The 56,903-nt window shown below is 72.0% G+C and carries 52 protein-coding genes and 5 tRNA genes (2 of these 57 only partly in view); 15 read left to right on the top strand and 42 right to left on the bottom strand.

The features are described 5' to 3' along the window. The 10 genes from rimM to AB0E05_RS08745 all read right to left on the bottom strand — a co-directional run. A protein-coding gene (gene rimM / locus AB0E05_RS08700) for a ribosome maturation factor RimM (RefSeq protein WP_361960773.1) crosses the window boundary here: on the bottom strand, positions 1–8 show its 5' end (the start). The gene continues 589 nt to the left of window position 1, outside the view; 8 of the gene's 597 nt are visible here — the first part of the coding sequence; the start codon lies at positions 6–8; the stop codon falls past the left edge of the window. Between the two features lie 161 nt (positions 9–169). After that, positions 170–409, bottom strand: a complete 240-nt coding sequence (locus AB0E05_RS08705) for an RNA-binding protein (RefSeq protein WP_005311361.1) — start codon at positions 407–409, stop codon at positions 170–172. Between the two features lie 2 nt (positions 410–411). After that, positions 412–858: a 30S ribosomal protein S16 gene (rpsP, locus tag AB0E05_RS08710; RefSeq protein ID WP_361960775.1), complete on the bottom strand. Its 447-nt coding sequence runs from the start codon at positions 856–858 to the stop codon at positions 412–414. Between the two features lie 205 nt (positions 859–1,063). Beyond that, the gene (locus tag AB0E05_RS08715; protein ID WP_361538745.1) at positions 1,064–1,693 is read right to left on the bottom strand and encodes a hypothetical protein; all 630 of its coding nucleotides are present in this window, start codon (positions 1,691–1,693) and stop codon (positions 1,064–1,066) included. Positions 1,694–1,961: 268 nt separating this feature from the next. After that, positions 1,962–3,881: an ATP-dependent zinc metalloprotease FtsH gene (ftsH, locus tag AB0E05_RS08720; protein WP_361960778.1), complete on the bottom strand. Its 1,920-nt coding sequence runs from the start codon at positions 3,879–3,881 to the stop codon at positions 1,962–1,964. 106 nt (positions 3,882–3,987) lie between these two features. Next, the gene (gene ffh / locus AB0E05_RS08725; protein WP_361960780.1) at positions 3,988–5,538 is read right to left on the bottom strand and encodes a signal recognition particle protein; all 1,551 of its coding nucleotides are present in this window, start codon (positions 5,536–5,538) and stop codon (positions 3,988–3,990) included. A 126-nt stretch (positions 5,539–5,664) separates the two neighbouring features. After that, positions 5,665–8,217, bottom strand: a complete 2,553-nt coding sequence (locus tag AB0E05_RS08730; protein ID WP_361960782.1) for a [protein-PII] uridylyltransferase — start codon at positions 8,215–8,217, stop codon at positions 5,665–5,667. A gap of 69 nt (positions 8,218–8,286) precedes the next feature. Then, positions 8,287–8,625, bottom strand: a complete 339-nt coding sequence (locus tag AB0E05_RS08735) for a P-II family nitrogen regulator (protein ID WP_361960784.1) — start codon at positions 8,623–8,625, stop codon at positions 8,287–8,289. Then, entirely contained in the window at positions 8,622–10,040 is a 1,419-nt protein-coding gene (locus AB0E05_RS08740; protein WP_361960786.1) for an ammonium transporter, read from the bottom strand. Before AB0E05_RS08740 ends, AB0E05_RS08735 begins: the two co-directional genes overlap by 4 nt. A gap of 369 nt (positions 10,041–10,409) precedes the next feature. Then, positions 10,410–11,903, bottom strand: coding sequence for a hypothetical protein (locus tag AB0E05_RS08745; RefSeq protein WP_361960788.1), 1,494 nt, complete (start codon positions 11,901–11,903; stop codon positions 10,410–10,412). Between the two features lie 434 nt (positions 11,904–12,337). Here AB0E05_RS08745 and AB0E05_RS08750 point away from each other — a divergent pair, with 434 nt between their 5' ends. Next, positions 12,338–13,015, top strand: a complete 678-nt coding sequence (locus AB0E05_RS08750) for a bifunctional DNA primase/polymerase (protein WP_361960790.1) — start codon at positions 12,338–12,340, stop codon at positions 13,013–13,015. 168 nt (positions 13,016–13,183) lie between these two features. On the opposite strand, the gene ftsY is transcribed toward AB0E05_RS08750, so the two are convergent. Then, the gene (gene ftsY, locus AB0E05_RS08755; RefSeq protein WP_361960792.1) at positions 13,184–14,398 is read right to left on the bottom strand and encodes a signal recognition particle-docking protein FtsY; all 1,215 of its coding nucleotides are present in this window, start codon (positions 14,396–14,398) and stop codon (positions 13,184–13,186) included. Positions 14,399–14,507: 109 nt separating this feature from the next. On the opposite strand from ftsY, the gene AB0E05_RS08760 reads away from it, so the two are divergent. Next, positions 14,508–15,770, top strand: a complete 1,263-nt coding sequence (locus AB0E05_RS08760) for a GNAT family N-acetyltransferase (protein ID WP_361960794.1) — start codon at positions 14,508–14,510, stop codon at positions 15,768–15,770. A 142-nt stretch (positions 15,771–15,912) separates the two neighbouring features. Then, positions 15,913–16,881: an LLM class flavin-dependent oxidoreductase gene (locus AB0E05_RS08765; protein WP_361960796.1), complete on the top strand. Its 969-nt coding sequence runs from the start codon at positions 15,913–15,915 to the stop codon at positions 16,879–16,881. A gap of 54 nt (positions 16,882–16,935) precedes the next feature. Here AB0E05_RS08765 and AB0E05_RS08770 read toward each other — a convergent pair whose 3' ends face one another. The 4 genes from AB0E05_RS08770 to AB0E05_RS08785 form a co-directional block, all read right to left on the bottom strand. Beyond that, on the bottom strand, positions 16,936–18,363 hold the full coding sequence (locus AB0E05_RS08770) for a sugar porter family MFS transporter (protein ID WP_361960798.1): 1,428 nt from the start codon (positions 18,361–18,363) through the stop codon (positions 16,936–16,938). A gap of 169 nt (positions 18,364–18,532) precedes the next feature. Beyond that, on the bottom strand, positions 18,533–22,117 hold the full coding sequence (gene smc, locus AB0E05_RS08775; protein ID WP_361960800.1) for a chromosome segregation protein SMC: 3,585 nt from the start codon (positions 22,115–22,117) through the stop codon (positions 18,533–18,535). Between the two features lie 243 nt (positions 22,118–22,360). Beyond that, a complete protein-coding gene (locus tag AB0E05_RS08780; RefSeq protein WP_361538719.1) occupies positions 22,361–22,579 on the bottom strand; it encodes a hypothetical protein in 219 nt (72 codons plus the stop codon). A gap of 382 nt (positions 22,580–22,961) precedes the next feature. Continuing rightward, the gene (locus tag AB0E05_RS08785; RefSeq protein ID WP_361960803.1) at positions 22,962–23,243 is read right to left on the bottom strand and encodes an acylphosphatase; all 282 of its coding nucleotides are present in this window, start codon (positions 23,241–23,243) and stop codon (positions 22,962–22,964) included. A gap of 213 nt (positions 23,244–23,456) precedes the next feature. Between AB0E05_RS08785 and AB0E05_RS08790 the strand changes: the two genes are divergently transcribed. Beyond that, positions 23,457–24,344, top strand: a complete 888-nt coding sequence (locus AB0E05_RS08790) for a CAP domain-containing protein (RefSeq protein WP_361960805.1) — start codon at positions 23,457–23,459, stop codon at positions 24,342–24,344. A 69-nt stretch (positions 24,345–24,413) separates the two neighbouring features. On the opposite strand, the gene mutM is transcribed toward AB0E05_RS08790, so the two are convergent. The 9 genes from mutM to AB0E05_RS08835 all read right to left on the bottom strand — a co-directional run bounded on the left by mutM (position 24,414) and on the right by AB0E05_RS08835 (position 33,696). After that, the gene (mutM, locus tag AB0E05_RS08795) at positions 24,414–25,268 is read right to left on the bottom strand and encodes a bifunctional DNA-formamidopyrimidine glycosylase/DNA-(apurinic or apyrimidinic site) lyase (RefSeq protein ID WP_361960807.1); all 855 of its coding nucleotides are present in this window, start codon (positions 25,266–25,268) and stop codon (positions 24,414–24,416) included. A 171-nt stretch (positions 25,269–25,439) separates the two neighbouring features. Then, the gene (rnc, locus tag AB0E05_RS08800) at positions 25,440–26,276 is read right to left on the bottom strand and encodes a ribonuclease III (RefSeq protein WP_361960809.1); all 837 of its coding nucleotides are present in this window, start codon (positions 26,274–26,276) and stop codon (positions 25,440–25,442) included. Between the two features lie 19 nt (positions 26,277–26,295). Beyond that, complete coding sequence (rpmF, locus tag AB0E05_RS08805; RefSeq protein WP_361538710.1) at positions 26,296–26,469, bottom strand: 50S ribosomal protein L32; 174 nt, start codon at positions 26,467–26,469, stop codon at positions 26,296–26,298. 2 nt (positions 26,470–26,471) lie between these two features. Next, complete coding sequence (locus AB0E05_RS08810) at positions 26,472–27,077, bottom strand: YceD family protein (RefSeq protein ID WP_361960812.1); 606 nt, start codon at positions 27,075–27,077, stop codon at positions 26,472–26,474. Positions 27,078–27,285: 208 nt separating this feature from the next. Further along, complete coding sequence (locus tag AB0E05_RS08815; protein ID WP_361960814.1) at positions 27,286–28,386, bottom strand: cell division initiation protein; 1,101 nt, start codon at positions 28,384–28,386, stop codon at positions 27,286–27,288. 77 nt (positions 28,387–28,463) lie between these two features. Then, the gene (coaD, locus tag AB0E05_RS08820; protein ID WP_361960816.1) at positions 28,464–28,943 is read right to left on the bottom strand and encodes a pantetheine-phosphate adenylyltransferase; all 480 of its coding nucleotides are present in this window, start codon (positions 28,941–28,943) and stop codon (positions 28,464–28,466) included. A gap of 26 nt (positions 28,944–28,969) precedes the next feature. Next, on the bottom strand, positions 28,970–29,572 hold the full coding sequence (gene rsmD, locus AB0E05_RS08825; protein WP_361960818.1) for a 16S rRNA (guanine(966)-N(2))-methyltransferase RsmD: 603 nt from the start codon (positions 29,570–29,572) through the stop codon (positions 28,970–28,972). A 79-nt stretch (positions 29,573–29,651) separates the two neighbouring features. Further along, the gene (recG, locus tag AB0E05_RS08830; RefSeq protein WP_361960820.1) at positions 29,652–31,877 is read right to left on the bottom strand and encodes an ATP-dependent DNA helicase RecG; all 2,226 of its coding nucleotides are present in this window, start codon (positions 31,875–31,877) and stop codon (positions 29,652–29,654) included. A gap of 94 nt (positions 31,878–31,971) precedes the next feature. Continuing rightward, on the bottom strand, positions 31,972–33,696 hold the full coding sequence (locus AB0E05_RS08835) for a DAK2 domain-containing protein (RefSeq protein WP_361960822.1): 1,725 nt from the start codon (positions 33,694–33,696) through the stop codon (positions 31,972–31,974). Between the two features lie 282 nt (positions 33,697–33,978). On the opposite strand from AB0E05_RS08835, the gene rpmB reads away from it, so the two are divergent. Next, positions 33,979–34,164 (top strand): 50S ribosomal protein L28, encoded by a 186-nt coding sequence (gene rpmB / locus AB0E05_RS08840; protein ID WP_003957616.1) that lies wholly within the window; start codon positions 33,979–33,981, stop codon positions 34,162–34,164. A gap of 123 nt (positions 34,165–34,287) precedes the next feature. Here rpmB and thiD read toward each other — a convergent pair whose 3' ends face one another. Next, the gene (gene thiD / locus AB0E05_RS08845) at positions 34,288–35,112 is read right to left on the bottom strand and encodes a bifunctional hydroxymethylpyrimidine kinase/phosphomethylpyrimidine kinase (protein ID WP_361960824.1); all 825 of its coding nucleotides are present in this window, start codon (positions 35,110–35,112) and stop codon (positions 34,288–34,290) included. 2 nt (positions 35,113–35,114) lie between these two features. Further along, positions 35,115–36,077 carry a thiamine-phosphate kinase gene (locus tag AB0E05_RS08850; protein ID WP_361960826.1) on the bottom strand — a complete coding sequence of 321 codons (963 nt, stop codon included), beginning with the start codon at positions 36,075–36,077 and terminating at the stop codon, positions 35,115–35,117. A 289-nt stretch (positions 36,078–36,366) separates the two neighbouring features. On the opposite strand from AB0E05_RS08850, the gene AB0E05_RS08855 reads away from it, so the two are divergent. Beyond that, positions 36,367–36,600, top strand: a complete 234-nt coding sequence (locus tag AB0E05_RS08855) for an Lrp/AsnC ligand binding domain-containing protein (RefSeq protein ID WP_361538692.1) — start codon at positions 36,367–36,369, stop codon at positions 36,598–36,600. Between the two features lie 20 nt (positions 36,601–36,620). Next, entirely contained in the window at positions 36,621–37,112 is a 492-nt protein-coding gene (locus tag AB0E05_RS08860; RefSeq protein WP_361960829.1) for a DUF3515 domain-containing protein, read from the top strand. Positions 37,113–37,124: 12 nt separating this feature from the next. Here the strand turns inward: AB0E05_RS08860 and AB0E05_RS08865 are convergent, their stop codons facing one another. Genes AB0E05_RS08865 through AB0E05_RS08875 form a run of 3 tightly spaced genes read right to left on the bottom strand, consistent with a single transcriptional unit; the run spans position 37,125 to position 40,119 of the window. Next, the gene (locus AB0E05_RS08865; RefSeq protein WP_361960831.1) at positions 37,125–38,285 is read right to left on the bottom strand and encodes a D-alanine--D-alanine ligase family protein; all 1,161 of its coding nucleotides are present in this window, start codon (positions 38,283–38,285) and stop codon (positions 37,125–37,127) included. Between the two features lie 56 nt (positions 38,286–38,341). Beyond that, positions 38,342–39,370: an NAD(P)H-dependent glycerol-3-phosphate dehydrogenase gene (locus AB0E05_RS08870; RefSeq protein WP_361960833.1), complete on the bottom strand. Its 1,029-nt coding sequence runs from the start codon at positions 39,368–39,370 to the stop codon at positions 38,342–38,344. Beyond that, on the bottom strand, positions 39,367–40,119 hold the full coding sequence (locus tag AB0E05_RS08875; protein ID WP_361960835.1) for a lysophospholipid acyltransferase family protein: 753 nt from the start codon (positions 40,117–40,119) through the stop codon (positions 39,367–39,369). Before AB0E05_RS08875 ends, AB0E05_RS08870 begins: the two co-directional genes overlap by 4 nt. 188 nt (positions 40,120–40,307) lie before the next feature. Here AB0E05_RS08875 and cofC point away from each other — a divergent pair, with 188 nt between their 5' ends. Beyond that, the gene (gene cofC, locus AB0E05_RS08880) at positions 40,308–41,000 is read left to right on the top strand and encodes a 2-phospho-L-lactate guanylyltransferase (RefSeq protein ID WP_361960837.1); all 693 of its coding nucleotides are present in this window, start codon (positions 40,308–40,310) and stop codon (positions 40,998–41,000) included. A 60-nt stretch (positions 41,001–41,060) separates the two neighbouring features. Then, a complete protein-coding gene (locus AB0E05_RS08885; RefSeq protein WP_361960839.1) occupies positions 41,061–41,264 on the top strand; it encodes a hypothetical protein in 204 nt (67 codons plus the stop codon). Between the two features lie 119 nt (positions 41,265–41,383). Here AB0E05_RS08885 and AB0E05_RS08890 read toward each other — a convergent pair whose 3' ends face one another. The 4 genes from AB0E05_RS08890 to leuC form a co-directional block, all read right to left on the bottom strand. Continuing rightward, positions 41,384–42,013 (bottom strand): HU family DNA-binding protein, encoded by a 630-nt coding sequence (locus AB0E05_RS08890; RefSeq protein ID WP_361960841.1) that lies wholly within the window; start codon positions 42,011–42,013, stop codon positions 41,384–41,386. A gap of 154 nt (positions 42,014–42,167) precedes the next feature. Next, a complete protein-coding gene (locus tag AB0E05_RS08895) occupies positions 42,168–42,395 on the bottom strand; it encodes a hypothetical protein (RefSeq protein WP_361960843.1) in 228 nt (75 codons plus the stop codon). Positions 42,396–42,509: 114 nt separating this feature from the next. After that, positions 42,510–43,103: a 3-isopropylmalate dehydratase small subunit gene (gene leuD, locus AB0E05_RS08900; RefSeq protein WP_361960845.1), complete on the bottom strand. Its 594-nt coding sequence runs from the start codon at positions 43,101–43,103 to the stop codon at positions 42,510–42,512. Positions 43,104–43,108: 5 nt separating this feature from the next. Next, positions 43,109–44,542 carry a 3-isopropylmalate dehydratase large subunit gene (gene leuC / locus AB0E05_RS08905; protein WP_361960847.1) on the bottom strand — a complete coding sequence of 478 codons (1,434 nt, stop codon included), beginning with the start codon at positions 44,540–44,542 and terminating at the stop codon, positions 43,109–43,111. A 176-nt stretch (positions 44,543–44,718) separates the two neighbouring features. Between leuC and ndgR the strand changes: the two genes are divergently transcribed. Beyond that, positions 44,719–45,435, top strand: a complete 717-nt coding sequence (gene ndgR, locus AB0E05_RS08910) for an IclR family transcriptional regulator NdgR (RefSeq protein ID WP_361960849.1) — start codon at positions 44,719–44,721, stop codon at positions 45,433–45,435. Between the two features lie 196 nt (positions 45,436–45,631). Here ndgR and AB0E05_RS08915 read toward each other — a convergent pair. From AB0E05_RS08915 to AB0E05_RS08955, 9 genes are all read right to left on the bottom strand, one after another. Continuing rightward, positions 45,632–45,704: transfer RNA gene (locus tag AB0E05_RS08915), tRNA-Glu, on the bottom strand. A 23-nt stretch (positions 45,705–45,727) separates the two neighbouring features. Beyond that, a tRNA-Gln gene (locus AB0E05_RS08920) sits at positions 45,728–45,799 on the bottom strand. 16 nt (positions 45,800–45,815) lie between these two features. Further along, positions 45,816–45,888 (bottom strand) — tRNA-Glu (locus AB0E05_RS08925). Positions 45,889–45,949: 61 nt separating this feature from the next. Beyond that, positions 45,950–46,022: transfer RNA gene (locus tag AB0E05_RS08930), tRNA-Glu, on the bottom strand. Between the two features lie 21 nt (positions 46,023–46,043). Then, positions 46,044–46,115: transfer RNA gene (locus AB0E05_RS08935), tRNA-Gln, on the bottom strand. An 87-nt stretch (positions 46,116–46,202) separates the two neighbouring features. Then, positions 46,203–46,919, bottom strand: coding sequence for an HAD family hydrolase (locus AB0E05_RS08940; RefSeq protein WP_361960851.1), 717 nt, complete (start codon positions 46,917–46,919; stop codon positions 46,203–46,205). Between the two features lie 48 nt (positions 46,920–46,967). After that, complete coding sequence (gene gltX / locus AB0E05_RS08945) at positions 46,968–48,449, bottom strand: glutamate--tRNA ligase (protein ID WP_361960853.1); 1,482 nt, start codon at positions 48,447–48,449, stop codon at positions 46,968–46,970. Further along, positions 48,442–49,227: a fumarylacetoacetate hydrolase family protein gene (locus AB0E05_RS08950; protein ID WP_361960855.1), complete on the bottom strand. Its 786-nt coding sequence runs from the start codon at positions 49,225–49,227 to the stop codon at positions 48,442–48,444. The genes gltX and AB0E05_RS08950 overlap by 8 nt, the downstream gene beginning before the upstream one ends. 154 nt (positions 49,228–49,381) lie before the next feature. Beyond that, positions 49,382–49,552 (bottom strand): hypothetical protein, encoded by a 171-nt coding sequence (locus AB0E05_RS08955; protein ID WP_361960857.1) that lies wholly within the window; start codon positions 49,550–49,552, stop codon positions 49,382–49,384. A 1,073-nt stretch (positions 49,553–50,625) separates the two neighbouring features. Between AB0E05_RS08955 and AB0E05_RS08960 the strand changes: the two genes are divergently transcribed. The 5 genes from AB0E05_RS08960 to AB0E05_RS08980 all read left to right on the top strand — a co-directional run. Then, positions 50,626–54,261 (top strand): nitrate- and nitrite sensing domain-containing protein, encoded by a 3,636-nt coding sequence (locus tag AB0E05_RS08960; protein WP_361960859.1) that lies wholly within the window; start codon positions 50,626–50,628, stop codon positions 54,259–54,261. Positions 54,262–54,270: 9 nt separating this feature from the next. Then, positions 54,271–54,684, top strand: coding sequence for a roadblock/LC7 domain-containing protein (locus AB0E05_RS08965; RefSeq protein ID WP_361538991.1), 414 nt, complete (start codon positions 54,271–54,273; stop codon positions 54,682–54,684). Positions 54,685–54,815: 131 nt separating this feature from the next. After that, a complete protein-coding gene (locus tag AB0E05_RS08970; RefSeq protein WP_361960861.1) occupies positions 54,816–55,217 on the top strand; it encodes a DUF742 domain-containing protein in 402 nt (133 codons plus the stop codon). Beyond that, complete coding sequence (locus AB0E05_RS08975; RefSeq protein WP_361538658.1) at positions 55,198–55,779, top strand: ATP/GTP-binding protein; 582 nt, start codon at positions 55,198–55,200, stop codon at positions 55,777–55,779. Before AB0E05_RS08970 ends, AB0E05_RS08975 begins: the two co-directional genes overlap by 20 nt. A 337-nt stretch (positions 55,780–56,116) precedes the next feature. Continuing rightward, positions 56,117–56,903, top strand: the beginning of a protein-coding gene (locus tag AB0E05_RS08980) for a nitrate- and nitrite sensing domain-containing protein (RefSeq protein WP_361960863.1). The gene runs 2,597 nt beyond the window's last position; the window shows 787 of its 3,384 coding nt (coding positions 1–787); its start codon is at positions 56,117–56,119; its stop codon lies off the right edge, out of view.

Below are 56,903 nucleotides of genomic sequence, written 5' to 3' on the forward strand. Positions count from 1 at the left end.
AACTGCACTTCGCTCTCTCCTGTCGCCGTTTGTCACCGAATGTGCCACCGGATGCCGGTGAATGCCACCGAGGGCTCGGGCTCCGGAGTCCGGGCCGTTTCGGGCCCATACGACGTCGGGCCGGGGGCGGCCGGACGGCCTCCCCCGGCCCGAGCCGGTGTTCAACTGCTCAGCGGACCTGGTCCACGTCGACGAGGTCGACACGGATGCCACGGCCGCCGATGGCGCCCACGACGGTGCGCAGGGCGCGCGCGGTGCGGCCGTTGCGGCCGATCACCTTACCGAGGTCGTCGGGGTGCACCCGGACCTCCAGCACCCGCCCGCGGCGCAGATTGCGCGAGGCGACCTGCACATCGTCCGGGTTGTCGACGATGCCCTTGACGAGGTGTTCGAGGGCCTCTTCGAGCATGATCAGCCCTCGGTGGACTCGGCGGCGCCAGCGGCGTCAGCCGCCTCGTCCGCCTTCTTGTCGGACTTCTTGGCCTTCTGGGTGATCGCCTCGCCCTTGGGCTCGCCGCCCTCCAGGGACTTGGCGAACTCGTCGAACGCGGCGCGCTTGTCGGCCTTCGGCTCGGCCACGAGCAGCGGCGCCGGGGCCGGCAGGCCCTTGTGCTTCTGCCAGTCGCCGGTGAGCTTCAGGATCGCGAGGACCGGCTCGGTCGGCTGGGCGCCGACGGACAGCCAGTACTGCGCACGCTCCGAGTTGACCTCGATGCGCGAGGGGTTCTGCACCGGGTGGTACAGACCGATCTCCTCGATGGCCCGGCCGTCACGGCGGGTACGGGAGTCGGCGACGACGATGCGGTAGTGAGGCGAACGGATCTTGCCCAGACGCTTCAGCTTGATCTTGACTGCCACGGAAGTGGTGTCTCCTGGTCTTGACGTGGTTGGGCACAACGAGATGCCACGTGGGGTTGCGGTACTCGGGTGCCCGATGGACGCGTCAGCCGGAGGAGAGAGGGGTCCTGTGCGGCCGTCGAGTACAGCTAGCCATTGTGCCACACGCCGATGACGCGCTTCCCCCCGGACCTGCGCCGCCCCCGTCAGGCGGCCGGCCGAGGGGTCAGCTCGCAGCGGCGACCGGTTCGGGAATGCGGAACGGCTTGCCGCAGCCGCCGCAGACGATGGGCGCCTGGGCGAGGACCGACGGCACGACTCGGACGTTGCGACCGCAGTCGCAGACGGCCTTCACCCGGACGCCCCCGCCCGAGGAGCCGTGCCGGGCGGCCGGCCCGCGGAAGGAGCGCTTGGTGTCGGACGCCGTGGCGACCGTGTGCGCCTTCAGGGCGCGCTGCAATCTCTCGATCGTGGGACGGTAGCGGCGCTTCGCCTCCGGGCTGAGCGCGACCAGCGAGAAGCCGCTGCTGGGGTGCGGCTCCTCGGCGTGGTCGAGACCCATTTCCTCGGCGATGGCCAGGAATCGACGGTTGTGGTAGCGGCCGGCGCGCGAGGTGTCGCGGACACCTCGCGCGGCGGCGATGCCGTGGACTGCTTCGTGGAGCAGTCGTTCGAAGGAGAGCTCACCGCCGCACGCGGACGACGACTCTCCGATCAGGGACTCTGGCGCGGCGAGATCTGGCAGTTCAGGGTGGTGCCGCTGAATATCGGCCCACGCCTGTGCCAGCTCTGCGGCGAGAACAGGTGGTGTCGTGCTCACGTCGTGATAACGAGCCGGAAGCGCCCACGGTTCCATTCCGGGGCATCTCAAATATTTTGCACGTACCAGTCAGTTGACGTTGATGGGTTCCGACGAGGGCGGGTACGCCGATGTACGGAGAAGCCTCACAGCTCCCATCAAGGTGGTACGTAGCACCCGGTGGGGCAAGCAGTGTGGGCGCCCGCGACGGGGCACCCTCACCGTATCGAAGCGGATCGCCGCGCGAGGGCGGACGGGGGAACAAGATCGGCCAACTGCGGACGGGATCAGGCACGCCGGGGACAACGGGGGCAGGCGCCCCCGATCAGGCGTCGCCCTTCGCCAGCCGAGGGATGCCCGCCGCCCGGTACGCGGCCTGCTCGTCCAGCGTCTCGTGCTCCAGCAGCGCCGCGGCCAGCGCGTCCAACCGGTCGCGGTTCTCCCGCAGTTGGTTGCAGGCGCTCTCGTAGCACTCGTCGACGATCCGCCGCATCTCGTGGTCCACGGAGTCCAGCGTCTCGGGGGCCGCGGACAGCCCGTACGGCACCTGGCCGTCCTGGGGGATCGCGGTGAGCCGCCCCACCCGCTCGCTCATCCCCCAGCGCCCCACCATCCCCCGGGCCAGCGCGGTGACCTGCTCCAGGTCGCTCTCCGCACCGGTGGTGATCACTCCGAAGACGACGTGCTCGGCCGCCATCCCGCCGAGCGCGCCGATGATCCGGCCGCGCAGGTAAAGCTCCGTGTACGCGTACTTGTCCGCCTCCGGCGTGGACAGCGTGACGCCCAGCGCACGGCCGCGCGGCACGATCGTCACCTTGCGGACCGGGTCGGCGCCGGGCTGGAGCATGCCGAGCAGGGCGTGCCCGCTCTCGTGGTACGCGGTGCGCCGCCGCTCGTCCGGCGCCAGTACCAGCGGACGCTCCGCGCCGAGCTGCACCTTCTCCAGCGCGCTGGACAGGTCCGCCTGCGTCACCGCGGTCTGCTTGCGCTTCACCGCGATCAGCGCCGCCTCGTTCGCCAGGTTGGCCAGGTCCGCGCCGGTCATGCCCGGGGTGGACGCGGCGATCTGGGCGAGGTCGACGTCGCCGCCCAGCGGGATCTCCCGGGTGTGGATGCGCAAGATCGCCTCGCGCCCGGGCCGGTCGGGCGGCGACACCTGGACGACGCGGTCGAAGCGGCCGGGCCTGGTCAGCGCCGGGTCGAGCACGTCGGCGCGGTTGGTGGCAGCGAGCACGACCACGCCTTCGGAGCCGGTGAAGCCGTCCATCTCGGTGAGGATCTGATTGAGCGTCTGCTCCCGCTCGTCGTGTCCGCCCAGGCCCGCGCCGCCGCCGCGCACCCGGCCGATGGTGTCGATCTCGTCGATGAAGACGATCGCGGGGGCCACCTTGCGGGCCTCCGCGAACAGCTCCCGCACCCGCCCGGCCCCCACGCCCACGATCATCTCGATGAACTCGGACGCCGACGCCGAGAAGAACGGCACCCCCGCCTCGCCGGCCACCGCACGGGCGAGCAGGGTCTTGCCGGTGCCGGGCGGGCCGGCCAGCAGCACGCCGCCGGGCATCCGGGCACCCATCCGGCGGTACGCGTCGGGGTTCTTCAGGAAGTCGACGACGTCGTTCAGCTCCCCCTCCACCTCGTCGATCCCGGCGACGTCCGCGAAGGTCATCCGCTTGCCCGGCAGCAGCGCGACGGGCTTCGGCGGCTCCTTGCGGCCCAGCACCCCGCCGCCGAGCGCGGCGCCCATCCGCCGGGCCGCGAACACCCAGACCGCGATCAGCAGCAGTATCGGCAGGAAGGCGATCAGCAGGCTGGGCCAGAAGCTGGTCTTCTCGACGACCGGTTCGGCGGTGACGGTGACGTTCTGCCGGCTGAGTTCGCCCCACAGGTCGTCCGTGGCGAAGGCCGGCCGCTGGGTCATGAACTTGGTGTAGTCGCCGTCGCCGTCGGGCAGCGGCGCCTTCTTCTTGAGCTCCCCCTCGATCGACTCGTCCTTGGAGTAGATCTTCGCGATGTTCCCGGCCGTGACCTGCTTGTTGAACTCCGTGTAGGAGATCGTGGGCTCCTTGGTGCCCGAGCGGATCAGCGAGATGACGAGGCTGGTGATCAGATAGACCACCACGGCCATGAGGACGAGCCCCCACCAGCCACCGGGCATCTTCTTCCGGGGCGGCGGGGGCGGGGGCGCCCCCTCGGAGCGCCACGGGTCGTCGGGGGCCCGACGCGGTGGCACAGGGTTGCTCATACCGGGACGTTAAGCGAGAAGAACGGTGTCGGCATCCGCGCGGAACGCGGCTGCCGACACCGTTCTCAACCCTGCTCGCCACCGGCCGGCCCGGGGCCGGCGCGCCTCAGCGCATGAACTTCTTGAACTCGTCCGGGAGCTCGAAGTCCTGGGCCTGCGCATCGGCGGGGAGCCCGAAAGCGCCGCCCTGCGCGGCCTGCTCGCGGCGCTCGGCCGCGGCCTGCTCGTCGGCCTTGCGCTTCATCGGATTGCCGCTGCGGCGCTTGCCCTTGGCCTGCTTCTGCTGCTTCTTCTGCCGGCCCGGGCCGCCGCCCATGCCCGGGATGCCGGGCATGCCGGGCATCCCGCCGCCCTGCGCCATGCGCGACATCATCTTCCGCGCCTCGAAGAACCGCTCCACCAGGCTCTTCACCGCGCTGACCTCGACGCCCGAACCACGGGCGATACGGGCCCGGCGCGAGCCGTTGATGATCGTCGGCTCGGCGCGCTCGGCGGGCGTCATCGACTTGATGATCGCGGCGGTACGGTCCACGTCCCGCTCGTCGATGCTGTTGATCTGGTCCTTCATCTGGGCCATGCCGGGCAGCATCCCCAGCAGCTTGGAGATCGAGCCCATCTTCCTGACCTGCTCCATCTGGGCCAGGAAGTCGTCCAGGGTGAAGTCCTTGCCCTTGCTGCTCGCCAGCTTGGAGGCCATCTTGGCGGCCTCTTCCTGGCTGAAGGTCTGCTCGGCCTTCTCGATCAGCGAGAGCACGTCGCCCATGCCGAGGATGCGGGACGCCATGCGGTCCGGGTGGAACGCGTCGAAGTCGTCCAGCTTCTCGCCGTTGGAGGCGAACATGATCTGGCGGCCGGTGACATGGGCGATGGAGAGGGCGGCACCACCGCGGGCGTCGCCGTCCAGCTTGGACAGCACCACGCCGTCGAAGCCGACGCCGTCGCGGAACGCCTCGGCGGTGTTGACCGCGTCCTGACCGATCATGGCGTCGACGACGAAGAGGATCTCGTCCGGCGAGACCGCGTCGCGGATGTCCGCGGCCTGCTGCATCAGCTCCTGGTCGATGCCGAGGCGGCCGGCGGTGTCGACCACGACCACGTCGTACTGCTTCGCCCGGGCGTGCTCGATCGAGTCCTTGGCCACCTGGACGGGGTCGCCCACGCCGTTGCCCGGCTGGGGGGCGTACACGGCCACGCCGGCGCGCTCGGCGACGACGGAGAGCTGGTTGACCGCGTTCGGACGCTGGAGGTCACAGGCGACCAGCAGCGGGGAGTGGCCCTGGGCCTTGAGCCAGCGGCCCAGCTTGCCCGCGAGGGTGGTCTTACCGGCGCCCTGGAGGCCGGCGAGCATGATCACGGTCGGGGGCTGCTTGGCGAACCGCAGCCGGCGGGTCTCGCCGCCGAGGATCTTGATCAGTTCCTCGTTGACGATCTTGATGACCTGCTGGGACGGGTTCAGCGCCTTGGAGACCTCGGCACCGCGCGCCCGCTCCTTGACGCTGGCGATGAACGCCCGCACGACCGGGAGGGCGACGTCCGCCTCCAGCAGCGCGATGCGGATCTCGCGGGCCGCGCCGTCGATGTCCGCCTCGCTGAGACGACCCTTGCCCCGCAAGGTCTTGAAGGTGTTCGCCAAGCGGTCGGAGAGAGTATCGAACACGGCGCTCTTCGGTCCTCAGAGTCGGGGGCAAGGGGAAATCGCCCTCCAGGGTATCCGGCCGCGCGGACATCCGTGCCGCTCCGGGCTCCCGAAGGTCCGCGCGGGGCTTCGCGCGGGCCGTCCCGATCACCTCCCGGCGCTCTCCGGGGAGGTGTCCAGAGCGGCCTCCAGGGAGGTCTGGAGGCTCAGGGCGAGCGCCGCGGCCGTGGGCTCCGGCAGCGGCGCCCCGTCGGCCGCGGTGACGTAGAACGCGTCCACGGCGTTGGCGCCCAGCGTGCTCACGCGCGCGCTCCTGACCCGTACGCCCGCGTCCTCCAAGGCATGGCCGATGCGGTGCAGCAGTCCGGGGGCGTCCGGGGCGCGCACCTCGATCACGGTGGCACGGCGGGAGGCGGCGGGGGCGACGGTGACCTTCGGCGGCGGCGGCCGGACCCCGCGCCGCCGCGGGTGGGCCGCGTCGCGCTCGGCCAGCTTCGCCCGGATGTCGAGGGTGCCGTCCAGGGCCCGTACGAGGTCGGCCCGCAGCCGGGCGGCCTGCGGCAGGGAGCCGTACGCCACGGCCACGCGCCAGTTCAGCACGAGGACCGGGCCCGGCCCCACCGCACCGGGCAGCTCGACCGCGCGCAGATCGGCGGCGCGGACGGTGAGCCGGTGGAGGGCGAGCACGCCGGCGACGGCGGGCAGCACCCCGGGCCGGTCGGGCACGGCGACGACCAGCTCCACCCCGACGGGCTCGACCGCACCGTCCCCGCTGGCCCCGCCGGCGTGATCGTCTTCGTTCCCCTCACGCGGCTGTTGCGGGGCGTGCAGGGCGAGGACCGGGCCGCCGGTGCGCAGGGCCTCGATCGCCAGGCGCTCCTGCTCCGCGCCCGGGACCGGGGGCCGCGAGGGCTCCACGGGCGCACCCTCCAGGGCCGCGCCCACCCGTGCGGTCAGATCGGCCACGAGGGAGGCGCGCCACGTGGACCAGGCGGCGGGGCCGGTGGCGAGGGCGTCCGCCTCGCTCAACGCGTGCAGCAACTCCAAGGTTCCCGTGGTCCGTACGGCGTTCGCGACCGCGCGCACGGTCGCCGGGTCGTCCAGATCGCGCCGGGTGGCGGTCCGTACGAGCAGCAGGTGGTGGCGTACGAGCGCGGCGACCACGGCCGCATCGGCCCGATCGAATCCCATGCGGGCGACCACGTCCCGGGCGATGGTCTCGCCGGCGACGGAGTGGTCCCCGGGCCAGCCCTTGCCGATGTCGTGCAGCAGCGCGGCGACGAGCAGCAGGTCGGGGCGGCCCACGCGCCGGGTCAGCGCGGCGGCCCGCACCGCGGTCTGCACCAGGTGGCGGTCGACGGTCCAGACGTGCACGGCATTGCGCTGGGGGCGGCAGCGCACCCGCTCCCAGTCCGGCAGCAGCCGGCTGATCAGCCCTTCGGCCTCCAGCGCCTCCCAGACGGCGACGGTCGGCTCCCCCGCCCCCAGGAGGGTCACGAACTCCTCCCGGGCCTCGGCGGGCCAGGGCACCGGCAGCGGGGGCGCGGCGGCGAGTCTGCGCACCGCGTGCGGGGAGAGCGGCAGCCCGCACTGGGCGGCGGCGGACGCGGCGCGCAGCGGTAGGACGGGGTCCTTCTCGGGCCGTGCGCTGCGGGCGAGCACAACCTCGCCGTCCTGTTCGACGACGCCGTCGGCGAGCGGGGTGCGCTCGGGGTCGGGCCGGCGGGCGCCGCCGGTGAGCAGGGTGCGCAGCCGGGGACGTACGGCCCGGGCCCGCAGCACGCGGTGCACCTCGCGCCACGTGACGTCCGCGGCGTACGCGATCGTGCCGGCCGCCTCGTACACCCGGCGCAGCAGGGCGTCGGCGTCGAAGAGGTCCAGTTCGGTGGCGACCTGGTCCTGCTCCTGGAGGGCGAGGCGGTCCGTGGCGCGGCCGGTGGTCAGGTGGAGGGCGTCGCGGGTGTCGAGGAGGACGCGGCGGGCTTCGGCGAGGCCGGCGCGGGGGGCGTCGGCCAGCCAGGAGGCGGCGACCGCGCGCAGGGCGGTGGCGTCGCGCAGCCCGCCGCGGGCCTCCTTGAGGTCGGGTTCCAGCAGGAAGCGGAGGTCGCCCTGGCGCACGGCCCGCTCGCGGCACAGCTCGTCGAGTTCGGGGAGGCGCTTGGCGGCCCGGTTGCGCCAGTCGGCGAGTGCGGCCGTGCGCAGGGAGGCGACGAGTCCGAGGTCTCCGGCGACGGGGCGGGCGTCGAGCAGGCCGAGGTGGACCTTGAGGTCGTCGGTGGCGGTGGTGCGGGCTTCGCCGGGGGTGCGCACGGAGTGGTCGAGCGCGATGCCCAGGTCCCAGACGGGGTACCAGATCCGGTCGGCGAGGGTGGCGACGGCGCCGGCGCCCGCGTTGCCGTCGTGCAGGAGCAGCAGGTCGAGGTCGCTGCGCGGGGAGAGTTCGCCGCGGCCGTAGCCGCCGACGGCGACCAGGGCCGCACGGCCGACGCCGGTGGCGCGGCACGCCGCGCCGAACAGTTCGGCCAGCCACTGGTCGGTCAGGCCGGCGAGGGCGGCGCGGCGCGGCGGGCCCAGCGGGTCGGTGCCGGTGAGCAGCCGCAGCCGGGCCGCGGCGTAGCCCTCGGGGCGGGCCGGGGAGTCGGCGGGGCCGGTGCGGCCTTGGCCGTCGGTGCCCGTCGTGGGTGTTCCTGGACTCTGCACGACCTCGTACCTCCTCGCTCGCCCGGTTCGGGCGCCCGAACCGGTCTGCCGGCCCGACGGCCCCGGGTCCTACAGGGCGTCCGGGCCGCGTTCGCCGGTGCGCACCCGCACCACCGTGTCGACCGGGACGCTCCAGACCTTCCCGTCACCGATCTTGCCGGTGCGGGCCGCCTTGACGACGACTTCGATGAGCTGTTCGGCGTCGTCGTCCTCGACCAGGACGTCGATGCGGACCTTGGGCACCAGGTCGACGGTGTACTCGGCGCCCCGGTAGACCTCGGTGTGCCCGCGCTGGCGGCCGTAGCCGCTGGCCTCGGTGACGGTCAGGCCGTGCACGCCGAACGACTGGAGGGCCTCCTTGATCTCGTCGAGCCGGTGCGGCTTCACGACGGCGGTGATGAGCTTCATGCGTCCACCTTCTTGTTGCGACCGGCTTCGGTGCGGTCCGGGTCCGTGCGGCCTGTTTCCGTACGGTCCGCATCCAAGCGCTCCGCGGCCAGGCGCCCCTCCGTGGACACGGGTGTCGTCTTGCGGGTGTGCGTGCCGCCGCCCGCGCCGCTGAAGTCGTACGCGGTCTCCGCGTGCTCCTGCTGGTCGATGCCGGAGACCTCCACGTCCTCGTCCACCCGCATGCCGATGGTCTTGTCGAGGACGAAGGCGAGGGCCGCCGAGACGATCAGCGAGTAGGCGAGGACCGCGACGACGCCGACGGTCTGCTTGCCGAGCTGTTCGAAGCCGCCGCCGTAGAAGAGCCCCTTGGCGTCGGACTGGACGCCTCCGGTGGCGAAGAAGCCGACCAGGAGGGAGCCCGCGACGCCGCCGACGAGGTGGACGCCGATGACGTCGAGGGAGTCGTCGTAGCCGAGCTTGAACTTCAGTCCGACGGCCATGGCGCACAGGACGCCGGCGATCGCTCCGATGGCGATGGCGCCGAGCGGGGAGCAGGAGCCACCGGCGGGGGTGATGGCGACGAGGCCGGCGACCGCGCCCGATGCGGCGCCGAGGGTGGTGCAGGCGCCGTGCCGGACCTTCTCGTACGCCAGCCAGGCGAGCATGGCGGCGGCCGTGGCGACCTGGGTGTTCAGGAACATCACGGCCCCGACGCCGTCGTCGTTGCCGAGCCAGGACCCGGCGTTGAAGCCGAACCAGCCGAACCAGAGCAGCCCGGCGCCGAGCATCACCAGCGGCAGGCTGTGGGGCCGCATCGGGTCCTTCTTGAAGCCGACGCGCTTGCCGATGACGAGGATGACGCCGAGGGCCGCGGCGCCGGCGTTGATGTGGACGGCGGTGCCGCCGGCGAAGTCGATGACGCCCATCTCGAAGAGCCAGCCGCCGGAGCCCCAGACCCAGTGGGCCACGGGGAAGTACACGACGGTGGCCCACAGGGCGACGAAGAGGGCCCAGGCGGAGAACTTGACGCGGTCGGCGAGCGCACCGCTGATCAGGGCGGGGGTCAGGACCGCGAACATCAGTTGGAAGACGGCGAAGACGTAGACCGGGATGGTGTAGCCGTCCCAGAGTTCGGTCAGGCCCAGTCCGCTGAGTCCGACGTAGTCGGACGACCATCCGATCAGGGAGCCGGAGTCCGTGCCGAAGGCCAGGCTGAATCCGTAGAGCACCCACAGCACCGTGACGATGCCGAGGCTGATGAAGCTCATCATCAGCATGTTGAGGGTGGACTTGACCCGGACCATGCCTCCGTAGAAGAAGGCGAGGCCGGGCGTCATCAGCATCACCAGCGCGGAGCAGATGAGCATGAAGCCGGTGTTGGCGGCGGAAAGTGTCGGGGTCTGCGCGGCTAGCGTCGAGATGCCTGGGGGCATGGGCGTCTCCTCGTCGTCGGTACGGCCGCGTGCGGGCGGTCCTGCGGAGCGGGGCTCCGCGGGCTCCGGTGGGGCCGGTGGGTACCGGGCCCCAGCGGGCCGGTCATGGGGCACGAGGTTGACGCAGCGCGGTTTCGGACGATGCCGCACGGTGTTTCGGGCCAGTGACGAAGAGGTCGGGTGTGTTACGCGGCCATGAACGAGCCGTGTCCGTGCCGGGCCCGGCACGGACACGGGCCACGGGCCACGGGCCACGGGCCACGGGCCACGACGAATGGGACCGGCCGCGGCGTTCACCCGGGTTGACTTGGCACGGGGGAGCCGAGTCGGGCGGTTCGGGGTGAGCGTCGCGGCCGGGGTCGGGCGCCGTCAGACGGCTTGCGCGGCCTCGGGCAGCTGGGCGGTGAGCTTGTCGGTGAGGTCGACCACCTCGGCCACGTCGCCGTAGTCGCGGGCGGCGGTGTCGACGGTCTTGCGCAGCCGGTTGTTGACCCGCTCGGAGCGGACCTTGCGGGCCACGTCGAGGGCGCGCGAGGCCAGCGCGGTGGCCTGCTCGGGCTCCTGCTTCAGCAGGTGGACGGTGGCCATGCCGATGAGGTTCAGCGCGTACGACCGCTGGTGGACCGCGTCGTGCTCGAAGAGCTCGACGGCGCGCTTCATCGCCGGCTCCGCGAGCGAGGCGTACGTGGGGCTGCGGCCGGCCACATAGGCGAGGTCGCGGTACGAGTGCGCGTTCTCGGCGTTCAGCTCGGCCTCGGAGAAGAAGCGGATCCAGTCCGGCTCGGGACCGCCGTCCTGGTCGGCGTCGTCGAAGGTGTCCTCCGCCATCCGTACCGCCCGCTTGCACTTGCTGGGCTGGCCCATGTTGGCGTAGGCGCGGGCCTCCATCGCGTACAGCATGGCCTGGGTGCGCGCGGTGGCGCAGTCCCGGCTGCCGTACTGGGCGAGGTGGATCAGTTCGAGGGCGTCGTCGGGCCGTCCCAGGTGGATCATCTGACGGCTCATGGAGGAGAGGACGAACGAGCCCAGGGGCTTGTCGCCGGACTCCTTGGCCGCGTGCAGGGCGAGGACGAAGTACTTCTGGGCGGTGGGCTGGAGGCCCACGTCGTAGCTCATCCAGCCGGCCAGCTCGGCGAGCTCTGCGGCGCAGTTGAACAGCCGCTTCGCGGTGGGCTCGGGGTGGGACTCCTGGAGGAGGTCGGTGACCTCGTGGAGCTGGCCGACGACGGCCTTGCGCCGCAGCCCCCCGCCGCACTGCGCGTCCCACTGGCGGAACATCACCGTGGTGGACTCCAGCAGCTCCAGCTCCGGCGCGGAGAGACCGCCCGGGCGCTGTCCCGCGCCGACCCCGGCAGCGGAAGCGGCCCCGCGCGGCGGCTGGTCGGCGCCCGGGGTGGGGACGAGCCAGCGCTGCATCGGCTCGATGAGGGCGGGGCCGGCGGCGAGCCCGAGCGAGGTGCCGAGGAAGCCGCGCCGCGCCAGCATCAGATCGCTGCGGGAGAACTCGCTGAGCAGGGAGACCGTCTGGGGCCCGGCCCAGGGCAGGTCGACGCCGGAGGTGGACGGCGACTGGTGGGCGGTGCGCAGCCCCAGGTCCTCGATGGCGACGACGGAGCCGAAGCGCTCGGAGAACAGCTCGGACAGGATGCGCGGGATCGGCTCGCGCGGCTGCTCGCCGTCGAGCCAGCGGCGCACCCGGGAGGTGTCGGTGCTGATGTGGTGGGCGCCGAGCTGCCGGGCCCTGCGGTTGACCTGGCGGGCCAGCTCGCCCTTGGACCAACCGCTGCGTACGAACCAGGAACCCAGCCGTTCGTTCGGGCGCTTGCCGGTACCGGCCTTCGCACCGGCTCCGCTGCCGTCCACTGGTAGGCCCCCATCCGTGAAACCGAAGCACGATCCCTGACCAGGATGCCGTGAGTCCGGGCCGTCCCTACGGAGGTGGGAACACCGCCACACGGGACCGCACGGGAGAGCGACCTGCCTCCGGCATACCCAACGGTGCACACGACTCCAGGGTCCGCACACCGAAAGTAATCCTACGATCACCGCCGCGCGAGCCAGAATCCAGAAACGCCACCATTCGCCACCCCTTTGAATGAACTCCCCCGCCGCCAGGCGCGATTCACTTGACACACGACGATCAGGAGACGGCGGAACGGGGTGCGCACAGGCGCGTGTCGCCGCCCACACTCCCCCTCGCGCCTCGGCAAGCCCCCGGACCACCACCGGCTGCGACGCTGCGTCACGAGGAGACTTCGGGTCGTAACCACCGGCGAGCACGACCCGTTGGAGGGGGCATGGGCTTCACGATCGGCGGCAGCCGGGGGATCCGGGACATCCGGTCCGCCCGGGCCGGCTCTCGACGCCGCAGCAGGACGGCGGAGTGCACAGTGACGGCGGCGGCCGAGTACACGGGGCTGTGGGGCTGGGCGGTGGTGCCCGGAGCACGGGCGGCGTCCGGCGCGTGCTCCTGCGGCGTCGCGACGTGCACGACACCCGGGGCGCATCCGCTGCCCTTCGCCCCCGAGGTCCTCGCCGGCGCGACGCTGGACGAGGTCGCCGCGGTGTGGTCGCAGCTACCGGGCGCCGCACTGCTGTTACCCGTGGGGCGCGCCTTCGACGTCCTCGACGTGGCCGCCCCCGCCGGCCGGCGCGCCCTGGTGCGGATGGAGCGGATGGGGCTGCCGCTCGGCCCGGTCTCGGCGACTCCGGACGGGCGCTGTCAGTTCTTCGTCGCCCCCGGCGCCGCGGCGGCCCTGCCCGAACTCCTGTACCGGATGGGCTGGGACGACGCCGACCTCGACCTGCACTGCCTGGGGCCCGGCGACCACATCACCGCCCCGCCGTCGGACCACGCGGGGCTCGGGCCGGCCCGCTGGCTGCGACCCCCTTCGCTGGACACCGCGGCGGCACCGCCCGAGGCCCGGCTCCTGCTCGGAACTCTGGCGTACATCTGCCATCGGTCGGTCGCCTAGCGGTTCGTGGGGCATGCTCGATCGTGACGCCGGATTCGATCACCGGGTCCGAGCAGCCGAAAGGGGCCCGGCGCGTCACCCCCCGCGCGCCGGGCCCCTCTTCACAACTCCACAGTGTGTCGTTCGATGTGCTGCGCTGTGTCTCGGTGTTGCGTTCCGTCCGCGTGCTCAGTCGCCGATGAGCGCGTCGACGAACGCCTCCGGCTCGAAGGGCGCGAGGTCGTCCGCCCCCTCACCCAGCCCGACGAGCTTCACCGGTACGCCCAGCTCGCGCTGTACGGCGATGACGATGCCGCCCTTGGCGGTGCCGTCCAGCTTCGTCAGCACGATGCCGGTGATGTCGACGACCTCCGCGAAGACGCGCGCCTGGACCAGCCCGTTCTGACCGGTGGTGGCGTCGAGGACCAGCAGCACCTCGTCCAGCGGGCCGTGCTTCTCGACGACGCGCTTGACCTTGCCGAGCTCGTCCATGAGGCCGGTCTTGGTGTGCAGTCGGCCCGCGGTGTCGATGAGGACCACGTCGGCGCCCTCGGCGATGCCCTCCTTGACGGCGTCGAAGGCGATCGACGCCGGGTCGCCGCCCTCCGGGCCGCGTACGGTACGAGCGCCGACCCGCTCGCCCCAGGTCTGGAGCTGGTCGGCGGCGGCGGCGCGGAAGGTGTCCGCGGCGCCGAGGACGACCGAGCGGCCGTCCGCGACCAGGACGCGGGCGAGCTTGCCGGTGGTGGTGGTCTTGCCGGTGCCGTTGACGCCGACGACCATCACGACGCCGGGGGTGTCCGTGCCGCTCTCGGTCTTGACCTCGCGGTCGAAGTCGGTGCCGAGGAGCGTCAGCAGCTCCTCGCGGAGCAGGGTGCGCAGGTCCTCAGGGGTCCGGGTGCCCAGGACCTTCACCCGCTCGCGCAGCCGCTCCACCAGCTCCTGGGTGGGGGCGACACCGACGTCGGCGGTGAGCAGGGTCTCCTCGATCTCCTCCCAGGTGTCCTCGTCGAGGCGCTCACGGGACAGCAGGGTGAGCAGCCCCTTGCCGAGCGTGTTCTGTGAACGGGCGAGCCGGGCGCGCAGCCGGACCAGGCGGCCGGCGGTGGGCTCCGGGATCTCGATCTCGGGTGCGGCTTCGACGGGCGCCTCGGTGACGACCTCCGTACCGGCGGAGGTGTCCGCGGACGGGAGGTCGACCTCCTCGATGGTGCGGCGCGGCTCGTCCCGCGGGGTCTCGGCCTCGTCGCCGACGTGGGGTTCGGCGGGCGGAGCGGTGATGGTCGGGGCGCTCGGCGGGGCGGTCGGCGGCAGCTGCTTCTTCTTGCGGCCACTGACCACGAGCCCGCTGACCGCCGCGACCGCGACCAGTGCGATGACTACGGCAAGGATCAGGATTTCCATAACGGTCCCAGTATCGGTCACGTCCGCCCCGGACCGGTCGGCCACGCCCCGCGGGGACGGCGGGAAACCTGGATGACGGGCCCGAGGAGGCCGGGTTAGCGTCCCGGTCATGACCGTCTTGGAGTTTCGGACCATTCCGGCGGCGCATCTGGACCGCGCTCTGGATCTGCACTACCTCGCCTTCCTGGACAAGGGAGCCGAGGGCGAACTACGCAAGATGCACCGGGAGATCCTGGAGCGCTGCGATCTGATCGGCGGGTACGAGGGGGACCAGCTCGTCGGGCTGCTGGCGGCGCACCGGATGCAGTTGTCGGTGCCGGGTGGGGAGCTGGCGTGCGCCGGCGTGACGTTCGTCTCGGTGGCGCCGACGCACCGCCGCCGCGGGGTGCTCAGCGGGATGGTCGCGGAGCTGTGGCGCCGGTGCGCCGCCGCGGGGCAGCCGCTCGCGGCGCTGTGGGTGTCGGAGGCGGGGATCTACGGCCGCTTCGGCTTCGACCCGGCGACCCGGTCGTACAGCTTCGTGATCGACGCCGACCACCCGTTGGACCTGCGCATCGCACCCGACGAGCGCCCGCTGCGGCTGGTGGACGCGGACGAGGCGCCCGGGGTGATCGGCGCGCTGCACCGCAGGGCGCGGGAGGAGCGGGCGGGCCGGGTCTCCCGTGACGACTTCTGGTGGCGCACCCACGTCCTGCGCGAGGAGGACGAGGACGACGACGACCTGAGCGCGCCGCGGGTCGTGACGATCGGCGACCCGGGCGCCCCGCCCGCCGGCTACGTCTTCTATCGCACCCAGAGCGACGACGAGGGGCGGGGGACCCTGCACGTCCGGGAGCTGGAGGCGGAGTCGCCGGCGGTCGCGGCGGCGCTGTGGCGGTACGTGGCCTCGGTCGACCTGGTGAACCGGGTCAAGGCGTGGGGGCGGCCGTTGGACGACCCGCTGCTGCGCTTCGCCGGCGACCGGGACCAGGTGGAGGTCAGCCAGGAGTTCCCGGCGCTGTGGCTGCGCCTGGTGGACGTGCCGGGCGCGCTGACCGGGCGCACCTGGTCCGCGCCGGTGGACCTGGTGCTGGAGGTGACCGATGCGGGCGTCGAGGCGAACGCCGGGCGCTACCGGCTGACCGTCGAGCCCGGGCCGGAGCAGGGGCGGCAGGTCGATGGGGCGGGACTCACGGCGCACGTGGCGCGCACCGAGGAGGCGCCCGACCTGACGTTGGACGTACGGGAGCTGGCCGCTTGCTATCTGGGCGGTCACGACCCGGCGGAGCTGGTTCGGGCCGGGCTGGTCACGGAGCACACTCCGGGTGCGGCGGACCGGCTGGGCGCGACGTCGCGCACGGCACTGCTGCCGCACACGACGGACGAGTTCTAGACGGCGTCGCCACAAGGGGCCCGCGAGGGTGGAGCGGAGCGGGGAGGCGTCGGTCGTGTCCGTTGTGGGACGGCCCCGCATTCCCATCTGACGCTGTGTCAGCTACCGTGCGGGCGCACGTCCAGCCCAAGGAGTCGTTCCCATGGCCGTCACCACGGTCCGCTTCAACCTCGTCGCTCCCGGGGCGACGCCCGACGAACTCGCCGACCGCTACCGCACGGCCGTGGACATGGCGGTCTACGCCGACGAGCACGGCGTCGACTCGGTCCAGACCGAGGAGCACCACGGCGCGGAGAACCACTGGATCCCCTCGCCGATCCCGTTCGCCGGGGCGGTCCTCGGGGCGACGCGGCGGATCGCGGTGACCGTCTGCGCGCTGCTGGGTCCGTTGTACGACCCGCTGCGCCTGGCCGAGGACATCGCCGTGCTGGACCTCGTCGGCCGGGGGCGACTGGTCACCGTCGCCGGCATCGGCTACCGCCGCGCGGAGTACGAACAGCTCGGTGTGGACTGGGACCGGCGCGGACGGCTCCAGGACGAGCTGTTGGAGACGCTGCTGGCCGCATGGACCGGGGAGCCGTTCCGCTACCGGGGGCGGACCGTGCGGGTGACCCCTCGTCCGTACAGCCGGCCCCATCCGCCGTTGTTCGTCGGTGGCTCGTCCCGGGCGGCGGCGCGGCGGGCGGCCCGGCTGGGGCTGCCCTTCTCCCCCAGCGCCCATCTGCCCGAACTCGCCGCGTACTACGCCGAGGAGTGCGCCCGGCACGGCACCGAGGGCTGGATGACGATGCCCGGTCCCCGGACCCCGCTGCTGCACGTGTCGGAGGATCCGGACCGCACGTGGGCGGAGTACGGCGAGCACTTCCTGCACGAGGCCCGGACGTACTCCTCCTGGCAGAACGCGGACATCCGCTCCGCCGTGCACGCCCGGGCGTCGACGGTGGCGGAGTTGCGCGCCGAGGGGGTGTACCGGGTGGTGACGCCCGAGGAGTGCGCCGCACTCAATCTCGACGTGCTCGTACTGCACCCGCTGTGCGGCGGCATGCCGCCGGAGGAGGGCTGGCGCTCACTGCGGCTGCTGTGCGAGAAGGTGCTCCCCCAGCGCGGCTGACCACCGACGACGGCGGCGGCGGCCGCTCGCCGGGCCCGGTGGCCCCGCGACCGGTCAGCCCATCTCTTCCAGCGGTTTGCCCTTGGTCTCCTTCACGCAGAAGACCACGAAGGGGATGGAGAGCACCGCGAAGCAGGCGTAGATGATGTACGTGGCCGAGAGGTTCCACTCCGAGAGGCTGGGGAAGCTCGCGGTGATGGCCCAGTTGGCGAGCCACTGGGCCGAGGCCGCGACGCCGAGCCCCGCCGCACGGATCTTGTTGGGGAACATCTCGCCGAGGAGCACCCACACCACCACGCCCCAGGACAGGGCGAAGAAGAGCACGAAGACGTGCGCCGCGACCAGCGCCACCGTGCCTTCCAGATCGGGCAGCTTGCCGTTGACCAACGGCTCGGAGAACGCCCACGCCTCCAGGGCCAGGGCAAGCGCCATGCCGGTGGAGCCGATGAGGGCGAGCGGTTTGCGGCCGATGCGGTCGACGAAGACCATCGCGATCACGGTGCCGATGATGTTCACGATCGAGGTGGTGAAGGAGTAGAAGAAGGAGCCGGTGGGGTCGATGCCGACGGACTGCCACAGCGTCGTGGAGTAGTAGAAGGCCACGTTGATGCCGACGAGCTGTTGGAAGACCGAGAGCCCGATGCCGACCCAGACGATGGTCAGGAAGCCGAAGCGCCCGCCGAGCAGGTCCTTGAAGGTCGACTTGTGCTCCCGGCGCATCGCGTGTTCGATCTCGGCCACCCGGGCGTCGAGGTCGATGTGTTCGCCCTCGACCTCCGTGAGGACCTTCCTCGCCCGCTCGACCTTGCCCACCGACAGCAGGTAGCGGGGCGACTCGGGGATGGCGAAGGAGAGCAGCCCGTACAGCAGCGCGGGAAGGACCATCACGCCCAGCATCCACTGCCACGCCTCCAGGCCGCCGATCTTCCCGCGCTGCTCGCCGTCGGCGATCTGCAGGATGCCGAAGTTCACCAACTGGGAGATGGCGATGCCGATCACGATGGCCGCCTGTTGGAAGGAGGCCAGCCGTCCGCGGTACGCCGGCGGCGAGACCTCCGCGATGTACGCGGGCCCGATCACCGAGGCCATGCCGATGGCGAAGCCGCCGATGACGCGCCACATCGCGAGGTCCCACAGCGCGAAGGGCAGGGCGGAGCCGACGGCGCTGGCAGCGAAGAGGACGGAGGCGATCCGCATGCAGGCGATCCGGCCGATGCGGTCGGCGATGCGGCCCGCGGTGGCGGCGCCGATGGCACAGCCGATCAGCGCGATCGCGATGACCTGGGCGAGTTCGGCCGAGCCGATGTCGTACCGATCGCGGATCGCCTCGACGGCGCCGTTGATGACCGAGCTGTCGTAGCCGAAGAGGAAGCCGCCCATCGCCGCGGACGCGGTGATGAAGACGACGTGCCCGAGGTGTTCGGCATGGGCGTGGGCCGGAGGTGCCCCGGAAGGGGGCGGTGGCTGCGCGCTGCTGGTCACGTCGTCTCCTGTGGCCGGCTCCGGAGGAGTGCGGCTCCTTCCGGAGAAGTGTTTCAAGTGGCGCACACCTCGCGGCGGCGCACCACTTGGGCTGCTGCCTACGGGACGGCGTTCCCGTCGGCGACGAAGGAGGCGTGTGCGCGCCGGCGGACGACCGACGGCGGACCGGTCAGCGCAGCCGCTGGCTGATGACCTTGGAGACCCCGTCCCCCTGCATGGAGACGCCGTACAGCGCGTCGGCGACCTCCATCGTGCGCTTCTGGTGGGTGATCACGATCAGCTGCGAGGACTCCTGGAGCTCCTGCATGATCCTGATCAGCCGCTGGAGGTTGGTGTCGTCGAGCGCCGCCTCGACCTCGTCCATCACGTAGAAGGGGCTGGGGCGCGCCTTGAAGATGGACACCAGCATCGCCACCGCGGTCAGCGAGCGCTCGCCGCCGGAGAGCAGGGAGAGCCGCTTGACCTTCTTGCCCGGGGGCCGGGCCTCCACGTCCACGCCCGTGGTGAGCATGTTGTCGGGGTCGGTGAGGATCAGCCGCCCCTCTCCGCCCGGGAAGAGCCGGGAGAAGACGCCTTCGAACTCACGGGCCGTGTCGCGGTACGCCTCCGTGAACACCTGCTCCACGCGTTCGTCCACCTCCTTCACCACCCTCAGCAGGTCGGTCCTGGTCTTCTTCAGGTCCTCCAGCTGCTCGGAGAGGAACTTGTGGCGTTCCTCCAGGGCCGCGAACTCCTCCAGGGCGAGCGGATTCACCTTTCCGAGTTGCTGATACGCCCGTTCGGCCGCTTTCAGGCGCTTTTCCTGTTCGGCCCGGACGAAACGCGTCGGCTGGTTGCGGGGGTGCTCGGGGTCTTCGGGCAGTTCCTCGCCCTCGGCCGGCGGCGAGGGGGGTACGGGCTGGTCGGGGCCGTACTCGGCGACCAGGCCCGCCGGTTCCACCCCCAGCTCTTCCAGGGCCCGGTTCTCCAACTGCTCGATGCGCAGCCGCTTCTCGGCGCCGAGGACCTCGCCGCGGTGGACGGAGTCGGTGAGCTTGTCGAGGTCGGACTTGAGGTCGCGGCCCCGGGAGCGGGCCGCGCCGAGTTCCCGTTCCCGTTCCGCCTTCGCGGCTTCGGCGGCGGTGCGCTCGGCTTCGGCCCGTACGAGCGACACCTCCACGTGCGCCAGCAGCGTGCGGGCGCCGGTCGCGACCGCGGCGGCGACCTCGGCCTCGTGCCGCAGTCGGGCGCGGCGCCGTTCGGCCCGGGCCCGCGCCTCGCGTTCGGCGCGCGCTCCCCTGTCGAGGGAGTCGGCCCGGCCGGCGAGCGCCTTGACCCGCTCCTCGTGGGTGCGGACCTGGAGGCGGGCCTCCATCTCGGTCTGCCGGGCGTTCGCGCCGTCGGCGGCGAGCCGGTCGCGCACATGGGTGTCGGGCTCGTCCGCCTCCGGTCCCTGCGGGGCGCTCTCCTGGGCCGCGACCAGCCGTTCGGCCAGTTCCTCGGCCTCCTCGCGGGCGCGCTCCCACGCCTCCTGGGCGCGGGAGACGGCTGCGTCCGTGCGCTCGGCCTCCCCGGCGGCGGCGCGCGCCTGCCCGGAGAGCCGGCCGAGCCGGCCGGAGACGGCGGACTTCTCCCGGTCGGCGGCGCGGCGCCGCTCCCCCAGTTCCTCGACGAGGGCTGCGCACTCGGCCCGGTGGTCCGCTGCCCGGCGTTGGGCCGCGGACAGTTCCTCGCAGCGTCCGTCCAGCACGGTCAGCTCGGCCGCCGCCTCGTCGACGGACGCCTGCACCTCCAGCAGGCTGGGCGCACCGGCCGAGCCTCCCTGCGCGAAGTGCGCGCCGAGCAGATCGCCCTCGGCGGTCACGGCGGTCAGCCAGGGCCGGGCGTGGACCAGGTCCTCCGCCTCCTCCAGCGTTCCGACCACCACGGTGTCGCCCACCAGGCGGCGTACGGTGGGCATCAGCTCGTCCGGTCCGCGGACCAGGTCGACGACGTGCGGATGGCGGGAGGCGGCGCCCCGGTCCGGGGGCCCGCCTGCGTGCGGTACGTCTTCGGGGGCGCCGCCGAGCAGTATCGAGGCGCGTCCCGCGTCCGACTTGCGCAGCAGCCGCAGGGCTTCGGCCGCGGTCGCGGTGTTGGTGACGGCGACGGCGTCCGCCGCGGCGCCCAGGGCGGCGGCGACGGGGACCTCGTAGCCGGGAGTGACGGTCAGCAGTTCGGACGCCGGGCCGAGCAGGCCGGTCAGCCGTTCCTTCGCGGCCAGCAGCGCACCGGTGCCGTCCTTGCGGCGCAGGCCCAGGGCGAGGGCGTCGCGGCGGGCGGAGACGGCGGCGCGCTCCCGCTCGGCCGCGGTGAGCGCGTCCCGGGCGGCGGCCAGCGCGCGCTCCGCGTCGGCGAGTTCACGGCGGGCGGTGTCATGGCGTTCGGCGAGGTCGGTGTCGTCCGCGTCCAGGCCGTCGACCTCGGCCTGGAGCAGTTCGTACTCCTCCTGGGCGGCGACGGCGCGCTCCTTGGCCTCGTCGCGCGCGGAGGTCAGCCGTTCGATCTCGGCCCGGGCGGAGGCGGCCCGGCCGCGGGCCGCGGTGACCTGACCGCCGAGCCGGGCCAGCCCTTCGCGGCGGTCGGCGATGGCCCGGGCGACGTCCTTGAGGCGGCGCTCCTCGGCGGTGAGCTGGCGCTCCAGTTCGGCGCGGTGGGCGACGGTGTCCTCCAGGGCGCGCTCGGCCGCCTCCAGCGCGGCCTCCAGCTCCGCCTCCTGCTCGCGGATGCGGGCCGCCTCGCGCTCCATGTCCTCCGGGTCGCGTCCGCGGCGCTCCTCGGTGGGTCGGTCGGTGGCGCTCTTGACCCGGGCGTCGGCCAGCGAGATCGTGCCGCGGACGCGCTCGGCGAGCCGGGAGAGTTCGTACCAGGTCTGCTGGGCCCGCTCCAGGCGCGGTGCGAGCCGCCGCACCTCGTCCTCCAGTTCGGCCTCGCGGGCGAGGGCGGCCTTCAGCTCCCGTTCGGCGCCGTCCTTGCGCTCCTTGAGGGCGGCTTCGTCGGCGATCTCGGTGCGCAGCGCATCCTGGAGGCGTACGAGGTCGTCGGCGAGCAGGCGCAGCCGGGCGTCGCGCAGGTCGGCCTGGATGACGGCCGCGCGGCGGGCGACGGCCGCCTGTCGACCGAGGGGCTTGAGCTGGCGGCGCAGTTCGTCGGTGAGGTCCTGGACGCGGGCCAGGTTGGCCTGCATCGCGTCCAGCTTCCGCAGCGCCTTCTCCTTGCGCTTGCGGTGCTTGAGGACCCCGGCGGCCTCCTCGATGAAGGCGCGGCGCCCCATCGGGTCGGCGTGCAGGACGGAGTCGAGCTGGCCCTGTCCCACGATGACGTGCATCTCCCGGCCGATGCCGGAGTCCGAGAGCAGTTCCTGGATGTCGAGGAGCCGGCAGGTGTCACCGTTGAGCTGGTACTCGCTGCCGCCGTTGCGGAACATGATCCGCGTGATGGTGACCTCGGCGTAGTCGATGGGGAGCGCGCCGTCGGAGTTGTCGATGGTCAGGGACACCTCGGCGCGGCCCAGCGGCGGGCGGCCCGTGGTGCCGGCGAAGATGACGTCCTCCATCTTCCCGCCGCGCAGCGACTTGGCCCCCTGCTCGCCCATGACCCAGGACAGCGCGTCGACCACGTTGGACTTGCCGGAGCCGTTGGGACCCACCACACAGGTGATGCCCGGTTCGAACCGCAGGGTGGTGGCGGAGGCGAAGGATTTGAACCCGCGCAGGGTCAGGGCCTTGAGGTGCACGCAGCCGGACTCTACCTTTCGGGTCGCTCGTTGCCTTCACGACGGCCGGTGGTCATGTGCGGTTTCACCGTTCAAGGTGCAGGGCACATCTGTCATGAGGGGTGAGATCGCGCATTCGAGTGGTTCGAGTGGTCGAGATCCCCCCATGCCCCTTGGGCATAAGAGGCAGAGCAGGAAAGAAAGAAGGGACGCCGAGGCGTCCCTTGCATATCTTGGTGCGATGGATCTCCGGCAGATCCGTGCTCAGGTGAGCGCGGGCTCCGCCTGGGGTACGTCGATGTCGATGCCGTCAAGCAGCGACTCTCGGGGGTGCTGGGCGACGGCAGCGTTCAGCGCGTCGTTCTCGGACTGGATCCGTACGAGCTCGGATTCGAGGTCCTGGACGCGCTGCTGGAGCCGTCGCATCTCGGCGAGGAGTCGCGGGTCGGTACCGCCGACGTAACCGAGAAGCGCCTTTGCCATGATGGATGGTCCTCCACACTGAGTGACCGACCGATGCGGTGTGGGTCGTGAGGGATTCGCACCCGCGGTGCTCGACAGTGCTGTGGTGCTTGCGATCTCACTGCGATTCCTACTGCCAAACAGCTAAGGTGCGCGGGGCTTCCAGAGTCTCACCAAAAAGTTTGACGGTCAACACGATCACACCCCGTAGGAGGGGGCGAGCCGGGCGGCGCACGGCCGCGGACGCCGCGGCGGGGCCTGTGCTCCGGGCCCCTGGGGCGTGGAGATCATCCTTACGGCCGCAGCCTGGCACGAGACGTCTTTCTTGGCAACCACCAGGTCGTTTCTGCCTCCGGCAGGTGCCCGCGACGGCTCTGCCGCACCTCCGTTCGGGTGCCCCGGCTCAGCGGATCGCGAATCCGTCGTAACCGCCGCGCGGCGTGTCCCAGATCTCAGTGACTCCCTCGACACGTCCGGGTGTGTCGTCGGAGCGCAGCCACTCCAACAATCGGTGGCAATTCTCACGCGGCCCCTCCGCCACGACCTGCACCCGGCCGTCGTCGAGATTGACGGCGAATCCCGTGAGCCCCCCGATCTCCAAAGCATTTGCCCTGGTGAACCAGCGAAATCCCACTCCCTGTACTCGACCGCGTACCCAGGCGGTGAGGCGTGCTGCATCACTCATGGCTGCACGGTAGTCGTCGGATTGCTCACGAAACACTTCCGTCCCTCGACCCATGGCGTACAGTCCCCTCGCAATGGACGTCACCCGTTCGGGTGAGCAGCTATCGGTTTTGCCTGCATGGCGACCGGTAAGCGTTCTGTTCGGCCAGGGGGCGGGACGACGGCCCCTTGTGCGCACGACCGTCGGAATTGGGCACGAGGAAGGCACAGCCAGATGGGACGTCACCGAAGCCCGGCCAAGCGCAGGGGCCGCCCCGTACGCACCGGCCTGCTCGGTGCATCGGCCGCCGTGGCCATGGGCGCCGTTGCGGTTGCATCCGGTTTGCTGCCCGGCGGTGACGTGCTGACCGTCGGCGGGGAAGAGTCCCCGGGCGGGCCGATCCGTACGGGCGGGGGCCCTGCGACGTTGCAGACCCAGGGCGACTCGGGCGCCAGTCCCACCACTCAGCCGCCCGCCGCGGGTCCCACCGCCCCGCACCTGCCGTCGACCTCGCCGAGCGGCTCGCCCTCGGGCAAGCCGTCCGCGAAGGCCGGCACCAAGGCCCCGGAGGCCGCGGCCCCGAAGTCCACCCCGCCCCGGACGCCCGAGAGGACCGCGGGGGCCGCAGGGTCGACAGGGGCCACGGAGAAGAAGACGACCGCGCCGCAGCACAGCGCGCCGTCCACCGCGTCCTCCTCCCCCCAGAGCTCCGCCACGCCGCAGCAGCGCGCGGCGAACACCTCCGAGACGAAGCTGGAGTCGGAGGTCCTGGCGCTGGTGAACCAGGAGCGCGCCAAGGTGGGCTGTAGCCCGGTGCAGTACGACGCCGCCCTCGCCAAGCTCGCCGGGAACTTCAGCAGCGACATGGCCAAGCGCGGGTTCTTCAGCCACACCGACCCCGACGGGGACACCCCGTGGGACCGCGCCGACCAGGCCGGGGTGAAGAACCTCGCCGCGGAGAACATCGCCCGCGGTCAGGGGGACGCCGCCGCGGTGATGGAGTCCTGGATGAACAGCGACGGACACCGCGCGAACATCCTCAACTGCGACTACAAGACCCTCGGCGTCGGGGTGCACCTGGGCGACGGCGGCCCCTGGTGGACCCAGAACTTCGGCTTCTGATCCCCTGCGTCACAGCCGGGTGCACGGGTGCCCGCGCGTCACAACGCCGGGCGCCCGCCCGGCGCGGGCTCACGCCTTCGGCGGGCGCTGGCAGCGCGGGCAGAAGTAGCTGGAGCGGTTCGTCCACGGGCGGCGGCGGATCGGCGTGCCGCACCGGCGGCACGGCTCGTCCTCCCGGCCGTACGCGTCCAACGACCGGTCGAAGTACCCCGATTCGCCGTTGACGTTCACGTACAGGCTGTCGAAGCTGGTCCCGCCCTCCGCGAGGGCCGCGTTCATCACGTCCCGCGCGTGCTGGAGCAGTTCGGCGGCGCGAGGGCGGGTGAGCGAGGCCGTCGGGCGCTCGTAGTGCACCCTGGCGCGCCACAGCGCCTCGTCCGCGTAGATGTTGCCGACCCCGCTGATCAGCGTCTGGTCCAGCAGCGCCCGCTTGACCGTGGTGCGGCGCAGGCGCAGCGCCGTGATGAACGCCGCGTCGTCGAAGGCGGGGTCGAGCGGGTCGCGGGCGATGTGCGCGATGACGTCCGGGATGCCGTCGGGGGTGTTCTCGTGCAGCGAGAGGCCGCCGAAGGTGCGCTGGTCGACGAAGCGCAGCTCGGTGCCGATGGTGTCGTCGAAGCGGACCCTGACGCGCAGGTGCCGCTCGTCGGCCGCGCCCTCGGGCTGGACCAGCAGCTGGCCGCTCATCCCCAGGTGGCCGAGGACGGAGGTGCCCGTGGCGCCGAGCGGCAGCCACAGGTACTTGCCCCGGCGGCGGACGATGCCCACGCTGTGCCCGTTCAACCGGGCGGCGAAGTCCTCGGCGCCGGCCGGATGGCGTCGGACGGCGCGCGGGTGCAGCACCCGCACCTCGGCGATCGTACGGCCGCTGATCCATCGCTGGAGTCCGCGGCGGACGACCTCGACCTCGGGCAGCTCGGGCACGGGCCTCCTTCACAGGCTTCACGGACGCACCGGGGGTCCCGGTGCGCAGGGCGCCCCCGGGCGGGAACGCCCGCAGCGTACCTCTCGCCCCGGGGCACGTACCTCGGGCCCCCTTCCCCGCGGCGGCGGAAGGGGGCCCGATGGCGTCGTGCGCGCGGGGGGCGCGGGGAATCAGGCCGTGGCGGCCTGATCCTGCTCCCCGGTGGACGGTGCAGCAGCCGGGGCGGACGGCCCGTCGGCCTCCGCCCGTGCGGCGGCGGCGCGCGCGTCGGCGGCGGCGTGGATCTCCCGCCAGGCCGACTCGGCGGCCTGCTGCTCCGCCTCCTTCTTGCTGCGGCCAGTGCCGGTGCCGTACGAGACACCACCGACGCGGGCAGCAGCAGTGAAGGTCTTCTCGTGGTCGGGCCCCGTCTCGGTGACGAGGTACTCCGGCACCCCGAGCCCTTCGGCCGCGGTGAGCTCCTGGAGACTGGTCTTCCAGTCCAGGCCCGCGCCCAGGTTCGAGGACTTCTCGATCAGCGGGTCGAAGAGCCGGTGCACCAGCTCGGACGCCGCGTCGAGTCCCTTGTCGAGATAGACCGCGCCGATCACCGCTTCAAGGGTGTCGGCGAGGATGGATGCCTTGTCCCTGCCGCCCGTGCCTTCCTCGCCCCGGCCGAGCCGGATGAAGGAGCCGAGGTCGAGCCCACGGCCGACGTCGGCCAGCGCACGCGAGTTGACCACCGCGGCCCGCAACTTGGCCAGCTGGCCTTCGGGCAGGTCGGGGTGGGTGCGATACAGCGTGTCGGTGACCACCAGGCCGAGGACGGAGTCCCCGAGGAACTCCAGCCGTTCGTTGGTGGGCAGCCCGCCGTTCTCGTACGCGTACGAGCGATGGGTCAGCGCACGCACCAGAAGGGCGGACTCGACCTGATAGCCGAGCCGCCCTTCCAGAAGCGTGTGGGACGAGGCTGCGTTGACTGCGTTGACGTTGTCCGCCGACTTGCCGGCCTTGGACAGCTCAGACATCGGGCCTCTCACCAGCCGCTCAGACCGCGAGGACCTGGCGCTTGTTGTAGGTGCCACAGCTGGGGCACGCGATGTGCTGCAGCTTGGGCTCCTGGCAGCGCTCGCACGCAACCAGGGTGGGGACCGCAGCCTTCCACTGCGACCGGCGGTGGCGCGTGTTGCTGCGCGACATCTTCCGCTTCGGAACAGCCACGGCTACTTCTCCTGCTTCTCGTCGACGCCAGCTGCGGCGCCGCCCATGTTGTCCTTCTCGCCGTCCTTGATGGTGTCGGCGAGTCCTTGCAGTGCCGCCCAACGGATGTCGAGGGCATCGTGGTGGTGGTCCGGGTCGTCGTCCAGCCGGACTCCGCACTGGGTGCAGAGGCCGGCACAGTCCTCCCGGCACACCGGCTGCATCGGCAGTGCGAGCACCACCGCGTCACGCAGCACCGGCTCAAGGTCGAACAGGCCGTCCTTGAGGAAGACGACGTCCTCGCCCTCGGCGTCGTCGCCGGCGTCCGCGGCACGGCCGCGGCTCCGGTCGTCGGCGTCGGGGTACGTGAACATCTCCTGGAACTCCGCGACGACATCGAGGCGCAGCGGCTCCAGACACCTTACGCACTCCCCCTCGGCCGACGCACGGGCGGTGCCCGTGACGAGCACCCCTTCCATGACCGACTCCAGGCGGAGCTCCAACTCGACAGCGTCGCCCTCGGGGATGCCGACGACCTCCTCGATGCCGAGGTCCTTGGGCGCGGGCACGGAGCGGGTGAGCCGCTGGAGCGCACCAGGACGCCGACCCAGCTCGTGCGTGTCGAACACGAGGGGGTTGCGGTGGTCGAGGCGGGCGTTCAGGGCGCTTCCTGCTTTCGAGTCGTGCCGACGCTTCGGGGCGAGGCGTCAGGGAGGGGGACTGCCGCCCTCGGCGAGAGGGTGCTGGGCAGCCGGGATCGCGAGGGTACGCGCGACCGAAGAACCAGGGTACTGGACGGGGCGCCGTCGGCCCAATCCGGCCCCGACGACCGGTGCCTCAGTGGCCCTGTTCGTACCGTCGCAGTTGCGCCATGTCGATCATGCCGGTGTCGAAGAAGCTGGTCTCGTCCAGGGCGGCGGGGTGCTGCTGCGGGGGCGTGCGGTCCGGATCGGGGTAGGCGTAGGGGCCCTGCGCGGCGTAGGGCTGCGGCTCCTGCCGGGGGTACGACGGCGCCGGCTCGGGCTGCCGCTGCGGGTCCCCGTAGGCGGCGTACGGGTCCTGCCCCCCGTACGGGTACGGATACGGGTCCTGTCCCGCGTAGGCCGCGGGCTGCGGGGCGGGGGCGGGGGCGTGCAGCGGGTACGGAGGGGCGGCGGGCGCCTGCGGCTCCGGCTCCGCCTGTGCGGGGGGCGGCGGATCGGCCAGCTCGGCGAGGCCGGCCAGGTAGTCGGCGTCGCTGGTGGCGGTGGTCGCGTGCCGGGGTGCGCCGGCCGCGTCCCGGGCCGCGAGGTGTTCCCCGAGGCCGTCGCCGACCGGGCGCCCCTGGAGCTTGAGCCGGCCGCGCCCCACCGCCTCCAGGGTCTTGCCGAGCACCGCTTCGAAGGCGCCGAGCTTGGCCTCCACGTATGCGTCGGCCCGGTCGATCAGGATCTGCGGGTCCGCGGAGTGCTCGGGGGCGTCGGCCTCCGGCAGCCCCCGCTCGTCCAGGCCGGGCCCGCGGCCCAGCAGCTTCTCCCGGCCGCGGTCCACCGAGCCGATGGTCTTGGTGAGGACGACCTCGAAGTTGGCGAGTTTGGAGTCCACGTACTCGTCGGCCTCGGCGCGGATCTCCTCGGCCTCGCGGCGGGCCCCGGCGACGATGCGTTCGGCTTCGTCCTGGGAGTGCCGGGCGACCTGGGAGTCGGCGATCAGCGAGCCCCGCTCGGCGTGCGCGCCGTCGATGATGCGCCGGGCCTCCTCACGCGCGCCGGCGAGCTGCCGGTCGCGGTCGCCCAGGACCTCCTGCGCCCGGGCGAGGGAGTCGGGCAGCGCCCGGCGCACCTCTGCCAGCAGGGCGAGCAGCTCGGCGCGGTTGACCACGCACGAGGCCGACATGGGCAGGGACCGGGCGCTGCCGACCGCCTCGACGATCTCGTCGAGCTTCTTGTGCACGTCCACCGTGGTTCGCCACTTCCTGCGCTGTTACGAGACGGACGGCACGACTGTACGGCCAGCGGGGCGGGCCGCGGGGCGTTTCACTTCTCGGCGAGACGCCTGATCAGGGCCGCGTGGACGGCCGGCGGCAGCAGGTGGGAGACGTCACCGCCCCAGGCGGCGACCTCCTTGACCAGGCTGGAGGAGAGGAAGCTGTAGGTGGGGTTGGTCGGGACGAAGAGGGTCTCGACGCCCGAGAGGCCGTTGTTCATCTGGGCCATCTGCAACTCGTAGTCGAAGTCGCTGACGGCGCGCAGGCCCTTGACGATCGCGGGGATGTCCCGCTGTTTGCAGAAGTCGACCAGCAGTCCGTGGTGGGACTCCACCACGACGTTCTCGTACTCTCCGGTGACCTCGCGGATCAGGTCCATCCGCTCGTCGACCGTGAACAGTCCCTGCTTGGACTTGTTGATCATCACCGCGACGTAGACGACGTCGTACAGCTTGGAGGCGCGGGCGATGATGTCGAGGTGTCCGTTGGTGATGGGGTCGAACGACCCCGGACAGACTGCGCGGCGCACTGGAAGTCCCTCGCTCTCCGGTCCGGTCATGGGGCGTCTTCACATGGGGCGGCCTCGTCGCTGACGGAGGCGGCGCGACCGTACCAAAACGTTCCCTCGCCGTAGCGACGGGACCTCAGGGGTGCGAAACCCCGTGGCCAGCCGAAGGTGCCGCCTCTGGTACTGCGTTCCACGGTGGCGAGCGCGTCGTCAGCAAGCCACCCCTGAGTGCGGAGTGTGAGGAGGATCTCCCGAAGATCATCGTCCGTGACGGCGTACGGCGGGTCGAGGAAGACCACGTCGTAGGGGGCGTCGGGCGCCGGGCCCGTCACGATTTGTTCCGCTCTGCCCGTGCGCACTTCGGCGCCGGGGAGCCCGAGCGCCCGGACGTTCTCCCGGACGACGCGCGCGGCCCGGGCGTCGGCCTCCACGAGCAGGGCGTGAGCGGCGCCCCGGGACAGCGCCTCCAGGCCCACCGCGCCGGAGCCGGCGTACAGATCGGCGACCCTGATGCCGGACAGCGTCCCGAGCAGCGACTGCCAGGTGGAGAAGAGGCCCTCGCGCGCGCGGTCGGAGGTGGGGCGGGTGCCGGTGCCGGGCGGGACGGCGAGGCGGCGTCCGCCGGCCGCACCGGCGATCACGCGGGTCATCTCAGTCCTCGGGGTCGATCAGCCGGGCGCGGTCCGTCGCTCGGCGCGGACCCGGGGGCGGGTCCGTGCGATCAGTCTCTCAGCCCTTGTCGAGGTACTGCTCCCGTTCCTGGTCGAGCAGGGCGTCCAGCGCGGTGCGCAGCTCGGGCAGCCGCTCCAGCTCCGGATCGTCGCGGACCACGGCGACGGCCTCTTCCCGGGCGGCCTCGATGATCTCCTCGTCGTCGATGACGGTGAGCACCCGCAGGGAGGAGCGGACGCCGGACTGGGCCTGGCCGAGGACGTCGCCCTCGCGGCGCTGCTCCAGGTCGATCCGGGAGAGTTCGAAGCCGTCGAGGGTGGCGGCGACGGCGGCGAGCCGGGCCCTGGCCGGGCTCGCCTCGGGCATCTCGCTGACCAGCAGGCACAGCCCGGGGGCGGAGCCGCGGCCCACCCGGCCGCGGAGCTGGTGGAGCTGCGAGACGCCGAACCGGTCCGCGTCCATGATCACCATCGCGGTGGCGTTGGGGACGTTCACCCCGACCTCGATGACGGTGGTGGCGACGAGCACGTCCACCTCGCCGGCGGAGAAGCGGCGCATCACGTCGTCCTTGTCGTCCGGCGCCATCCGGCCGTGCAGCACCTCGACCCGCAGCCCGGCCAGCGGGCCCCGGGAGAGCTGGTCGGCGACGTCGAGCACGGCGAGCGGGGGCCGCTTCTCCGCGTCATCGCCCTCGGGCCCTTCGGCCTTCTTCTTCTGCGCGGTCGCGTCCTCGTCGTCGCCGATGCGGGGGCAGACCACGTACGCCTGGTGCCCCTTGTCGACCTCCTCGCGGATCCGCTCCCAGGCGCGCTGGAGGAAGTGCGGCTTGTCCCGGGCCGGCACGACGTGGCTGGCGATCGGGGAGCGCCCGGCCGGCAGCTGGTCCAGTACGGAGGTCTCCAGGTCGCCGAAGACGGTCATCGCGACCGTACGGGGAATGGGGGTGGCGGTCATGACCAGGAGGTGGGGCGGCTGCTTGCCCTTGGAGCGCAGGGCGTCGCGCTGCTCGACGCCGAAGCGGTGCTGCTCGTCGACGACGACCAGGCCGAGGTCGTGGAACTTGACCTTGTCCTCGATCAGGGCGTGGGTGCCGATCACGATCCCGGCTTCGCCGGTCACCAGGTCCAGCAGGGCGGTGCGGCGGGCCGCGGCGCCCATCGAGCCGGTGAGCAGCACGACCTTGGTGCCCTGCTCGGAGCCGCCCAGCATGCCGCCCTCGGCGAGTTCGCCCATCATCTCGACGACGGAGCGGTGGTGCTGCTGGGCCAGCACCTCGGTGGGCGCCAGCATGGCGGCCTGACCGCCGGCGTCCACGACCGCGAGCATGGCCCGCAGCGCGACCAGGGTCTTTCCGGAGCCGACCTCGCCCTGGAGGAGGCGGTGCATGGGGTGCTCGGTCGCCAGGTCGTCGAAGATCTCGCCGGTGACCTTGCGCTGGCCGTCGGTGAGGGTGAACGGCAGCTTCGCGTCGAAGGCGTCCAGCAGCCCGCCCGCGCTGGGCCGACGGGCGACGGCGGGCAACTGGGCGTCCGCGTGCCGGCGCCGGGCGAGGGCGACCTGGAGCACGAACGCCTCGTCCCACTTCAGCCGGGCCCGGGCGTCCTCGACGTCGGCCTTGGTGTGCGGCCGGTGGATCTTGAGCAGCGCCTCGGGCAACGAGGGGAAGCCGCGGCCCTCGCGCAGCGCGTCGGGCAGCGGGTCCACCGCGTCGCGCGCGCGCGGCAGCACCGCGTCCACCGCCTTGGCGATCTTCCAGGACTCCATGCCCTTGCAGGCGGGGTAGATCGGGATCAGGGCGCCGGCCCAGGACTCGATCGCGGAGGCGTCGGAGGCTTCGGAGCCGTCCGGACCGTCGGCGACCGTGCCCAGCTTGGCGTACGAGGGGTGGGCGAGCTGGAGCCGGTGGTTGAACACCGAGACCTTGCCGGCGAACATCGCGCGGCTGCCCGGCAACAGCTCCTTGTGGGGCTTGTGCACCCCGCGGCCGAAGAACACCAGCTGGAGCCGGCCGCTGCCGTCCGTGATCGTGACCTCCAGCCGTTGGCCGCGCCCTCCGTTGAAGGTGTGCACCCGGGCGTCGGCGACCTGGGCGACGACGGTCACCTCCTCGTCGAGCGGGAGGTCGGAGAGATGGGTGAGCTGGCCCCGCTCCTCGTACCGCCGTGGGTAGTGGTGCAGCAGGTCACCGACCGTGTGCAGGCCCAGCTGCTCGCCGAGCACTTTGGCGGTCGCCGGGCCGAGGGTCTTCTTGAGGGGTTCGCTCAGGACGGACACGCGGTCCATTGCACACCACGGGACTGACAAAAGCACTCACGGCGGCCCGGGGCGAGCGGGTGCCGGCGGGCGGCCTCCGCTCCGCGCCGCCGGCGGGCGGCGTTCACTCCACGCCGATCAGCAGCGGGCTGGTGGCGGGCCCGCCCTCGTACACGACCGTGTCGACCGCGAGGTGGCGCTCGCGCACGTGGCGCTGGAGGCGGGCGACGAGCTGCGGGCCGTCGGGGAGGTCGGCCGCGAGGACCAGGGTCACCAGCTCGCCGCCGGCGGAGAGCATCCGGTCGAGCACGGCGGTCGCGGTGTTCGTCACGTCGGCGCCGATGACGGCCACGTCGCCGTCGATCAGGCCGAGGACGTCACCGGCCTGGCAGACGCCGGCGGTGGTCCAGGAGCGGTGTTCGGCGACGGCGAGTTCGCCGTAGCGGGTGGCGCCGGCGGCGGCGGTCATCGCGACGACGTCCTCGTCGAAGCGGCGGCCGGGTTCGTGGACGGCGAGGGCCGCGATGCCCTGGACGGCGGCCCTGGTGGGGACGAGGGCGACGCGTACGCCTTCGCCCCGGGCCTGCTCGGCGGCGGCCGCGGCGGTGTGCCGCAGCTCGGCCGAGTTCGGCAGCAGGACGACCTCGCGGGCGTGCGCCCGACGGATGGCCTCCACCAGTTCGCCGCTGGCCGGCGGCTCGCCCGGGCGGGCGAGCACGGCCGTCGCGCCCGCGTCGGCGCACAGCCGGGCGAGCCCGGCGCCGGGCACCACGGCGACGACGGCCCGCGGCGCCCGCTCCGGCGCCGGCGCCGCGCTGTCGGGGCCGGTGCCGTCCCGCCCCTGCGCGCGGTCGGCCAGGGCGGTCGCCTCGCTGTGGGCGGTGGCGCCGTCGTGGGTCGTGAGGTGGGTGATGCGGATGCGGTGCGGCCGGCCCGCTTCGACGCCGGCCTCCACCGCGGCGCCCGCGTCGTCGACGTGCACGTGGACGTTCCACAGGCCGTCGCCGCCGACGACGACGAGGCAGTCCCCGAGGGCGTCCAGCCTGCTGCGCAGCCGGGCCACCGCCGCGTCCTCGGCCTCCAGGAGATAGATCACCTCGAAGGCCGGGCCGTCGGTGGCGCACGCGTCCACGGGCAGCGCGGGGACGTGGCTCAGCGGTGCGCGGAAGCGGGCGGGCGGAGGCGGTGCCTGGCCGGTGACGGCCTCCAGCAGCGCCCCGAGGACCGCCAGGAGTCCCTGGCCGCCGGCGTCCACGACGCCGGCCCGCCCGAGCACCGCGAGCTGGGCCGGGGTCGCCTCCAGCGCCGCCCGTGCGCCTTCGTACGCGGCCCGGGCCGCGCTGCGGGTGTCGACCGGCGCCGTCGCCGCGGCGTCCGCCGCCGCGGACGCGACCGTGAGGATGGTGCCCTCCACGGGGTGCGCCACCGCCTCGCGGGCCAGCTCGGCGGCGCGGCGCAGCGCGTTCGCCAGGTGGTCGCCGGCGCCCAGCCGGTCCGCCATCCCCCGCAGCAGTTGCGCGAGGATCGTGCCGGAGTTCCCGCGGGCGCCCAGCAGCGCCCCGTGGGCCATCGACCGGATGACCGTGGGCAGGTCAGGCGCGGGGTCGGCGGGGGCCAGGGCCGCCTCGTGGGCGGCGAAGACCGCTTCCACGGCCGTCGCCGCCGACTCCACCGTCAGATACAGGTTGGTGCCCGTGTCCCCGTCCGCGACGGGATAGACGTTGATGGCGTCGATCTCCTCGCGCTCCTGGCCGAGCGCTTCCAGTGCCTTGGCGCACCAGGCCCGTACCGCCGTGGCGTCGAGGTCGTGCGGCGGCTGGTTCTGCGGCACCTGGACGGCCTCCTGCATCGGGCTCCATCGAGTTCCATCGGGCTGTGCCCTGTCGGGCTCGTTCGGGCGGGTCTGACCGGCGCTCGCACCGCAGGGTAGACCCCGGGGCGGGCGCGGCTGCGGGCAGGGCGGAGGCGGGAGGCGTCATGGTAGTTTCGTTTAACGGACGCAGCCGTTGTATGCTGCTCCGGTTGCCTGATGAAAATCAGGCCGTTCCCCCGGCAAAGCCACCGATCAGCTACTGATTTCCGGCACGCCGGAAATTCACTGTACGTGCATCTGAAGTCTTTGGAGTGACCCGTGGCTGCCAACTGCGACGTCTGCGGCAAGGGGCCGGGCTTCGGCAACAACATTTCGCACTCGCACCGCCGTACGTCCCGTCGCTGGAACCCGAACATCCAGCGCGTGCGTGCCGTGGTCGGTCGGACGCCGAAGCGGCTCAACGTCTGCACCTCGTGCATCAAGGCCGGCAAGGTCTCGCGCTAACGCCGACGCAGGTCGCTAGCGCAGCCCCTGCGGTTGCCTTTGACAGCCGGTCCACCTTCGGGTGGGCCGGCTGTCTTCTTGTGCATCGCGTACGGGCCCGGGCACACCGCCCCGGGCCCTTGCTCACGGCTGCGTCGACAGCTTCCAGGCGTGCCGGACCGGGCCGATCCCGCCGCCCAGCGGGAAGCCCGCCGCGATCGCGCCGGTCACGTACTCCTTCGCCGTCGCCACCGCGGCCGGCACGGCCCGCCCCTTCGCCAGTTCCGCCGCGATCGCCGACGCCAGGGTGCAGCCGGTGCCGTGGGTGTGGCGGTTGTCGTGGCGCGGGGCGCGGAACCAGTGCTCGTCGGTGCCGTCCGTGAGCAGGTCCAGCGCGTCGCCCGCGAGGTGCCCGCCCTTGATCAGCGCCCAGCGCGGACCGAGGTCGAGGACCGCGTCGCCGGCTCGCCGCATCCCGTCCTCCTCGTGCGCCTCGACACCGGTGAGCTGCCGCACCTCGTCCAGGTTGGGGGTGGCCACGGTCGCCACCGGGAGCAGTCGGTGGCGTACGGAGTCGAGGGCGGCGGTCGCGAGCAGCGGGTCCCCGTGCTTGGAGACCCCGACCGGGTCGACGACGACGGGCGCCTCGGTCGCGGCGAGCAGTTCCGCGACGGTCTCCACCAGCTCCGCCGACGCCAGCATCCCGGTCTTCACGGCCTGGACGCCGATGTCGTCCACGACGCTGCGGTACTGGGCGCGCACCGCTTCGGCGGGCAGTTCCCAGTAGCCCTGCACGCCGAGCGAGTTCTGTGCGGTGACGGCCGCTATGACGCTCATGCCGTGGGTGCCGAGCGCGAGCATCGTCTTGAGGTCGGCCTGGATGCCGGCGCCGCCGCCGGAGTCCGAGCCGGCGACGGTCAGGACGCGGGGCGGCGCCTGAGCCGCGGGGACCGTCACGTCGTGCGTCATGGTCATTCCGTACCTCCGAAGTGGTCCCAGCCGCTCGTGGTGTGCCAGGGCGCGCCGTCCACGGTGACCTGCGGTGCGGCGGACGGGTGCAGGACCTCTCCGATCACCTTCCAGCGGGCGGGCAGCTTCGCATCGGGCGGGAAGGTCGCCACGATCGCGTGGTCCTCCCCGCCGGTGAGCACCCACTGCACCGGGTCGACGCCGACGGCCTGCCCGATGTCGTTCATCTGCGTGGGGACGTCGATCGCGCCGGAGCGCAGGTCGATGCGGACCTTGCTGGCCTCCGCGATGTGCCCGAGGTCGGCGATGAGCCCGTCGCTGACGTCGCACATGGCGGTCGCGCCGAGCCCGGCCGCGGCGGGGCCCGCGTGGTACGGCGGCTCGGGCCTGCGGTGCGCCTCGACGAAGGCGCGCGGCGAGCGGAAGCCACGGGAGAGCACCGCGTGGCCCGCGGCGGACCAGCCGAGCCAGCCGGTGTACGCGACCACGTCGCCGGGGCGCGCCCCGGAGCGGGTGACGGGCTCGTGTCCCCGGAGGTCGCCGAGTGCGGTGACGGCGAGGGTGATCAGATCGCCGCGCACCACGTCCCCGCCGACCACGGCGGCGCCCGCGACCTGGCACTCGTCCCGGATGCCGTCCATCAACTCGGTCGCCCAGGTGACGGGGAGGTCCGCGGGGACCACGAGGCCGAGGAGGAGGGAGGTGGGCACGGCGCCCATGGCGGCGATATCGGCCAGGTTCTGGGCGGCGGCCTTGCGCCCCACGTCGTACGCCGTCGACCAGTCGCGCCGGAAGTGCCGTCCCTCCAGCAGGACGTCCGTGCTCGCCACGACCCTGCGGTCGGGCGCGGCGACGACCGCGGCGTCGTCCCCGGGCCCGATCCTCACCGCCGGGGTGGCGGTGAGCCGCGAGGTGAGCTCTCTGATCAGCCCGAACTCCCCCAACTCCCCCACAGTGCCCTTCACCCGAGTCTCACCTCTCCGTCGTCCCCGCCGGACCACCCGGCCGGGCTGTCGTGCTGTGGTGCCGTCCGAACGCGCGCTCGCGGGCCGCCGTGACGGTGGGTACCGTCATGGAGATGCGTCAACGTCCGCTCGACGCACGCCACACTACGGACGCCACCCCGCGCGCAGGTCTCCCCGCGACCGGTGGTGACGCGATACCGTGGCGTCCCTTTCTCCCCCCTGGGGCTCCCCCACCGCAGGCACCGAGGGCGCCGGTGGCGAGCGACCCCGGGGCCGCCCTGGAGGTTCCGTGGTACAGGCGTACATCCTGATTCAGACCGAGGTGGGCAAGGCGTCCGCGGTCGCCGAGACCATCGGGAAGATCCCGGGGGTGATCCAGGCCGAGGACGTGACCGGACCGTACGACGTGATCGTGCGCGCGCAGTCCGACACGGTGGACGAACTCGGCCGGCTGGTGGTCGCCAAGGTCCAGCAAGTGGACGGCATCACGCGAACCCTGACCTGCCCGGTCGTGCACCTGTAGCCCCCGTCTACGCTTGGCCGGTGACTTCCGTTCGCCGGCCCCGGTCCGTCCCACCGCTCACCAGCGCCGCCGCCGTGGCGGCGGTGCTGCTCGCGCTCGCCGGGTGCACCCGGGCGGACGCGTCGATCGCCGCTCCCCGACCGCCCGCCGAGGAGGCTGCCCTGTGCACGGCGTTGGACGGGGCGCTGCCGAAGTCGGTCGGCGGTGAGGACCGCTCCGACCCCGAGCCGGCTTCGGAGTTCACCGCGGCCTGGGGCGACGCGGCGATCGTACTGCGCTGCGGCGTCCCGCGGCCCGCCGCGATGGACGACCCCGCGTCGGACGCCGTCGAGGCGAACGGCGTGGGCTGGATGGTGGAGCGGCTGGAGGACGGCTCGCGCTTCACCACGACGTACCGCGAGACCTACGTCGAGGTGACGATGGGCGGGAAGTTCGCCCAGGACGCGACGCCGCTGGCCCAGCTGGCCGACGCCGTCGAGGAGACCGTGCCGGCCACGCTGAAGCTGCCCTGACGCGCCGGGCGTTCAGCGCAGTCCGGTGCTGCGGCGCAGCGCCGCCTGGACCAGCCGGTCGACCAGCTCCGAGTAGGAGACCCCGGTCTCCTGCCACATCCGCGGGTACATGGAGATCGGCGTGAAGCCGGGCATGGTGTTGATCTCGTTGATCACGAACCGGCCCTCCTCGGTGAGGAAGAAGTCGGCGCGCACCAACCCCTCGCAGGACGTCGCCTCGAAGGCGTCCACCGCGAGCCGGCGCACCTCGGCGGTCTGCTCGGCGGTGAGCGGCGCGGGCACGATCCCCGGCGCCGCGTCGATGTACTTGGCCTCGAAGTCGTAGAAGTCGTGCGACTGGACGCCGGGGATCTCGGCCGGGACGCTGGCGTGCGGGCCGTCCTCGAACTCCAGCACCCCGCACTCGATCTCCCGGCCCCGCACCATCGCCTCGACGATGATCTTGGGGTCGTGGCGGCGGGCCTCCTCGACCGCCTCGTCCAGGCCGGCCAGGGAGTCGACCTTGGTGATGCCGAAGGAGGAGCCGGCGCGGGCGGGCTTCACGAACAGCGGCCAGCCGTGGTCACCGGCGAAGGAGACGATCTTCTTGCGGGCGGCGGCGGGGTCCTGCTCCCACTCGCGCGGGCGGATCACCTCGTACGGACCGACGGGCAGCCCGTACGAGACGAAGATCCGCTTCATGTACTCCTTGTCCATGGCGACCGCGGAGGCGAGCACCCCGGAGCCGACGTACGGCACCCCGGCCAGCTCCAGCAGCCCCTGGATGGTGCCGTCCTCGCCGTACGGGCCGTGCAGCACCGGGAAGACGACGTCGACCTCGCCCAGCGCCTTGGGCACGGTGCCCGGTTCGCTGTAGGTGACCTCGCGGTTGCCGGGCTCGACGGAGAGCACCACCGCGCCCGTGGTGGACTCGGCGAGCTGGTCCACGCTCGGGGTGCTGCGGTCGCTGATCGCCATCCGGTCGGGGTCGTCGGAGGTCAGCGCCCAGCGGCCCTCGGCGGTGATGCCGATCGGGACGACGTCGTACTTCGTCCGGTCGATGGCCCGCAGCACGGCACCGGCGGTGACGACGGAGATCCCGTGTTCGGAGCTGCGCCCGCCGAAGACGACGGCCACGCGCGGCTTGCGCGACGGCTGCTGGTCGGGGCTCTGGGGGAGGTTCTCGGTGCTCATATCGCCCTGAGACTACCGTGCGAACCGTCATCCGCACGGGGCGGCACAAGGCCGCTTCAGCGGCGTTCCGCCTTGGCGCTGCGTGACATCAGGTCCTTGAGCGCGACCAGCGGCGGCTTGCCGTCGTGGACGATGTCGACGACGGTCTCGGTGATGGGCATGTCGACGCCGTGCCGACGCGCCAGATCGAGCACCGACTCACAGGACTTGACGCCCTCGGCGGTCTGCTTGGTGACCGCGATGGTCTCCTGGAGGGTCATGCCCTTGCCGAGGTTCATCCCGAAGGTGTGGTTGCGCGACAGCGGCGAGGAGCAGGTCGCCACCAGGTCGCCGAGGCCGGCGAGCCCGGAGAAGGTCAGCGGGTCGGCGCCCATGGCGAGGCCGAGCCGGGTGGTCTCGGCCAGGCCCCTGGTGATCAGGGAGCCCTTGGCGTTGTCGCCCAGGCCCATGCCGTCCGCGATGCCGACGGCGAGCCCGATGACGTTCTTCACCGCACCGCCGAGTTCGCAGCCGATGACGTCGGTGTTGGTGTACGGGCGGAAGTACTGGGTGTGGCAGGCGGCCTGGAGCCGCTGCGCCACCTGCTCGTCGCGGCAGGCGACGACCGCGGCGGCGGGCCTGCGCTGGGCGATCTCCCGGGCCAGGTTGGGGCCGGTGACCACGGCGACCCGGTCGGCCGGCACCTGAGCGACCTCCTCGACGACCTCGCTCATCCGCTTCGCGGTGCCGAGTTCGACGCCCTTCATCAGGGAGACGAGCACGGTGTCCGCGGGCAGCAGGGGCGCCCAGGAGGCGAGGTTGCCGCGCAGGGTCTGGGACGGGACGGCGAGCACGGTGAAGTCGGCGCCGTCCAGCGCCTCGGCGGGGTCGGTGGTGGCCCGCAGCCCGGCCGGCAGCTCGATGCCGGGGAGGTAGTCGGGGTTGGTACGGGTGGTGTTGACGGCCTCCGCCAGTTCGGCACGGCGGCCCCACAGGGTGACCCGGCACCCCGCGTCCGCGAGGACCATGCCGTAGGCCGTCCCCCAGGAGCCGGTTCCGAAGACGGCGGCCCTGACCGGTCCGGCGCGGTGTGCGGAGTGTGTCACTTGGGTCCTTCCCCTGCGGCCTTGCGCCGCTGTTCTGCACGGGCCTTGCGGTGGTCCCACGGTTCGCCCGGCGCCTTCTCGCCGCGGATCTCCTCCAGCAGCGCGGTGATGTCGGCCATGATCGCCTCGGTGGCCTCGCGCAGCACCTCGGGCGTGGGCTCCAGATCGTAGAACCTGTCGAGGTCGACGGGCGGTCCGGCCCGCACGATCAGGGTCTTGCGGGGGAAGAGCCGCAGTCGGCCCTCCCGCGCGTACGGCGGCATCGCGAGGTTCGCGCCCCACTGGGCGACCGGGACGACGGGGACCCGCGTCTGGAGCGCGATGCGCGCGGCGCCGGTCTTGCCCGCCATGGGCCAGGTCTCCGGGTCGCGGGTGATGGTGCCCTCGGGGTAGAAGGCGACGCATTCGCCGCGTTCGATGGCCAAGACGGCGGCGCGGTAGGCGTCCAGGGCGTTGGTGGTCTCGCGGTACACCGGGATCTGCTGGGTGCCGCGGAGCATCATGCCGACGAAGGGGGTTTTGAAGAGTCCGGCCTTCGCGAGGAATCGCGGCACGCGTCCGGTGTTGTACTGGAAGTGCGCGTACGCGAGGGGATCGAGGTGGGAGATGTGATTGACCGCGGTGATGAATCCGCCGTCGGCCGGCATGTGTTCCATTCCGCGCCAGTCCCGTTTGAACAGAACCAACAGCGGCGGTTTGGCGATGACCGCCGCCAGGCGGTACCAGAAGCCGATTTTTCGGCGGGACACGCGGACACCCTTCCTGTGCAGACGCTTGCGCTTGCGCGATGTGGACAGACTCGCCGGCGACCGGGCCCCTGCCCGATCGCCGGGGGTCAAGTGTCGCCCTGGGCCCCCGGTCTGTCGAGGACACCGTACGCCCCGGTCATCGCACCGGCGCCCCGCCCCGACCCCTGCCACGCCGGGTGCGGGCCACAATGAGGGCCGGCGCGTACGGACGGAGAGCTGACCTGGACACCGATGCGACGGGCCACTGGTCACTGGTGGTCCCCCTGAAACCCCTTGCACTGGCCAAGAGCCGGCTGGCGGGAGCCGCGGGCGGAATTCCCCGTCCGCAGTTGGCGCTGGCGTTCGCCCAGGACACCGTGGCAGCCGCGCTGACCTGCACGGAGGTCCGTGATGTGGCAGTTGTCACGGACGATCCGGTGGCCGCGGCGGAGCTGACGGCGCTGGGCGCCCGCATCGTGCCCGACCTGCCGGCCGCCGGGCTCAACGCCGCGCTCGCCCACGGTGCGCTGGCGGTACGGGCCCTGCGCGCCGACGCTGCGGTGGCCGCGCTCAATGCGGACCTCCCGGCGCTGCGGCCGTCGGAATTGACCCGGGTGCTCTCGTATGCGAGGGGATTTCCCCGTGCCTTTCTCCCGGATGCGGCAGGTATCGGCACGACTTTGCTGACCGCTGCGGAAGGCGTCGAATTGCGGCCGGCTTTCGGGGGGCCTTCACGGCGTCGGCATTCGACGTCGGGCGCGGTGGAAATCGCGTTGGCGGACGTCGTCTCCGTACGACAGGACGTCGATGCGCCCGACGACCTGGGCGCGGCGCTGGAACTGGGCGTCGGTCCGCGGACGACGGCGCTGCTCGCGCCCTGTCCGGCGTCCCCGTGCCGCTGAGGGGCCGCACCACCGGCCGAGGGCGGGCCGCGGGCCCGTGCAGGGCCTACGCTTTCGGGCATGCAAGCGACTTCGTACACCTACGACCCCGAGACCCGCAGCGGCAGCGTCCTGCTGGACGACGGGACGCCCGTGGAATTCGACTCGGCGGCCTTCGACGCGGGCGGGCTCCGGTTGCTGCGGCCTGGGCAGCGGGTCAGGATCGAGACCGAGGGCACGGGTGACGCGCTGCGCATCACCCTGGTGACGCTCCAAACGCTGTGACCCGCCCGGCCCGGTGCGCACCGGGCCGGCGCTGGCGCACGACTCGGCAACAGCCGCGGGCCGGGCTCCCTCAGGGGAGCCCGGCCCGGCGTGTGAGTGGCTGTGGCGGCTGGCGCCGCTTACCTCTTCCGCGTGGCGGTCTTCTTCGCGGTCTTGCGGGCCGTCGCCTTCTTGGCCGGGGCCTTCTTCGCGGTGGCCTTCTTCGCCGGCGCGGTCTTCTTGGCCGTGGCCTTCTTCGCCGCCGTCGTCTTCTTCGCGGTGGTCTTCTTGGCCGCCGTGGTCTTCTTGGCGGTGGTCTTCTTCGCGGTCGTCTTCTTGGCCGTGGCCTTCTTCGCCGCGGTCTTCTTGGCAGCCGCCTTCTTCGCGGTGGCCTTCTTCGCCGCCGCCTTGGCGGTGGTCCGCGTGGAAGTGCCACCGGAAAGGCTGCCCTTGGGGGCCTTCTTCACGGAGACCTCACCGCTGCGCGGGAGCTTCTTCGCCCCGCTGACCAGGTCCTTGAAGCCCTGACCGGCCCGGAAACGGGGCACCGAGGTCTTCTTCACCCGGACCCGCTCACCCGTCTGCGGGTTGCGGGCGTACCGGGCGGGGCGTTCGACCTTCTCGAACGATCCGAAGCCGGTGACCGAAACCCGGTCTCCGGCGACGACCGCCCGGACGATCGCATCGAGCACCGCGTCGACGGCCTCGGCGGCCTGCTGACGGCCGCCGAGCTTGTCGGCAATCGCTTCTACGAGCTGCGCCTTGTTCACGTCTTCCCCTTCGGAGACATTGCCGGACCGAATCTGTCCAGGCTTTTTCGCACGTTAGGCAGATATATACCGCAAATCAAACACGAAACGGGCTAATCACCCTAGTGCCGCAACGAAGTCGACCGTCGAAGTCGCTCCTTCGCGAGTGCGGCCGTCAGTCGCCTTCGGGGAATCGGCCCTCGTCGAGGTCCCGCACAAAGCGGTCCAGACGTCGCGCCGCATCCGGCAGATCGTGCTTCGCTGCGGCCGTGATGACCAGCAGCTTCCGGGAGAGCGCCTTCCTTACGCCTTCCGGGACTTGCAGTGCGCGCACCGCTGCGTGCGCTTCCTTCAACCGGGCCGCGACCACCTCGTACAGGTCGAGTTGGCTGTCGCGTTCCATGCACCGATTGTGCCATCTGGGGCGAGTTGTCGCCCGGCGGCCCCTCAACAGACGACTGCGCCCCCCGCCGGGAGGCGGGGGGCGCAGTTCATGAAAAGCGCAGATCAGACCTGATCAGACCGGAAGGGTGCGCGGTTTGAAGGCCGGCCGGGAGGTCTCGTAGGCCGCGATGTCCGCTTCGTTCTGAAGGGTGAGGCTGATGTCGTCCAGGCCGTTCAGCAGCCGCCAGCGGGCGTTCTCGTCCAGTTCGAAGGAGGCGGTAAGACCGGCCGCGCGGACCTCGCGCGCCTGGAGGTCGACGGTGATCTCGACCGTGGGGTCGGCCTCGGTCAGCTCCCAGAGCCGGTCCACCGTCTCCTGCGGCAGAACCACGGTCAGCAGACCGTTCTTCAGCGAGTTGCCGCGGAAGATGTCGGCGAACCGGGCGGAGATGACCGTCTTGAAGCCGTAGTTCTGCAGCGCCCAGACCGCGTGCTCGCGGGAGGAGCCGGTGCCGAAGTCGGGGCCGGCGACCAGCACGGTCGCCCCCTGCCGCTCGGGCCGGTTGAGCACGAACTCGGCGTCCTTGCGCCACGCCTCGAAGAGTCCGTCCTCGAAGCCGTCGCGGGTGACCTTCTTCAGCCAGTGGGCCGGGATGATCTGGTCGGTGTCGACGTTGCTGCGGCGCAGCGGGACGGCCCGGCCGGTGTGGGTGGTGAAAGCTTCCATGGTGATCAGACTCCAGCGGGCGTACGGGCGGCGTCGGCGTCGGACAGGTCCGCCGGGGAGGCGAGGTGGCCGAGCACCGCGGTGGCGGCGGCGACCTGCGGCGAGACCAGATGGGTCCGGCCGCCCTTGCCCTGCCTGCCCTCGAAGTTGCGGTTGGAGGTGGACGCGGAACGCTCGCCGGGCGCGAGTTGGTCCGGGTTCATGCCCAGGCACATCGAGCAACCCGCATGCCGCCATTCGGCGCCCGCGGCGGTGAAGACCTTGTCCAGGCCCTCCTCGACGGCCTGGAGCGCGACCCGCACCGAGCCGGGGACGACCAGCATCCGTACGCCGTCGGCGACTTTGCGGCCGTCCAGGATCGAGGCCGCCGTGCGCAGGTCTTCGATGCGACCGTTGGTGCAGGAGCCTACGAAGACGGTGTCGACATGGATGTCGCGCAGCTCCTGTCCGGCGCTCAACCCCATGTATTCCAGGGCCTTTTCCGCGGCCAGCCGCTCCGAAGCGTCCTCGTACGAAGCCGGGTCGGGGACCTTCGAGGCGAGCGGGGCGCCCTGCCCCGGGTTGGTGCCCCAGGTGACGAACGGGGAGAGCGCGGCGGCGTCGATGACGACCTCGGCGTCGAAGACGGCGTCGTCGTCCGTGCGCAGCGTCTTCCAGTACGCGACGGCGGCGTCCCACTCCTCGCCCTCGGGGGCGTGGGGGCGACCGCTCAGATACGCGAAGGTGGTCTCGTCGGGGGCGATCATGCCGGCCCGGGCGCCCGCTTCGATGGACATGTTGCAGATGGTCATGCGGGCTTCCATCGACAGCTTCTCGATGGCCGGGCCGCGGTACTCCAGGACGTAGCCCTGCCCGCCGCCGGTGCCGATCTTGGCGATGATCGCCAGGATCAGGTCCTTGGCGCTCACGCCGTCGGGCAGCTCGCCGTCGACGGTGATCGCCATGGTCTTCGGGCGGGCCATCGGCAGCGTCTGGGTGGCCAGCACGTGCTCGACCTGCGAGGTGCCGATGCCGAAGGCCAGCGCGCCGAAGGCGCCGTGCGTGGAGGTGTGCGAGTCGCCGCAGACCACGGTGGTGCCGGGCTGGGTCAGTCCCAGCTGGGGGCCCACCACGTGGACGACGCCCTGCTCGACGTCGCCGAGCGGGTGCAGCCGCACGCCGAACTCCGCGCAGTTCTTGCGCAGGGTCTCCAGCTGGGCGCGCGAGACCGGGTCGGCGATGGGCTTGTCGATGTCGAGGGTCGGGGTGTTGTGGTCCTCGGTCGCGATGGTGAGGTCCAGGCGCCGCACCCGACGGCCGCCGAGCCGAAGGCCGTCGAACGCCTGCGGGCTGGTCACCTCGTGCAGCAGGTGCAGATCGATGTAGAGGAGGTCGGGCTCGCCCTCGGCGCGCCGGACGACGTGGTCGTCCCAGACCTTCTCCGCGAGTGTCCTACCCATCGCTTTCCCTCCGGCCGGCCACGGTGCCGGCACTGCTAGAGATCGTGTGCGACCCCTTTTTCGCCGGGCCGTCCCCGGGTGAACTCCCGGGCCGCCCCCGGGCCGCCCCTACAGACTGGCTGCTTCTCCAAAAAATTGAACTTGCGTTTCATACTGTGAGACGCGAATATCGTTTCATGGACAACTCTAGCGGCGTCGGCGTTCTCGACAAGGCGGCTCTGGTTCTGAGCGCACTGGAGTCCGGTCCGGCCACCCTCGCCGGGCTGGTCGCGGCCACCGGGCTCGCCCGACCCACGGCCCACCGACTGGCCGTGGCACTGGAACACCACCGTATGGTGGCGAGGGACATGCAGGGGCGGTTCATCCTCGGCCCGCGGCTCGCGGAGCTGGCCGCAGCGGCCGGCGAGGACCGACTCCTGGCGACGGCCGGCCCCGTGCTGACGCATCTGCGCGACGTGACGGGCGAGAGCGCCCAGCTCTACCGGCGGCAGGGGGACATGCGCATCTGCGTCGCCGCCGCCGAGCGGCTGTCCGGATTGCGGGACACCGTCCCGGTCGGCTCCACGCTCACGATGAAGGCCGGGTCGTCGGCGCAGATCCTGATGGCCTGGGAGGAGCCGGAGCGGCTGCACCGCGGGCTCCAGGGCGCCCGCTTCACGGCGACCGCGCTGTCGGGCGTGCGGCGCCGGGGCTGGGCCCAGTCGATCGGCGAGCGCGAGCCGGGCGTGGCTTCGGTCTCCGCGCCCGTGCGCGGCCCGTCCAACCGCGTGGTCGCCGCCGTCTCCGTCTCCGGGCCGATCGAGCGGCTGACCCGCCACCCCGGCCGGATGCACGCCCAGGCGGTCATCGACTCGGCGGCCCGACTGTCGGAGGCCCTGCGCCGCCCCAGCTAGCGCAGCTCCGGAACGTGGCGCCGCCCCCGCAGGCCGAGCGCCCCCGCTGAACTCCCCGCGCCTCTCCCCCGGGTGCCCGCCGTCGCAACCCGGGTGCGGGCGCGGGGAGTTCGACCCCACGACCGAAGAGGCCCGTAGCAGGAGCGGGAACGCGAAGAAGCCCTCCGCGTCATCGCGGAGGGCTTCTTCCTTCACGTACCCCCGACCGGATTCGAACCGGCGCTACCGCCTTGAGAGGGCGGCGTGCTAGGCCGCTACACAACGGGGGCGAGGAAGTGATCCATCGGATCAGCTGGGCTACCAGGACTCGAACCTAGACTAAATGAACCAGAATCACTCGTGCTGCCAATTACACCATAGCCCATGGTGGTTTAGACCAGTACCCCCGACCGGATTCGAACCGGCGCTACCGCCTTGAGAGGGCGGCGTGCTAGGCCGCTACACAACGGGGGCCCTAGCGATCCTGCGTCGCATGCGTCGGTTGCGATCCGGACGTACGCGCGGGAAGGATCTGTACCCCCGACCGGATTCGAACCGGCGCTACTGCCTTGAGAGGGCAGCGTGCTAGGCCGCTACACAACGGGGGCTTTGCAGATGAGCTCTGCGAGCTGGCCTACCAGGACTCGAACCTAGACTAACTGAACCAGAATCAGTCGTGCTGCCAATTACACCATAGGCCACCAAAGCGCAACCCCCAGGTGGGGGCTTGCTTGGCTTGCGCTTTCCGTCCGGGCCTTTCGGCCCTCTCGGGCGGCGCAGGAAGAACATTACCCGATGGTGGACGGCGCTCCAAAACGGGTATCGCCCGCCAACAGGCCGGGGAGCTGGTCGAGACCGGTGATCCGGATCAGCTCGGGGCGCCCGCCCCGCCCGGTGCGGTCCAGCCAGACGCCGGTGAGTCCCGCGTCACCGGCGCCGCGGGCGTCGATGTCGGGCTCGTCCCCCACGTACAGGACCTCCTGCGGCGGCAGCCCGACGGCCGCGCAGGCGGTGTGGAACGCCTCCGCGGCGGGCTTGGCCACGCCCAGGTCGGCCGCGCACAGGACGACCTCGAAGCGGTCCCGTACGCCCAGGGTCCGCAGCTTGTGCTCCTGGACGGAGAGCGCGGAGTTGGAGAGCACCGCGTGCCGGTAGCCGGTGAGGGCGTCCAGCGCGGGCACCGTGTCCGGGAAGAGGGCCCAGGCGGCTTCGTAGTGCTCGACGTACCGGCCGAACCAGGCGTCGGCGCCGGCGTCGTCGAGGGCGAGCCCGGTGAAGGTCCGCACCCGGTCGCGCCGCTGCCCGAGGAAGTCGACCTCCCCGGCGGAGAACCGCGCCCAGTGCTGGGCCGTGACCTGCTGCCAACGCCCGAGGGCCTGCTCGACGGAGGATTCTCCGTCCAGCAGGCCCTCTGCGTGCAGGTGGTCGCGCATTCCCGCGAGATCGGCGCCCCGGTAGTCGAAGATCGTGTCGTCGATGTCCCACAGGACCGCTTTGATGACCATGGCCGAAGCCTAGGTCGTGTCTTCGAAATCCCGTCCCCGGAGGGGGAACTAGGCAGCGGCGGCCAGCTTGGCCAGGGCGGCGTCGATGCGGGCCAGGGTGCGCTCGCGGCCCAGGATCTCCAGGGACTCGAAGAGCGGCAGCCCCACCGTGCGCCCGGTGACGGCGACCCGGACCGGGGCCTGCGCCTTGCCCAGCTTGAGGCCGTGGACCTCGCCGGCGGCCAGCACGGCCTCCTTGAGGGAGTCGGCGCTGGACCAGTCGGCCGCCGCCAGCTTCTCGCGGGCCGTGGTCAGCAGCTCGGCCGCGCCCGGCTTCATCGCCTTGGTCCAGGACGCCTCGTCCTCGACGGGCTCGGCGAGGAAGAGGAAGTCCACGTTGGCGGTGATGTCGGAGAGCACCGTGAGCCGGGTCTGGGCGTACGGGGCGATCGCCTCCCAGGCCGCCCGGTCGAACTGCTCGGGGGCCCAGTTCGCGTACGGCGCGCGCAGCCAGGGCTCGCACGCCTCGGCGAACGCCGCGACGTCGATGCGGCGGATGTGGTCGGCGTTGATCGCCTCGGCCTTCTTGAGGTCGAAGCGGGCCGGGTTGGCGTTGACGTCCGCGATGTCGAACTTCTCCACCAGTTCGGCGACGGAGAAGACGTCCTGGTCGGCCGAGAAGGACCAGCCGAGCAGCGACAGGTAGTTCAGCAGCCCCTCGGGCAGGAAGCCCCGCTCGCGGTAGAGGTTGAGGGAGGACTGCGGGTCGCGCTTGGACAGCTTCTTGTTGCCCTCGCCCATGACGTACGGCAGATGGCCGAAGGAGGGGACCTCCTTGGCGACGCCCAGCTCGATCAGCGCCTTGTAGAGCGCGATCTGGCGCGGAGTGGAGGAGAGCAGGTCCTCGCCGCGCAGGACGTGGGTGATCCCCATCAGGGCGTCGTCGACCGGGTTGACCAGGGTGTACAGGGGGGCGCCGTTGGCCCGCACGATGCCGTAGTCCGGCACGTTCTCCGGGGTGAAGGTCAGCTCGCCGCGCACCAGGTCGGTGAAGGTGATCGACTCGTCCGGCATCCGGAAGCGGACGATGGAGGAGCGGCCCTGCTCCTCGTACGCCGCGCGCTGCTCGGCGGTCAGGTCGCGGCACTGGCCGTCGTAGCCGGAGGGGCGGCCGGCGGCGCGGGCGGCCTCGCGGCGGACCTCCAGCTCCTCCGCGGTGCAGTAGCAGTGGTAGGCGTGGCCGGCCGCCAGCAGTCGGCCGGCGACGTCGGCGTACAGGTCCATGCGCTGCGACTGACGGTACGGCGCGTGGGGGCCGCCGACCTCGGGGCCCTCGTCCCAGTCCAGGCCGAGCCAGCGCAGCGAGTCGAGCAGCTGCTCGTAGGACTCCTCGGAGTCACGGGCCGCGTCGGTGTCCTCGATGCGGAGGACCATGGTGCCGCCGGTGTGGCGGGCGAAGGCCCAGTTGAACAGGGCGGTGCGGACCAGGCCCACGTGGGGGTTGCCGGTCGGCGAGGGACAGAAACGGACGCGGACATTCGCGTTAGCCACGCTTGATCACCTTGTTGGCGAGAGTGCCGATGCCTTGGATGGTGACGGCGACCTCGTCGCCGACGTTGAGGGGTCCGACTCCGGCCGGGGTGCCCGTGAGGATCACGTCGCCGGGGAGCAGCGTCATGGCCTCGGTGACGTTGACGACCAGGTCCTCGATGGAGTGGATCATCTGGCTCGTGCTGCCGAGCTGGCGCTGGTCGCCGTTGACGGTGCACTGGACGGCGAGGTCGCCGGCCGCTTCCAGGCTGAGTCCGGTCTCCACCCAGGGGCCGAGGGGGCAGGCGGTGTCGAAGCCCTTGGCCCTGGCCCACTGCTTCTCGCGCTTCTGCACGTCACGCGCGGTGACGTCGTTGGCGCAGGTGTAGCCGAGGATGACGTCCTTGACGCGCTCGCGCGGGACGTCGCGGCACATGCGGCCGATGACCACGGCCAGTTCGGCCTCGTGGTGCAGTTCCTGGGAGAAGGAGGGGTACGCGACGGCGTCGCCGGGGCCGATGACCGAGGTGGAGGGCTTGAAGAAGGCGAACGGTTCGGTCGCGGGCTCGTTGCCGAGTTCGGCGGCGTGCTCCGCGTAGTTGCGGCCGAAGGCCACCACCTTGCTGGGGAGCACGGGCGGCAGCAGCCGGACCTTGCTCACGGGGACCTTGGTGCCGGAGAGCTCGAAGTCCGCGAACGGGACGCCCTTGATGATGTCCAGGACGAGCCCGTCAGGGGCTTCGCCCTCGACCGCGCCGAAGGCCACGTTGCCGTCGATGGAGAACCTGGCGATGCGCACGGGATGCCGCTGCCCCTCTGTTGCTGGTGAAGCTGTTGGAGTCTGACGCTCCAGGCTAACGCGGCGGGGGTGCGGTCCCCGCGCACGCCTGCGCCCGGGGCGGCCGGTCGGACCGGGTCCCGGGCGCGGCGGGGTTTCGGGGCGCGTCGTGCGGTCAGGAGACGGGGGCGTCCATCAGGGTGGTGCGACGCGGGTTGGCCGTCTGGGTCGGGAGGTCGACGGAGTGCTCCGGACGAGCCGGCACGTCCAGCTCGGCGGCGTCCTTGACGTGCGCGAGGGTGGTGCGGCGGGGGTTGGCTATCGTGCGGACCGTCATCGTCTTCATCGGGTGCCTTCAGACCTTTCAGACCTATCGGCTATCTCGGCTAGGCGGGCGAACGGCCCCGGACCGGCGGCGGACCGACCCGTGGGCGGGTCCGCGGGCGGCGCTTTACAACCGGGGCACCTCTGCCCAACGCGACAGGTTAAACATCTAGTTCCCGACAAAGTCGTGGAGAACGTGTGTGACAGGTGTGAGTTTCCTCACCAACCGCCCGGCATTTCGGTCATTACGGACCGTCAACTCACCCCCATAAAGCGGACATTGTCTAACTGAAGCGACTATTCCCCTCCTGATCGCAACGACCGGGACAGGCTCCACCCCCTGGCGACCTGCACGGAAAAGTCCGTTTTACCCTCTAAGTCTTTCAACGGCTTGTGACCCGACGCTTACAACGTGTCACCCGGGTCACAGCACGGTGCGCGGCCCTTGTTGGAGATCCGGCACTGTGCTGGAATTCCACGCACCGCCGCAGAACCAGTCCGGCGCGCAAGGGGCGCAACGCAGCGCCGAGCGGCGGCGGGAAAGGGGGAAGCGCCGGTCACTCAGACCACCCAGAGGCGCGGCGCCGCGCCTCGCCAAAGCCGACACCGTCCCTTCCGTTCTGCGGAAGGACGCCTGGTCCAGAGGTTGCGACGCTAGTGCAGGGACGTTTCAAGAGAGATGGCGCAGGGCGTCCCCAGGCCCATCAGGGCCGTGGGGAAGCCGCGGCGGAGCAGGAGCCGCGCAGCGGGACCGTCCGTGGCTCGTCGCCCCAGCACATCCAGAACCAGGGCCAGGGGCCGACGAACCAAGGCAGCGGCGAGCGCCCCGGCACGCAGGGGCCTGCGCGACCCGGCGCCCGACCCGCCCCCGGTGGACCGAACGGTCCCGGAGCGGCAGGGCCCGGCGGCCCCGGTGGCCGGACCGGACCCGGTGCGAGCGGTCCCGGCGGTGCCCCCCAGGGGCCCGGCGGCGGCGCTCCGACGGGTGCCGCGGGCGACACGGACGAGGCCGAACCCAAACCGACCGCCCCCGCCAGCACCGGCTCACGCCTGGCGCTGCGCAACTGGCGCATCAGCACCCGGCTGGTCTCCCTGATGACCCTCCCCGTCGCCGCCGCGGTGACCCTGGGCGGGCTGCGGATCCAGGAGTCCATGGACCGCATGGACCAGCTGCGGCACATGGAGATGCTCACCGAGATGACGCAGGAGGCGACCAAGCTCGCCGCCGCGCTCCAGCACGAGCGGGACACCACCGCCGGCCCCCTGGCCAACGACGCCAACGCCAGCGCCTTCAAGGTGAGCGGCCCCCGCGAGGCCACCGACCGCGCGTACGACGCCTTCGTGGCGGCGTCCGAAGGCGTCAACGTCAAGGACGGCGCGCAGGACGACACCCTCGACTCGATCCGCACCACCGTCTCCCAGATCTACGCGGAGCTCTACAAGCTGCGCTCGACCCGGGCGGAGGCGTACACGACGGAGGGTCACAACTCCCTCACCGTCGAGGCGTACCACCGGATCATCAACTCCCTGCTGAACCTCTCCTCGGACATGGCCCAGGCCACCAACAACCAGGAGATGATCAAGCGGACGCGTGCCCTGGCCGCCTTCTCGGCCGCCAAGGAGTACTCGTCCATGCAGCAGGCGATCATCGCCGCCGCCCTGCCGGGCGGGCCGGGGCAGAAGGGCGACGCCCTGAGCGAGGTGGACCGGCTGTACGGCTGGACCGCCCTGATCAACGCCAACAACAAGGAAACGTCGTTCTCGCCGATCTACTCGTCGCTCGGCGGCGACCCGGCGGAACTGCTCGCCCCCCTGGACTCGGGCGGCCCCGAGATCAAGCACGCCAACGAGTACGCCGCCCGGGTCCTGGAGAAGCAGGGCGGCATCGACACGATGGAGAAGCAGTCCCACCTGGACTGGACCGACAAGTACGGCATCCGCATGGAGGCCATGAAGCGCATCGAGGCCACGCTGCTGGAGGAGATGGAGTCCAAGGCCCGCCAGCTGCGCGAGGAGTCCAAGCAGGACGCCATCCTCAACGGTGTGCTGATCCTCGTCGTCCTCGGGGTCTCGCTGGTCGGCGCCTTCATCGTCTCCCGGTCCATGATCCGCTCGCTGCGCCGGCTCCAGGACACCGCCACCAAGGTCGCCCAGGATCGGCTGCCCGAGCTGGTCAAGCAGCTCTCGGAGACGGACCCGCAGGACGTCGACACCTCCGTGGAGTCCGTCGGCGTCCACTCGCGCGACGAGATCGGCAAGGTGGCCGCGGCCTTCGACGACGTGCACCGAGAGGCGGTCCGCCTCGCCGCCGAGCAGGCCCTGCTGCGGGGCAACGTCAACGCGATGTTCACCAACCTCTCGCGCCGCTCCCAGGGCCTCATCCAGCGCCAGCTGTCGCTGATCTCCGAACTGGAGTCCCGCGAGGCCGACCCGGACCAGCTCTCCTCGCTCTTCAAGCTGGACCACCTCGCGACCCGCATGCGCCGTAACGGCGAGAACCTCCTCGTCCTCGCGGGCGAGGAGCCCGGTCGACGCTGGACCCGCCCGGTCCCGCTGGTCGACGTGTTGCGTGCCGCCGCGTCCGAGGTGGAGCAGTACGAGCGCATCGAGTTGGCCGCGGTCCCCGCGACCGACGTCGCCGGGCGCGTCGTCAACGACCTCGTGCACCTGCTGGCCGAGCTGCTGGAGAACGCCACGTCGTTCTCCTCCCCGCAGACCAAGGTGCGCGTCACCGGTCACGCCCTGCCCGACGGGCGGGTGCTCGTCGAGATCCACGACACCGGCATCGGCCTCTCCCCCGAGGACCTGGCCGCGATCAACGAGCGGCTCGCCTCGCCGCCGACCGTGGACGTCTCGGTCTCCCGCCGCATGGGTCTGTTCGTGGTCGGCCGGCTGTCGCTGCGCCACGGCATCCGCATCCAGCTGCGGCCCTCCGACTCCGGTGGCACGACCGCGCTGGTCATGCTGCCCGTCGACGTCGCCCAGGGCGGGCGCAAGCCGATGGGCGGACAGGGCGGTCCCGGCTCCGTGTCCGCCCCGAACGGCGTCCCGCCCGTGGGCGGTGGACGCCCCGGTGACGCCCCCGCTCCCCGCGGTGGCGGCCAGGGCGCGCCCGGCGGCGGACTGCTCGGTGCCAACCCGCCGCGCGGCCAGGTCGGCGCGGGCGCCGGTACCGGTGCCGGGCTGGGTGGCGGTCCCCGCGCGTCCCTGCCGGCCCGCGACGGCGGCCAGGGCCGCCAGGGCGGCGGTCTCGCCAGTGCCTTCAGCGGTCGCGGACAGCGCAACGCGCCTCCGCCCGGGCCGTCGGCGCCCGGTGTGCCGGCGCGGCCGGAGCCGGCCGCCCTGCCCCAGCCGGGCACTCCCCCGCGGGCCGAACTCCCCGGTGCGGGCCAGCAGCGCCCGCAGACCACCAGCTGGGGCAGCGCCCAGCGGTCGGGCGGACGCGACGCGGACACCGCGCGCGGCCACGACGACCTCGGGCCCGTCCAGGGCCCCGGTGCCACGGCGGAGATCCCCCGCCAGGACTTCACCGCGCCTCCGCCCGCTGACTTCGCAGCCCCCGCGCTCCCGGGCGGCCCCGCCCACCCGTCGGCCACGTCGGGCATGTCGGACACGGGCGAGTTCCCGAGCCCGGAGGCCCCGGAGCCGGCGCAGCAGCACCGTCCGCCGCACGCGCCGAACGGCCAGTTCGTCCGCTCCGACGTCTTCGGTCCGCCCGGGGGCGCCGGTGCGCCGGCCCGTCCGGTGCAGGACGACGGCCAGTTCGCCCCGCCGCGCGACAGCGGTCCGGACGGGTTCCGGGACCGGGGGCAGGACCCCGCGGCGGCGGGCCAGTTCGCCCGGCCTGACATGGTGGCGCCGCAGCCGCCCGCGCCCGGTCGCGCTCCCGCGCCCCGCGGGTTCGAGGAGCAGGAGGCCCCCGCGCGGGGCGAGCTGCCCCCGCAGCCGCAGCACGAGGCGCTGCCGCCCGCGCCCGGCCCGGGTGACGGCCGTACGCCGCTGTACGACACGCTGGAGACCGACTGGTTCCGCACCCAGAGCCCGCCGAGCGGCCAGGGCAACCCGGGCGGGACCGCTGCGTACGAGCAGCCGCGGCAGGGCGGCGAGGCGCACGACGGCGTCGAGTCGACCCAGCAGTTCCAACAGGTCCAGCAAACGCCGCAGGTCCCGCAGGCGCCCCAGGCCCCCCGCATCCAGCAGGCGCCGCAGGTCCAGCAGACCCAGGCGTTCCCGCAGGTTCATCAGGCACCCCAGGTGCCCGAGAGCCAGCAGGGTCCGCAGACTCCCCCGGCGCCTCAGTTCCCGCAGGCGTCGCAGCCGCCTCGGGGCCCTCAGGCCCCCGAGGCGCCCCACGGCCTGCCGGACGCCGGCGGCCCGCTGCCGCGCCGCGACGGCGGCGCCTTCGGCACCATCCCCGCCGACGGTCCGGACGGCGGCAACTGGCGCACCTCCCCCAACGACGAGTTGGGGCGCCAGGCCGAGCGGATCCGCAAGCCCACCGCCGGCGGCGTCACCACCTCCGGACTCCCCCGTCGGGTCCCGCGAGCCAATCTGGTCGCGGGCACCGCACAGCAGCAGAGCGGTCAGAGCGGACCGTCGGTCTCTCGCGCGCCTGACGACGTGCGCGGTCGGTTGACCAAGCTCCGTCGCGGCATTCAGCAGGGGCGCGAGCAGAACAGCTCGACGACCGGCAGCTTCAACCTCGGCCCCACACACCAGCAGGAGCGTTAGTTGAGCCCGATGAGCCAGGCGGCGCAGAATCTGAACTGGTTGATCACCAACTTCGTGGACAACACCCCCGGGGTGTCCCACACCGTGGTGGTCTCCGCCGACGGCCTTCTGCTGGCCATGTCCGAAGGGTTCCCCCGGGACCGCGCGGACCAGCTGGCGGCGGTGGCCTCCGGACTGACCTCGCTGACCGCGGGGGCCTCCCGGATCTTCGAAGGCGGCACCGTGAGCCAGACGGTGGTGGAGATGGAGCGGGGCTTCCTCTTCCTGATGTCCATCTCCGACGGCTCCTCCCTCGCCGTGCTGGCGCACCCCGAGTGCGACATCGGCCTGGTGGGCTACGAGATGGCCCTCCTGGTGGACCGAGCGGGCAGCGTCCTCACCCCGGACCTGCGCGCCGAACTCCAGGGAAGCCTCTTGCACTGATCAGCACCGGCTCCGAGCCCCGTCGTCCACCACGCGCCCAACGCGCCGTCGTTCTCACAGGTCGCCAACCGGCCCCCACCGGCCCCAAGAGACGGCTCGCCACTCACTTGCTGTCCCGTCCGGAGGACCTCATGACCCCGCCACCCCCGTCACACGATCCATACGGTGCCCACACCGACTACGGGTTCGAGGGAGACCAGCCGTTGGTGCGGCCGTACGCCATGACCGGCGGCCGGACCCGGCCGCGGTACCAGCTCGCCATCGAGGCGCTGGTCAGCACCACGGCCGACCCCTCGCTGCTGGCCGGACTGCTCCCCGAGCACCAGCGGATCTGCCACCTGTGCCGTGAGGTGAAGTCGGTCGCGGAGGTCTCGGCCCTGCTGTCCATGCCGCTCGGCGTTGCCCGGATCCTCGTCGCCGACCTGGCGGAGGCGGGCATGGTGGCGATCCACCAGCCGGGCAGCGGCGACGCCAGTGGCACGCCGGACGTGACGCTGCTCGAAAGGGTGCTCAGTGGACTTCGCAAGCTCTAGCGGCGGTGCGCCCAGGTCGACCACCAGCGCGAAGATCGTGGTGGCCGGCGGATTCGGCGTGGGCAAGACCACGTTCGTCGGCGCCGTCTCGGAGATCAACCCGCTGCGTACCGAAGCCGTCATGACCAGCGCATCCGCCGGCATCGACGACCTCACCCACACCGGCGACAAAACCACCACCACCGTCGCCATGGACTTCGGCCGCATCACCCTCGACCAGGACCTCATCCTCTACCTCTTCGGCACCCCCGGACAGGACCGCTTCTGGTTCATGTGGGACGACCTCGTCCGCGGCGCCATCGGCGCCGTCGTCCTCGTCGACACCCGCCGCCTCGCCGACTGCTTCCCCGCCGTCGACTACTTCGAAAACAGCGGCCTCCCCTTCGTCATCGCCCTCAACGGCTTCGACGGACACCAGCCCTACACCCCCGAAGAAGTCCGCGAAGCCCTCCAAATCGGCCCCGACACCCCCATCATCACCACCGACGCCCGCCACCGCGCCGACGCCAAAAGCGCCCTCATCACCCTCGTCGAACACGCCCTCATGGCCCGACTCAAGTAGACGGCCCGATACGGCAGTTGTCGTATCCACACAAGTGCGGACTGTGTCCTTTGACACGGTCCGCCCCCATGTTCATAACGTTTCGACATGGAATTGCAGCAGTTCGGACACCCGATGCAGCCGAGCGGTGCCGCTGCGCTCACGATCGCCCCGCCTTTTGAAGGGGCTCGCTCTTTATGCCCGTTTTATCGCTCGCCGCCACGAGCCGGAATGGCTGATTCCAACTGTTTGGATCCGACCCACTCCGCATGCTGAAATTCGACGAACTTCTGAGTAGTACGGCTCTGAACGAAACACGGCACAGCGTAGGTGCCGACGCCGAGAGGTTGTTGGTCGAGTGAGGCGAAGCAACACGAGCTCCGCAGAGCAGCAGGCGCGGGGCAACTTCACCCCGCCGTCGCACGCTGCGGCGCCGCCCGTGGACGAACCCGCACCCCCACCGGCCTCCGGCAGCGGCACCGGCGGGGGCAACAAGGGCCGGTTCTCCCCGAGCAACTGGCGCGTGCCCACCCGGCTGAACGCCATCCTCCTCCTGCCCGTGCTCGTCGGCCTCGTCATGGGCGGCTTCCAGGTCAAGAGTTCCATCGACACCTGGGACGAGGCCAGAGACGCGGAGAAGACCGCACGCATCGTTAGCGCCGCAGCCGAATACGGCGCGGCGCTCCTCAACGAACGCGACCTCACCGCCGAACCGCTGCTCAAGGCGACCACGCCGGAGCAGCGCCGGGCGGAACCGGTGACGAAGGCGTACGCGGCGACGGACGCGGCGAAGGCGAATTTCGACCGCGCCGTCGCGGACATGCCGGCGGGCCAGGGACTGGAACGCCGGCTCGAACTCTTCAAGCGCGAGGAGCCCCGCCTCCAGGACCTGCGCAAGGCGGCGTACACCACCAGCCTGGACCCGGTGGGCACCGAAGAGGGGTACGTCAAGGTCCAGCACTCCCTGATGCAGTTCGCCAACGAGCTCGGACTCGGCACCGGCAACGTCACCAGTTTCGGCCGGACCGTCTACGCCGTCCAGCTCGCCAAGGCCGCCGAGTCCCTCCAGCGCTCCATCGGCGTCCACCTGCTGGTGCGCCCCAGCGACAAGCCCGAGGTCCGGGCCCGGCAGACCATCGCGTTCA

It is taken from the genome of Streptomyces sp. NPDC048057 (assembly GCF_040653095.1).
GTDB lineage: Bacteria > Actinomycetota > Actinomycetes > Streptomycetales > Streptomycetaceae > Streptomyces.

Coding starts and splice junctions, on each gene's coding strand:
- AB0E05_RS08955 (WP_361960857.1), bottom strand. CDS start 49,552: ATGAAGACGATGACGGTCCGCACGATAGCCAACCCCCGCCGCACCACC.
- AB0E05_RS08735 (WP_361960784.1), bottom strand. CDS start 8,625: ATGAAGCTCATCACCGCCGTCGTGAAGCCGCACCGGCTCGACGAGATC.
- ndgR (WP_361960849.1), top strand. CDS start 44,719: ATGGACAACTCTAGCGGCGTCGGCGTTCTCGACAAGGCGGCTCTGGTT.
- AB0E05_RS08705 (WP_005311361.1), bottom strand. CDS start 409: ATGCTCGAAGAGGCCCTCGAACACCTCGTCAAGGGCATCGTCGACAAC.
- cofC (WP_361960837.1), top strand. CDS start 40,308: ATGAGGGCCGGCGCGTACGGACGGAGAGCTGACCTGGACACCGATGCG.
- recG (WP_361960820.1), bottom strand. CDS start 31,877: ATGGACCGCGTGTCCGTCCTGAGCGAACCCCTCAAGAAGACCCTCGGC.
- rnc (WP_361960809.1), bottom strand. CDS start 26,276: ATGTCTGAGCTGTCCAAGGCCGGCAAGTCGGCGGACAACGTCAACGCA.
- rsmD (WP_361960818.1), bottom strand. CDS start 29,572: ATGACCCGCGTGATCGCCGGTGCGGCCGGCGGACGCCGCCTCGCCGTC.
- AB0E05_RS08865 (WP_361960831.1), bottom strand. CDS start 38,285: ATGAGCACCGAGAACCTCCCCCAGAGCCCCGACCAGCAGCCGTCGCGC.
- ftsH (WP_361960778.1), bottom strand. CDS start 3,881: ATGAGCAACCCTGTGCCACCGCGTCGGGCCCCCGACGACCCGTGGCGC.
- AB0E05_RS08895 (WP_361960843.1), bottom strand. CDS start 42,395: ATGGAACGCGACAGCCAACTCGACCTGTACGAGGTGGTCGCGGCCCGG.
- AB0E05_RS08760 (WP_361960794.1), top strand. CDS start 14,508: ATGACCGTCTTGGAGTTTCGGACCATTCCGGCGGCGCATCTGGACCGC.
- AB0E05_RS08790 (WP_361960805.1), top strand. CDS start 23,457: ATGGGACGTCACCGAAGCCCGGCCAAGCGCAGGGGCCGCCCCGTACGC.
- AB0E05_RS08780 (WP_361538719.1), bottom strand. CDS start 22,579: ATGGCAAAGGCGCTTCTCGGTTACGTCGGCGGTACCGACCCGCGACTC.
- AB0E05_RS08765 (WP_361960796.1), top strand. CDS start 15,913: ATGGCCGTCACCACGGTCCGCTTCAACCTCGTCGCTCCCGGGGCGACG.
- ftsY (WP_361960792.1), bottom strand. CDS start 14,398: ATGGAAATCCTGATCCTTGCCGTAGTCATCGCACTGGTCGCGGTCGCG.
- AB0E05_RS08750 (WP_361960790.1), top strand. CDS start 12,338: ATGGGCTTCACGATCGGCGGCAGCCGGGGGATCCGGGACATCCGGTCC.
- AB0E05_RS08960 (WP_361960859.1), top strand. CDS start 50,626: ATGACCCTCCCCGTCGCCGCCGCGGTGACCCTGGGCGGGCTGCGGATC.
- AB0E05_RS08940 (WP_361960851.1), bottom strand. CDS start 46,919: ATGGTCATCAAAGCGGTCCTGTGGGACATCGACGACACGATCTTCGAC.
- AB0E05_RS08835 (WP_361960822.1), bottom strand. CDS start 33,696: ATGCAGGAGGCCGTCCAGGTGCCGCAGAACCAGCCGCCGCACGACCTC.
- thiD (WP_361960824.1), bottom strand. CDS start 35,112: ATGACGCACGACGTGACGGTCCCCGCGGCTCAGGCGCCGCCCCGCGTC.
- AB0E05_RS08715 (WP_361538745.1), bottom strand. CDS start 1,693: ATGGAACCGTGGGCGCTTCCGGCTCGTTATCACGACGTGAGCACGACA.
- AB0E05_RS08740 (WP_361960786.1), bottom strand. CDS start 10,040: ATGCCCCCAGGCATCTCGACGCTAGCCGCGCAGACCCCGACACTTTCC.
- AB0E05_RS08885 (WP_361960839.1), top strand. CDS start 41,061: ATGCAAGCGACTTCGTACACCTACGACCCCGAGACCCGCAGCGGCAGC.
- AB0E05_RS08785 (WP_361960803.1), bottom strand. CDS start 23,243: ATGAGTGATGCAGCACGCCTCACCGCCTGGGTACGCGGTCGAGTACAG.
- AB0E05_RS08965 (WP_361538991.1), top strand. CDS start 54,271: ATGAGCCAGGCGGCGCAGAATCTGAACTGGTTGATCACCAACTTCGTG.
- AB0E05_RS08970 (WP_361960861.1), top strand. CDS start 54,816: ATGACCCCGCCACCCCCGTCACACGATCCATACGGTGCCCACACCGAC.
- leuC (WP_361960847.1), bottom strand. CDS start 44,542: ATGGGTAGGACACTCGCGGAGAAGGTCTGGGACGACCACGTCGTCCGG.
- leuD (WP_361960845.1), bottom strand. CDS start 43,103: ATGGAAGCTTTCACCACCCACACCGGCCGGGCCGTCCCGCTGCGCCGC.